Genomic DNA, 45,375 nt, shown 5'->3' with positions numbered 1-45,375 from the left:
GGCTTGCTCGCGAAGGCGGTGGATCAGCCAACGTTTCTGTTGAATGACGAACCGCTTTCGCGAGCAGGCTCGCTCCCACCTTTGATCTTCTGTGTGTCAGATTTCCCGGCCGGCGCATCGCCGAAGCGGTGGCGCGGGATATCCTCGACCTCGAAGCCTGATGCCCACCCCCTGTGGGAGCGGGCTTGCTCGCGAAGGCGGTGGATCAGCCAACGTTTCTGTTGAATGACGAACCGCATTCGCGGGCAAGCCCGCTCCCACCTTTGATCTTCTGTGTGTCAGATATTGGCGCGCAACACGCTCGCCGGTAGCGCCTCGCCGCGCTCGACCGTCGCCGCCACCGCATCGATCAACCCGCCCAGTTCAAACCCCTCGGCCTGAAGCCAGGCCTGATCGTAATACGTCGTGGCATAACGCTCGCCGCTGTCGCACAGAATCGCCACGATCGACCCCTCCTCCCCCGCCGCTGCCATCTGCTGCGCGGCCATCAGGGCGCCGATCAGGTTCGTCCCGCTCGATCCGCCGACGTGACGCCCCAGGCGTTTCGCCAGGTAATGCATGGCTGCCAACGACAACGCGTCGGGCACCTTGACCATCGCATCGATGACCTTGGGCAGGAATGACGCTTCCACCCGGGGCCGTCCAATGCCCTCGACCCGCGAACCGTGAGACAGGCGCAGGCTGGCATCGCCGCTCTGGTAGTAATCGAAAAACACCGAGCGTTCGGCATCGGCACACAACACGCGGGTGGCGTGCTGGCGATAGCGTACGTAACGTCCCAGGGTCGCCGTCGTACCCCCGGTACCGGGGCTGGACACCAGCCAGCTCGGCTCCGGGTGCTTTTCGAAGCGCATCTGCTGGAAGATCGATTCGGCAATGTTGTTGTTCGCCCGCCAGTCGGTCGCGCGCTCGGCGTAGGTGAACTGGTCGATGAAGTGACCATCATGTTCGCGCGCCAGGCGTTCGGATTCGGCGTAGATCTGCGTAGGGTCCGTGACCAGATGCGTTTGCCCGCCATAGAAAGCGATTTGCGCAATCTTCTCCTTCGACGTGCTGGCCGGCACGACCGCAATGAACGGCACCCCCAGCAAACGCGCGAAGTACGCCTCGGAAATCGCCGTTGAACCGCTGGACGCCTCGATGACTGGCGCTCCGGGCTTGAGCCAGCCATTGCACAGCGCGTACAGGAACAGCGACCGCGCCAGGCGGTGTTTCAGGCTGCCGGTGGGGTGGCTCGATTCATCCTTGAAGTACAACTCGATGCCGGCAAAGCCTGGCAGCGACAAGGGGATCAGGTGAGTGTCGGCGCTGCGCTGGAAATCGGCTTCGATGATCCGGATGGCTTCGCGGGACCACTGTCGGTTGTCGCTCATGGTAGTTATCTCGATGGATCGGGCAATTGGCGGCCTTTTCACAAGCCTCAACCTTCAAGCTTAGGAAAAATCCTACATCCAGCACAGATACAGCTGGGTTCCAATGCATCTGGCAACTGCTAGGCTCAAGACCTTGCCGAAAAATCGTGCTGTTACGACATATAACAAAAAAGAATATAACTTTTGTTTTAACAACTAACGGTACGGGTTAGGGTGTGCCACCTTTTGACTTTATCGATGGAGAGCGACTATGCCTCTGCGTAGCACGTTCACGCGTTTCTTTCAGCTGGAAGCTGCCAGCGGTCTGTTATTGATCGCCGCGGCTATCCTCGCGCTGATCATCAATAACTCCCCGCTGTCGTGGCTGTACAACGGCCTGCTGGAAACCCCCGTCGTCGCCCAGATCGGCGCGCTGAAAATCGCCAAGCCCCTGCTGCTATGGATCAATGACGGGCTGATGGCGATGTTCTTCCTTTTGATCGGTCTGGAGGTCAAGCGCGAGGTCCTCGACGGGCAACTGTCCAAGCCGTCACAGATCGTCCTGCCCGGCGCAGCCGCCATTGGCGGCATGGTCGTGCCGGCGCTGATCTATTGGTTCCTCAACCGCGACAACCCGCCGGCGCTGAACGGCTGGGCGATCCCGACAGCCACCGACATCGCTTTCGCGCTGGGTGTACTGGCGTTGCTGGGCAAACGCGTTCCGGTGTCGCTGAAGTTGTTCCTGATGACCCTGGCGATCATCGACGACCTCGGCGCCATCGTCATCATCGCGATTTTTTACTCCGGCGAGCTATCGACCCTGTCCCTGGCACTGGCTGCAGCCTGCATCGCGGCGCTGATCGGAATGAACCGGCTCGGCGTGGTAAAGCTCGGACCGTACATGATCATCGGCCTGATCCTCTGGGTCTGCGTACTCAAGAGCGGTGTGCATGCCACGCTGGCGGGGGTGACCCTGGCCTTCTGCATACCGTTGCGCACGAAAAACGCCGAACCGTCGCCCCTGCTGACACTGGAACACGCGCTGCACCCCTGGGTGGCCTACGGCATCCTGCCGTTGTTCGCCTTCGCCAACGCCGGCCTGTCCCTGAGTGGCGTTACCACCGAGAGCTTCACCCATAACGTGCCAATGGGCATCGCGATTGGCCTGCTTCTGGGCAAGACAGTCGGCGTGTACGGCCTGACCTGGCTGGCGGTGAAAACCGGCATCGCCGCCCTGCCCCAGGGTGCCAATTGGGGCCAGGTGCTGGGTGTCGCGATTCTTTGCGGCATAGGCTTCACCATGAGCCTGTTTGTCGGTTCGCTGGCCTTTGAGCCAGGCGTGAGTGACTACGCGGGGATGGATCGGATGGGGATACTGACCGGTTCGATTCTGGCAGCCTTGATTGGCTATGCCGTCACGGCGGCAGCCAGTCGCAAGTCTGCGCTGCAAACGGCGCGCCTGTAGGAGCAAGCTGGCTCCAGGCGGCGTTCCGATGGACGTCAACGATGATGCGGGAAACCTGAAACCCAACGGTGTTTTCAGGTTTTTCGCGAGCAAGCTCGCTCTTACAAAAACCGCACCGAGCTTCGGATTCTTCCTACGAGCTTTACGGAAACTGCCTGCATAAATCCCCAAGCCTTTCTCGTTAACGTTGCGATTTGTGACCGTGCCTTTTGCTTTTTGCAGGCACGGTCAAATTCAGCAATTTTGGAGAGGGTTATGGCGCTACGTCAGGAACTGATGCCCCCGCACCTTTGCGAAACCAAGGTTGCTCGCCTTGCAAACCTAGCTGCGCAAATTGATGGCGCAGATCAGGATCAGATCAGGGATCAGTTGGCTGAATTCAATCGAGAGGCTATGACGGATCTGACCTCTCTCGATTTTCCAGGTATTAACGGAGCCCAGGATCATGACACATGGGTTCGCCAGATCCTGATGGGGCCTTATGAACGCCGCCTGAAGGATATCTCCCAATGTGAACTGATCGAAATGGCTCGAAGAGTCATGGATGACGATAACCCGGAACACGCCACCTGCTTCTGGCTGAAAATGTTGGCACTCAATATCCCGGATGCTCGTATTTCCGATCTTTTTATCTGGCCCGGTGAATATTTTGGTGATGGGGACGGCGCTCGAGAATTAATACCCGAGCAAGTCATTGAAACAGCCCTAAAGAACGATCTGTAGCCCGATGCCGGAAACCGGCGCAAAAAAAAACCCGACCAGTCACCCTGGTCGGGATTTTCCTTTACCGTATTTACCGCTTAGTGAGAAACGCGACTGGTGCCATCAACCGTGGCAATACGCACGCGCTCGCCGACGCGGAACACTTCGTTTTCCTGAACCTGCTGCACGTAGGCACGCATGCTGCCGTCGTCTTCACGCACGGTGATCTCCACGCCCTGGGTGCGGGTCAAGCCTTCTTCGGTAGCCGAGCCCAGCAGCCCGCCGGCCACTGCGCCGATGACCGCTGCGACGATACTGCCCCGGCCGCCGCCGATGGCACTGCCGCCAACACCGCCGACCACTGCACCCGCAGCGCCGCCGATCGGGGTCTTGGTACCTTCGATTTTCACCGGCCGCAGGGCTTCGATGGTGCCCATGCGAATCGTCTGCACGCGACGCGCTTCGTCACGGGAATAGGAGTCACCGGTCAAGCTCGATTGGCAGCCAGTGAGCAACATCGCCATGGTGGAAAAGGAAGCAACCAGCAGAACAGACTTACGCATAGCATCAACTCCAAAGGACAAGTAACCATTAAACTCCGCAGCTGAACGCCTGTCACGGCCTTGCCTGGAGAAAATTGCTTCGATTCAGGCGCTGTACAGGCCCCTCGACGAGCTCACCACACAGTAACGGCCTATTTGCAAAACTGCGCCACTGACCAGGGATCTATATGGATTACTTTATCATTGTCGTCACTACCGTCGCCGGACTGTACTTCCATGGGTGGCTGTACGTGCGCATCAGACGCTGGATGGACCGTGACCTGGCATTGGCGCTGGCCGGCAAGGACGAGCAGAAAAAAGCCTTCATGCTCGAACAGTTGGCAAGCGCTCATGCGCAGAAAATCAAGCGTCGAGACCTGCCGCGGTGGCTCGAGGCCGCAGCGGCAAGCTATTCCGAGCGGTAGACTGCTTAAGGCGCCAGACGTTCAAGAATCCAGTCGGCGCCCTGCAGGCGATAGTTGAGCCGGTCGTGCAGACGGCTTGGACGGCCCTGCCAGAACTCGATGCGCTCTGGCAGCAAACGATACCCACCCCAATGTTCAGGGCAATGTGGCTGGGTATCGCTGAAACGTTGCTCGGTATCCTTGAGCAGCGACTCCAGCTCGCTGCGATCGGCTATCACCCGGCTCTGCGGCGAAGCCCAGGCACCAAGGCGGCTGCCCAGCGGGCGCACCTGATAATACGCATCGGACTCCTCGGGCGTGACCTTCACCACCCGCCCTTCAATCCGTACCTGACGCTCCAGCGTCGGCCAGAAAAACGTCATGGCCGCGAATGGATTCGCCTCCAGCTGCTGGCCTTTGGCGCTGTCGTAGTTGGTGAAAAAGGTGAAGCCTTGCGCATCCAGTCCCTTGAGCAGCAGAATCCGGCAATGCGGTCGCCCGTCCTGGTCGACAGTGGCCAAGGTCATGGCATTAGACTCCACCGGTGCCTGTTCGGTTTTCACCGCGTCGGCAAACCATTGGTGGAACAGCGCAAACGGCTCGGCCGGGGCTTGCGCCTCGGTCAGGCCATCACGGGTGTAGTCGCGGCGCATATCAGCCAGGGCCTTGGTCATGGCGCAATCCTTATGGTTAACGAATCACTTCTTTGTGGTATCGGCAGCGACTTTGGTCGCGTCGGCAGCGGCTTTGGCCGGTGCGGTCTTTTTCGCTGGCGTTGCGGTTTTAGCCGGTGCCTTCTTGGCTGGAGCCTTGGCGGCTTTCTTGGCCGGCGCTTTCTTCGCCACCGGTGCAGCCGCTTTCTTCGCTTCGCTTGGTGCTGGAGTCACAGGCTTGGCCACCGGTTTGATGTCCTGGGTTGCGACCATGCGCACAGGCGCCGGGGCCGGCATATTGTACTTGCTCAGCAACGCGACCATGGTGTTTTGCGGCGTTACCAACAGCTCTACTCGACGGTTCAAGGCGCGGCCCTCAACGCTGTCGTTGGCGGCACGCGGGGCTTCGCCGCCCATGCCACGCAGCATCAGGCGATCACGCTGCAGGCCACTGAGGCGGAAGATCGCCGCCACGGACTGCGCACGCTCCTGACTCAGCTTCACATTGGCAGGCGCTGCGCCCGAGGTATCGCTGTGGCCGAGTACCAGCACGGCGGTCTTCGGGTCAGCTTCAAGGATTTTCGCAACGCGAGTGAACGGGCCGAGCGTCACCGGCAAGAGCATGGCTGGGCGGTCCGGGTTGAACGAGCCCTCTACGGGCGCGGTCACCACCAATACGTTTTCACGGCGTTCGAGTTGCAGGTTGCTGTCCTTGATCGCTGTGCGCAGACGCGGTTCGTAGTCGTCCAGCCAAGCCTGGGTTACTTTCGGATCGGGCATCGGCACGGCTTTGGCTGTGCTCTGCTCTTTGCCACCGAACGGCCACCACCACTTGCCCCCTGCATCGGCCTCAGCCTTGGCCACTTCGACCGGCTTGGCTGCAGGTTTTACTTCTGGTTTTTTATCGAGCGCTTCCTCGGAACCGAACGGCCAGTACCAAGGGTTGGAACTCTCAGCCTTGGCAACCGGCGCGGCAACGGGTTTCAGCGGAGCCGGTGCTGGCGCTGGCTCCTTGGCCGCGACTTTGTCGGAAGACCCGAACGGCCACCAGCTGCCGCCGTCTACATCACTTTTAGGAGTCTGTGCGCAACCTGTAATAGCGAAGCACAGTGCCAAGGCGAGGGTGGGTTTGGTTGACATTGGATATCCACAAAAATGAAGTCATTAGAATCAGGCCGGTCGGCCCGCATAAAACAGACGATTGGAAACTGAAAAGGCCGTCGGGTTCCAGCTCCGGAACCTTTGAGCGTGATTTACAGACAAGTGGCCAGTACCCGCACAAGCCTTTGTGCGCGCGGATCCATCAAGACGTACGGCCCCAGGGTATTTGTCACAAAACCGAACGCCACATCATGCTCGGGGTCAGCGAAACCAACGGAGCCGCCAGCACCCGGATGCCCGAACGCTCTCGCGCCCAGTCCGAAGGTGGCATTGGGCACATCCGGTTGATCGAGCATGCAGCCCAGGCCGAAACGCGTTCGAGTCAATAAGGTCTTGTCCTCGCCGAGGCTGTGCTCGCGGGTCAGTTCATCGAGCAACTCGCCTTCGAGCAGGCTGCCATCGAGCAACCCGGTGTAAAACCCGGCCAGGCTACGGGCATTGCCATGGCCATTGGCCGCCGGCTGCTGCATGCGTCGCCACTCCGGCTTGTTGGTACTGGTCAGAACCGACGGCGGATTGGTGAAAGCGCGGGTGGTCATGGCCGTTGGTTCACGCATGGTCACTTGTAGCAGACGCTGGGCCGCCGCATCGCCGACATTGCCCTTGCCGCGGCCAATGTGCGCCACGCGATAGAACTCTTCATCGGCCAGGCCGACGTGAAAATCCAGGCCCAAAGGCTTGGCAACCCGCGCCACGATGGACTCACCGGGGCCACGACCATCGGCACGGCGCAACAGCTCGCCGACCAGCCAGCCATAAGTGATGGCCGCATAACCGTGACCTTCGCCTGGCGTCCACCAGGGTGTTTCGGCGGCCAGCGCCTCGACCATGGTTGGCCAGTCGTACAGCGCTTCGGGGGCAAGCAGCTCGCGCAACGCCGGCAGCCCGGCCTGATGGCAAAGCAGTTGGCGCAAGGTGACCGATTCTTTGCCGGCGGCGGCGAATTCCGGCCAGTAGCGAGCCACCGGGGCATCCAGTTGCAGCTTGCCTTCGGCCACCAGCTGCAGGGCGGTGACGGCGGTGAAGGTCTTGGTGCAGGAGAACAGGTTGGCAATGGTGTCGCTGTGCCAGGCTTCAGCCCCGTCCTTGTCGGCGGTGCCAGACCACAGGTCGACGACGGTTTCGCCGCCGATCTGGATGCACAACGCGGCGCCACGTTCCTGAGGATCGTCGAACAACGCCGCGAACGCTTCGCGCACTGCCTCGAACTTAAGCTCGTAATGACCCTGAATCTGCACCCGCGACTCCCCGAAGAACGTTCTGTAAAGTGGCCCGCATTGTTCCAGCCCTTGAGGGTTTTGGGAACAGGTGCGGGCTGGGCGGTCAATCACTGGTAGAACTGATCAGAAATTTTTGGAGCCTGTGAAGACGCCTTCGCGAGCAAGCCCGCTCCCACCTTTTGATCGCATTTGTTCTGTGAGAACTCAGTCAAATGTGGGAGCGGGCTTGCTCGCGAAGAACGATAACGCGGTGCTTCAAGACTCAATGACCTTTGCCGGAATGCCCACCCGCGCCTTTCCCCGGGCCTTTCCCGGCTTCGGCCTTGCGCCCGCCCTCGGCGTCGTGGCTGGCTTTGTCGACCTCAGCTGCGGCCTTCTGCGCCTCTTTGCCCAACTGATCGAGTGCCGCCAGGTTGCTCTTGCGCGCACTGTCGACAAAGCCCTGGAATGGCAGATCGGTAACGCCTATCAGGCCAAAGTGACCATTTTCGCCGTCCAGCAGGCGCCCGGTCACGGGTTGGTCGAGGTATTGAAACCAATGCACCCCGACAATCGACGGTTCGTTCAGCGCCTGCTTCAGGAAATTCGCGTAGGCCGGGCCACGGTCTTCTTCCTTCGCCAGTTGCGTCACGCCGCCCCAGAACGGGCCCCGATCGGTCGAGCCAAAGTTGAATTCGGTGATCAACACCGGCTTGTCGAGGCTGCGCAGTTGAGCGAAGTCGTAACCATCCTGCGGTTGCAAGGTGTACATATTGAAGCTCAGGACGTCGCAATACTGCGCACAGGACTCAACGGCTTCCGGGGTACTGATGGCGAACCTGCCACCGAGCAGCAACTGGTTGGGCGCGTGCCACTTTAGGGAATCGGAAATGGTCTTGAAGTAGGTGTCGGCGAAAACCTTCTGGAAATATTTGAAGTCAGCCTCGATTTCCGGATGCTCGGCGCTTGGTAACGGCGGCACGAAGCCTGGGTCTTCCATCAGTTCCCAGGCAGGCAGATCGATACCCCAGGCTTTCGACAAGCCCGCCTGGTTACGGTATTTATCGCGCAACTGCTTGAGGAACGCGCGCTTGGCCGGCACGTCGGTGGTCATTTTCAGGGTGGCGTAAGCCAGCGCGTAACGGGCTTTCGGGTCGTCGCCGGGACCGGCCCAGGCCAGTTCGTTATCAGCGAAGTAACCGATCAGCCATGGATCGTCACGGTGATCGCGGGCGGCAATGGCCACGGCGCGCTCGGTCGCCATGGCGAAGCGCGGGTCGAACGGGTCGGGCATCCCGCCCCACCAATCGCTGCCGGTGCTGATGCTGGCGTAATCGCCGACGATCGACAGGGGCAAGGTGTAGGGAACGCGTTCGGCGTCACCCAGGCTCGAGGCGCTCCAGTTGCCGAGGGTGTTGAAGCCCCAGGCTTGCAGTCGGTCCAGGGTGTGGCGGGTCCAGCGTTGCTCGTCAAACGTCGTCTTGCACGGCTCGGCAGGTTTTGGCTCCGATGCCTTTGCCACCGTCGCATCGACGGCGCCGGTCCTGGCGGCTTCAGCGACACCGGATTCGGCCGTCGACGGCGTGACAGGGGGCTCGGCAGCCTTCTCGATCGTTGCCTCTAGCGCGTCGGCCTTGGCCGCTTGCGCGACGCCCGCCTTGGTATCGCTACCTGATGCACAAGGGTCGCCATACAGACGCTGCAAATTGGCACCGTAGAAGTCGTACCACTTGCCAAAATTGAAGCCGCGGCCCTGATCCACACCATTACCACCGCGGTTGTCACCTTCACCGTAGTGACTGGCCAGCGGCTCGCCAGCCTTGGGCAGGGATTCGAACATCCATTCACGACCGGCGACGTAGGTCTGGTTGACGTCCGCCGTAACGGCATTGACCCCCAGCGAGTAGAACGGATGACCTTGCGGCGTCACCAGGTACCAGCGGCCGTCGCGTTTTTCTGTGCGGAAAAAGCCGCTGGCCTTGAACGTCGGCCCGTTGGTCCACCCGCCGAATTTGTCCAGGGAAGACTTTTCGCGTTCAGCCAGCCAGGTTTTCAGCTGCTGCTGCTCCTTGGCGGCGACGCTTTTCAGTTGTTCGTCGCTGCTGATTTTTTCCGGCCATTTGGCCCGGGTCGATTGGCCATAAGTGTCCACCAGCGCGCCATAGACCGTTTGGGTCACCCCTTCGCCGTCCTGCACCCCAAAGCGCTCCAGCAAGATGCTTTGGGCGACTTTCGGCTGATCCATGGACAAGCTGACCGACACTACCTGGCTACGGTCCAGTTCACCGGCACTGCTGGCCAGCAGAACGCGCTGGCCGTCGACCGTCATTGGCATCGGTGGCCCCGCCTTCATGCCTTGGCTGAGCGGCGAAGTCGGCTGCAATGGCACCAGCAGGGTCTGCGCTGGGCCGGCTGGAAGATCGACGCGACTGACCAAAGTCTTGCCGTCGTTGCTCTGGATGGTCACGTACAAGGTCACGGCCCAGTTCATCGCGCTCTGGATCCGCAAGCTCATCACACCCGACTGCGACCAGTCCCATGCCCCGCTCTGTGGAGACAGGCGCAGCGTCGGCCGGGCTACCGGGTTGAACGTCACCCGGCGCAGCACTTCACCTTCGGCGGTTTGTTCGGCGTTGGATTGCGGCAGGCTGGCGTCCTGGGTCGCCACCTGGACTACATCGGCAGGGCGCACAAAGTTGAACAGCGTCTGTTGGCCTGCGGGTGCGGCCAGCAAGGGCGCTGCGAACAGGGCAAGAACGGCAGGTAGCGAGCGACGCACATAACGGCGAATCATGAGAACGATATTCTCCCTAGCGACCCGGATGGGCCAATGGAAAAGCGATGGTAGAGAGATAGACAGCGCGGTGGGCAAAACTGCCCACCGGTTTATCAGGAAATTTCACGTCGGAAGGGAGGTAACGCATTGAGGATCGCCTTGCCATAGCGCTGGGTGACCAGGCGCCGATCGAGCAAGGTGATGGTGCCGCGGTCCTCTTCGGTGCGCAGCAGGCGGCCGCAGGCCTGGACCAGTTTCAGCGAGGCATCGGGAACCGAGATTTCCATGAATGGATTGCCACCACGGGCCTCGATCCATTCGGCCAATGCCGCTTCCACCGGGTCATCCGGTACCGAGAATGGAATCTTGGCGATCACCACGTGCTCGCAGTACGCGCCGGGCAAGTCGACCCCTTCGGCGAAACTCGCCAGGCCGAACAACACGCTCGAATCCCCGCCATCGACCCGCGCCTTGTGCTTGTTCAGGGTTTCCTGCTTCGACAGGTTGCCTTGAATGAACACTTGCTTGCGCCAGTCGCGGTCCAGGCCGTCGAACACGTCCTGCATCTGCTTGCGCGAGGAAAACAGTACCAGCGTGCCCCTTGAGCCTTCGACCAGCTCCGGCAGATCGCGGATGATCGCCGCGGTATGGGCCGCTGCATCCCGCGGATCGGCGTTCAGGTTCGGCACCCGCAACACGCCGGCGTCAGCGTGATGGAACGGGCTCGGCACCACGGCGGTCACGGCTTTTTTCGGCAGGCCGGCGCGCATGCGAAAGCGGTCGAAGGTACCCAGGGCAGTCAAGGTCGCGGAGGTTACGAGCGCACCGTAGGCCACGTTCCACAGATTGCGCCGGAGCATTTCCGCCGCCAGGATGGGACTGGCGTTGACCTCGATATCGAACAGCGAACCGCTTTCCGCCAGGGTCAGCCAGCGCGCCATGGGCGGGTTGTCCTCGGGGTCTTCAGCGGTGAACGCGACCCACAACTCCCAGTTGCCCGAAGAACGGGACAACAGGCTGCCGAACAGCGGATACCACTCTTCGGCCTGGTTACTGGCGATGCCGATATTGACCTCGCCGTCCATGCCTTCCTTGAGTAATTCGGTGAGGCGGGTGAACAAATCAGTCAGGCGCGCAAAGCCTTTCTTCAGTTCGATGCCCATTTCGCGCATGTGCTCGGGAATCACCCCGCCGACGAAACGGTGACGCGGGCGTTCGCGGCCTTCGACGTCTTCACCGGGCTTGAAATCTGCAGCCTGTTCGCAGGCGGTGAACATGAACTGCTGCTGCGTCTTGATCTCCCGCGCCAGCTCTGGCACTTGCTCGATCAATTTGCCCAGGTCACCCGGCAAGGGATGCTGGGCCAGTAGCTTGGTGAGGTTCTTGGCGGTGGTTTCCAGCCAGTCGGCGGTGGAGCGCAGGCGCGTGTAGTGGGCGAAATGACCGATGGCCTTGTCCGGCAGGTGATGGCCTTCGTCGAACACATAGATGGTATCGCGTGGATCGGGCAGCACGGCCCCGCCACCGAGTGCCAGGTCAGCCAGGACCATGTCGTGGTTGGTGACAATCACATCGACCTTGCCCATGCCTTCGCGGGCCTTGTAGAAGGCGCACTGGCCGAAGTTCGGGCAATGGCGGTTGGTGCACTGGCTGTGATCGGTGGTCAGGCGCGCCCAATCGGCGTCCTCCAGGGCAGTGGACCAGCTGTCGCGGTCACCGTCCCACTTATTGCCGGCGAGCTTCTCGATCATGCTGGTAAACAGCTTCTGACTGGCCTCATCGACCTCGATCTTGAAACCTTCTTCCTCGAACAACTGGGCGGTGGCGGTTTGGGCGTGACCTTCCTGGAGCAACATGTCGAGCTTGGACAGGCACATGTAGCGCCCACGCCCCTTGGCCAGCGCAAAACTGAAATTCAACCCGCTGTTGCGCATCAGGTCGGGCAGATCCTTGTAGACGATCTGCTCCTGCAAGGCCACGGTGGCGGTGGCAATCACCAGGCGCTTGCCGGCCGCCTTGGCGGTAGGGATGGCCGCCAGGCTGTAGGCCACGGTCTTGCCGGTACCGGTGCCGGCTTCCACCGCGACAATCGCGGGGTCGCCACTGCGCCGGCCTTCGTCGTCGGTGTCGATGTCACCGAGGACCTTGGCGATTTCGGCGATCATCAGGCGTTGGCCGTAACGCGGCTTGAGGCTCTTCGCTTCGAGAAAACGCGAATAGGCGCCCTGGATCGTGGTTTTGAGTTCAGTGCTGATCATGGATTGTCGGGCGCAAGAAACGCTGGATAAATTTTCAGTAGTTCGGTTCGGCCGCTATCATACCCCGCTAATGAATCCCGCGCAGAACGGAGTAACCCGATGACACCTTTTAGCCTCATTTATAGCCTGCATGTACTGGCGGCCCTGGTCTGGGTCGGCGGCATGTTTTTCGCCTGGATGGTCTTGCGCCCCGCGGCCTTGAAGGCGTTGGAGGGCCCTGCCCGGTTGAAGCTGTGGCTTGAAGTGTTTCAGGGTTTTTTCCGCTGGGTCTGGGTCGCGGTGCTGTTGTTGCCGATCAGCGGCGTGGGCATGATTCATCTGCAATACACAGGATTTGAAACCGCGCCGCGTTACGTGCAGGTGATGATGGGGTTGTATGTGGTGATGACCGCGCTGTTCATCCGGATCCAGGCGTTGATGTTGCCGGAGTTGCGCGCCGCGGTAACGGCCCAGGATTGGCCGGCGGGGGCTGCGGTGCTGGGGAGGATTCGCCGGTTGGTGGGAATCAATCTGATCGTTGGCCTGGTGTTGGTGGCGATTGCGGCGCTTCGGCCGACGTTGTGACCGTTCCCACGCTCTGCGTGGGACCGATCGGTCTGGGGGATGGGGGTTACAACCGCTGCACCGTTACCGAACCTGCAGCCCCCTCCTCTCCCGGTTGCCCGTCCAGGCCAGGCTTGCCACTCTTGCCGCCATCGGCCTTGTAGACCAGGCAACCCTTGGCTTTACCGCCCGCCCCCGGCTTACCACCTGGCCCGGCCACGCCACCGGCACCGCCGGCCACTTGAACCTTGATCTTGTCTGCCGGGTAATCACGAGGCACCGCCAGCCTGACCGCCGCGCCAGGCGCACCGGCCTGGCCATTGCTGCCATCACTGCCATCGGCACCTCGACCTGCCTGGCCCCAGGCGCAACCTGGTGCCTGGCCGTTGGCCCCGTCGAGGCCGACGAATCCTGGTGCGCCCGCGCCACCGCGACCATCCACCAGCAGTTGCGGTGCCGTCAGTGCCTTGATCTGCAAGTTCAGGTTGCGCCCGGAGCGGGCAGCCTTCTGGTAAGTCCCCGGTGCGCCGCGCGCGTTGATCTGGCTGCCCTCGGATAACTCGGCACGGTTGACCTTCAACTCCAGCGCCTGCTCACCAGGGACGATGGTGATCCGCGCATCGCGGCCCAGGCGCAGTTCACCAACGCTGACTTCGGTCACGTTCGAGGGGATCAGCAAGGTGCCGTAGTCGGCCACTTCCAGGCGTTCCAGTTGCAAGGTGCTGGCCGTGTTGGGCAGGCGCATCAGCGAGTTGGTTTCAACACTCACCACCTGGGCGCAAGCCAATGGGCTGATGAGGGCGGCGAGCAGACAGAGTTTACGCATGGGAAGCCTTAGATGCGGTGGGAGCCGGGAGGGTTTGCAGGTGGAAAACGCCGAAAAAGAGCACTTTCAAGCGATCGAGCCAAGGGTGGGCGCGGCCCCTGAGGCTTCGGTAGCAGAACAGCGCCTCCAGTAGATGAAGCCCCGCCAGAAGGCACCCGGCCAGGTTGACCAACGGGTGCAGCGGATAGATGAACGGCGTGAGCAGATTGACCAGCACCACCAGCCAGAACACCAGGGTCAACAACTTCCCCAGCCCCCATATCACCTTCATACACGCCCCCGATCAGAATTATTATTTGCTCGCACAGTAACGGCTTCCACGCGGGATAAGCCAGAGGGCAAGCGCAAATTCTTCACAAGGTTCGGCAAATAGCCGACGGAACGACGTAAAACATCGCCCGACGGCTCTATTGCGGGGCTCAGCGATTGATGTGCAACTCCACACGGCGGTTTTGCGCGCGTCCTTCTTCGGTATCATTATCAGCAACAGGTTCGCTCTCGCCCTTGCCTTCGCTGGTGACTTTATTGGGCGCAACGTGCTGGCTGAGCAAATACTCGGCGACACTGCTGGCACGTTTTTGCGACAGTTCCTGGTTGTACTCATCCGATCCGACACTGTCGGTATGGCCGATCACCTTGATGCTCGCGACGCTGGGATCCTGCAGTTTGCCCATCACCGAATCCAGCTTGCTTTGCATGCTGGGGGTCAAGTCAGCGCTATTGAAGGCAAATAGCACATCGTCGGCATCGCTCAGTGTGATGACTTCGGCTTGCGCAGGTTCGGCCTTCACGCTGGCCGGGTACTGCGGCAGCGGGCAACCATGATGTTCCACAGGCGTATTGGCGGGCGTGTCAGGGCAGCGATCGCGACGGTCGAATACACCATCGTCGTCTTCGTCCCCATCCTGGGCATAGCAGATCAAACCTCCGGTCAAGATACCCAGCGCCGCGCCACCGGCCGCCCAACCGCCACTTTCGATAGCGCCCAGGCCTCCACCGACAAGCCCGCCAATGAGACTGCAAATCGGCCAGGTACGTTGATTGAGGGGGGCAGTGCCATCGCTATGGGTAGCGCAACCGGTCAACAGGCTGCCAAGCAGCAGAACCGGCAAGACGGTCCGTGTGAAATAGCTCATTTTTGAAAGCTCCTGTGCCACCGGCCGATGCCGGCTACACAGGAGTAAAGACCCGCATCCACGACTGCACAAGCCGTGGATGCGAGGGGTCTAGCGGTTGATTTTGATTTCCGTGCGACGGTTCATCGCGCGACCGTCAGCCGTTTTGTTGTCGGCAACCGGCTGGCTTTCCCCGGCCCCGGTGACCGACACGAAGCTGCTGCGAGGCACACCGCTTTCGATCAGATATTCCACCACCGAATGCGCGCGGCGGTCCGACAGTTTCTGGTTGTAGGCATCGCTGCCCACGCTGTCGGTGTGTCCGGTCACGGTCAGTCGGGCGCTGGCTGCTTCCTGTTTCAGGCGAGTGGCGATGGTGTTGAGCTTCTCTTTATCGGCGGCTGTCAGCTTGGCCGAGTCGAACTGGAAGTTGACGTCGCGGATGACGATGGTTTCTTCCTTGACGACCACGACCTCTTCAACCACTGGAGCAGGCGCTGGTGGTGGGCAACCATCGGCATCGACCTTCACACCCCGTGGCGTGCCCGGGCACTTGTCGCGGCTATCGAGCACACCATCGCCATCTTCGTCACCATCACCGTGAACCCAGCAATAAGCTGCAGCCGTAGCACCGACTACCAACGCGCCATAACCGGCCCATGATGAACTCTCGGTTGCGCCGAGACCCGCACCTACGACACCACCAACCGCCGCACAGGTCGGCCAGTCGGTTTTCTGCAAACCTGCACAACCAGTCAACACACTGGTTAGCAGAACCAGGGGTAATGCTGTCCGAACTATGCTCATCTAGTTTTCTCCTGAAGGATCGGCTTAGAACCGATTCAGGGAGTAAAGACCCGAGTTTTAATCTCCGCCAGCAATAGGCCATGGCAGTTTTATCTCGTGTTCACAGGGGATCGTGACTTTTCACGCAAAGCCGCTCTAGGATCGAACAAGCGGGCAGGCTAGTCTTGGCAAATCTGATTGAGGATTTTCAATGAATGCAGGTATTTCTTCACGTACGCCGCAGCAGGCTCTGGCCGCTTTGCTGGACCGTTATGCCCCTGCGCGCCTGCTGTTGATTGGCGCCAGCGAATTCCCCGCGCTTGAAGCCTTCAAGCTTGCGCATCCGGACAGCAGCGTGGCGCATACGGCGCCCGGACCGCTGCCCGCCGAGCTGGCGGCGCGCCGCTTTGACCTGGCGCTGGTGGTCGACTGCCTCGAACACCTGCCCAAGCGAGATGGGCTGAACCTGCTCGGTGGCATTCGCAACCTCAATGCCAGCCGCATCGCGGTGCTGGCCGACTTGCCCGCGAGCGGCTGGCAGGAAACCGATTTTTTCTCCCTGGCACTGCAAGCCAGCGAACGCTTCCAGCGAGACGAGCAGGTGCTGACACTGTTCACCTATGATCTGCTTGACTACAAACAAGTACCCGACTGGCTCAACTCGCGGTTCTGGGCCAATCCGGAAAATTTTGGGAAATACTGGTGGTAACGCAATGAGTACATCCATTTGCCCTTGCGGCAGCGGCACCCTGCTCGATGCCTGCTGCGGCCATTACCATGCCGGACATCCGGCACCCTGCGCCGAAGCCCTGATGCGCTCGCGCTACAGCGCCTACGTGCTGGGCCTGATCGATTACCTGGTGGCCACCACCCTGCCCGCCCAGCAAAGCGGGCTCGATCGCCAATCGATCACTGACTGGAGTGCCCAGAGCACCTGGCTGGGCCTTGAAGTCGAAAGTTCCGAAGTGCTCGGCGGCCAGCCGGAGCATGCCTTCGTCACGTTCACCGCACGCTGGCACGACGGCAGCGGCGAGCACAGCCATCGTGAACGCTCATCGTTTGTACAGAATGCCGGACGCTGGTACTTCATCGACCCTACCGTGCAACTGAACATCGGACGCAACGACGCCTGCCCTTGCGCCAGTGGGCATAAGTTCAAGAAGTGCTGTTCGGGGTATTTCGGTAGCTAACCCCGGACTGTAGGAGCCGGCTTGCCGGCGAACCATACGACGCGGTGTGTCAGATACACCGCTTTCGCTGGCAAGCCAGCTCCTACAGGTTCAAGGGAGAAAAAAACGACCATGATCACCCAGCAATTCGGACGCATTCTACTCACGCTGGCTCTTTGCCTGGGGCTCGGCGGCTGCGCGTCCTGGTTCAGCAACGATGAGCCAGACCCCGAGGTGCATCTGGTCAGGGTCGAAGTCGTGCGGGCCAAGCTGTTGGAGCAACGGTTCGTCCTGCATTTTCGCATCGACAACCGCAATGACAGCGAGCTGACCGTGCGCGGACTGGAGTACCGCATCCACTTGGGCGACATCCTGCTGGCCGAGGGCGAGCACGAGCACTGGATCACCGTAAACCCCAAGAGCAGTCGTTTTTACAAGGTGCCGATCCGCACCAACCTGTGGCCCAAGGTCAAGGACCTGGTCAAACAACTGAAAAACTCCGAGCAGGCCATTCCCTATCGTCTGGAAGGTGAGATGGAAACCGGTTTATTCATCGCTCACTACGTGCACCTGGCGCGTAATGGCGTGATAATCCCCGCCGATCTAATTCCGGAGCAACCTCGATGACCCAGCAACCCCATGTTCATGGCCCAGACTGCAACCACGATCATGACCATCACCAGCATGATCACGACCATGGCCATGTTCACGGCCCGAACTGCGGCCACGCCCACCAGGAACCGGTGCGCAACGCCTTGAAAGACGTCGGCCGCAACGATCCTTGCCCATGCGGCAACGGCAAGAAGTTCAAGAAGTGCCACGGCGCTTGATCGGCTGAATCCGATTCTCTGTAGGGGCTACGGGTGTATCAGGCTGGCCGCCTTCGCCGGCAAGCCGGCTCCTACAGGGTTTCAACCGCGTCCAGGATATGTGCCGTGCTGGTGACGGTGGCGTACTCGCCGTGCAAGTTCCCCAGCGACATCGCATGAACCTCTTCGGCTGAATGGGCATTGCCGAAAAAATCGGCCTTGTCGAAGGTAAAGCAGCCGTCCTCCACGACCCAGGTCTCAAACCCCAGATTGCCTGCCGTGCGCGCCGTGGACTCCACCGAGTTGTGAGTCGCCACGCCAACGATAACCAGTTGCTCGATCCCCGCCTCGCGCAAAACGGCTTCCAGCCCCGTCGAACAAAACGCGTCCGGTACCTGTTTTTGAATGTGTCGTTCGCCAGGCGCAGGCAGAAACCGCGCCTGAAACTCCACCCCGGACTGCCCAGGCCAGAACACTGAATCCTCTGAACGGGAAAAATGTTGCACGTGGATCACCGGCCGAGCGCTGCGGCGCCAATGGCCTAGCAGTTGCAGCATGCGTTCCTCGGCCTGGGGATTGTTCCGCCGGCCGAGTTTGGGATGCAGGATGCCTTTCTGTTGGTCGATGATGATCAGCGTCGCGTTGGTCTTGAGCTCCATGCAGACTTCTCTCAGACGATTCAAAGGGGGCAAATCTTGCAGATTTTTTCATAAGGACCGCTCCCATGTTGCATGGGAGCGGCCATCAGCGCCGGCTCAGTGACCGAACACGCCTACCTTCTTGGCTTTCTTTTCGGTGCGCTTTTCGATGGCGGTTTTCAGCGGTTTTTTCTTCGCTGCTTTCTTCGAATCCATACCTTTGGACATGATGCGTACTCCACTGACTGGGGATGTGAGATCAGGTATACACCTATCTTCGGCGGCGTGTTCTTTTATAATCACCCGCTTTGCGCACCGACAGTCCCAGACCATGCCCGATACCCAGTACACCCGTCTCGACGAGCCGTCATGGCCGCTGATGAACAAGTTTTATCGCGCCCATCAATCGTCGATGAAGGCGGTCCGCGACGCCCAATTGTGGGTTGCGCGGCGCGACGGGATCGTCGCGGCGCTGTGTTTGCGGCCGGTGTCCGGCGGGCATTGGTTGACCGGGCTGTTTGTCGACCCGGCCTGTCGCGGACAAGGAGTTGCCGCGGCGTTGATCGCCGCCGCCACCCAAAACATTGAAAGCCCGGTATGGCTGTTCTGTCATCCGGACTTGCGTGATTTTTATCAACGTCGTGGCTTTGCCTTCGATCCGCCAATGCCCTACGCCATGGTCGAGCGCCTGAGTCGCTACGCGCGCAGCAAGCCGATGATTGCCATGGGCCTGGAGCCGTAACAGTCAGTCGTCGGCGTTGGGATCAAGGTCCGGGAACATCACCTCGGTAAACCCGAACTTGCTGAAATCGCTGATGCGCGACGGGTACAACCGACCGATCAGGTGATCGCACTCATGCTGCACCACCCGCGCGTGAAACCCTGAAGCGATACGCACGATCGGCTCGCCCTTGGGGTCGAACCCTTCGTAGCGGATGTGTTGATATCGATCCACCGCGCCGCGCAGGCCAGGCACCGACAGGCACCCTTCGAAACCTTCTTCCAACGCAGGGCTCAACGGCGTGATCAGCGGATTGATCAGAATGGTCTGTGGCACCGCTTCGGCGTCCGGGTAACGTTCGCTGTGCTCGAACCCGAAGATCACCAGTTGCAGGTCGACACCGATCTGCGGTGCGGCCAGGCCTACCCCGCCGACGCTTTCCATGGTCTGGAACATGTCGTCGATCAGTTGCCACAACTCGGGGCTGTCGAACATCTCGGCCGGCACTTGCGGGGCAATGCGCAGCAGGCGTTCATCGCCCATTTTCAGAATTTCACGGATCATGGTCAGGTTTCGTCAATGGTCGGTTTGGGTTTTGAATGATCCCGGCCCAGTCCCGACACGTGGTGTTTTTCCTCATGGACGGGTCCATGCTCGCCGGGAACCTTCTCGCCAGGGTCTTTGCCCTCTCGCGACATGTGCTCGATCACCGCATTCATTTCCGCTCCCAGCAGCAACACCGCGGCGGAAATGTAGAAGTACAGCAACAGCACGATGATCGCACCGATACTGCCATACATGGCGTTGTAGTTGGCGAATTCCTTGACGTACAAACCAAAGCCCAGCGACGCGATGATCCAAACCACCACCGACAGCACCGAACCTGGCGTGATGAAGCGGAACTCCTGTTTGACGTCGGGCATGACGTAGTAGATCAAAGCGACGGCAACCATCAACAAAATCACGATCATCGGCCAGCGCACGATGCTCCACAGCGTCACAATGAAGTACTCAAGACCAACTTGCGATGCGATCCAGCTCATCACCTGCGGCCCTAGCACCATCAGGGCGGCAGCGATAAGCAGCATACCGGCGATGCCGACGGTGTAGATGATCGACAGCGGAAAGCGCTTCCACGCCGGCCGACCTTCAACCACATCGTAGGCGGCGTTCATCGCGCTCATCATCAAGCGCACGCCGGCCGACGCGGTCCACAGGGCAATCACGATACCCACCGACAGCAGTCCCCCCTTGGATTGCTGGAGCTGGTCGATCACCGGGTTCACTTGCTCGAGCGCCTGGGGTGGCAACACCAGTTCCGATTGCAGGCGCAACCAGGAAAAAAAGTCCGGCAGATGCAGGAAGCCGATCAGGGCGATCAGGAACAGGATGAAAGGAAACAACGAAAACAGCATCTGATAGGCCAGCGCCGAGGCATAGGTCGACATCTCGTCATCGACGAACTCGGTGACCGTGCGCATCATCACACGGTGGATAGGCAGGCCTCTCATGTCTGGAAAAATCATTAGCGTCTCCATTCGCCGCAATCAAGATAGGGTTGAAGTCGTGGCGACTCAGGGGCTGTTTTCTACATCAAAGCAGTTTACTTGGCGACTTTGAAACGATTTCCGTGCTCAAGTTCAGGCTGACACAAAAACGGCCATCCGTGGATGGCCGTCGCTTTTGCCAATCAGGCCGAATCAGGCCTTGTCGACGCCTTTTTTGATAGCGTCCTTGGCCTTGCCCACGGCTTGCTGAGCTTCGCCTTTCTTTTCCTGCACGACGCCTTCGGCGCGCATCTTGTCGTTGCCGGTAGCCTTGCCAACGCCTTGTTTGACGTTACCAGCGGCTTCATTGGCCATGCCTTTAACTTTATCGCCTGTGCTGCTCATGGTATTTCTCCCGAACATATTGATGAATAAAGTGGTTACAGAAGGTTGACCGGAGGCGATCGCACGGAGTTTCATTTATTTTTATCGCGACATTTCATCGATCCGAGCAGGTTGGGCTTTATGTTTACCGGCCAACCCCCGAGAATGCGCAACGTATTCAGGCCCTGGCGCTGAAGATCCAATTTTGTAGGAATGTTATGAAACTCGATAAAAAGCAGGCCATTGCCCGCAGAAATCAGGAACTCGGCGGTGCTGTGCTTGGCGTCAACAATTGCCACTTCACCGAACTGAACCGCAACCGCAACATCTGGTGGTTCGACATTCCGGTGTCGCGCCTCGCTGTTGGGCAGTACGAGTGGATTCACCTGCTGATGCACACGCCAGACACCGACGAACTGCTGCACCTGAAAGTGCCGACGGTGTTCCTGCGCGAAAAACTCGAAGGCCTGGTGGTACGCAACGAAGGCAAGCGCAAGGCAGCCCTGAGCCTGGAACTGAGCGCCGACAAGGACTCGTTCCTGCAGGACATGCGCCCGGCGGGCACCAACGTTAATTTCGCGCCGTTCCGCCAATAACACCCCTGTTGCCCTGATCGCTCCCACGCTCTGCGTGGGAATGCCTCAAGGGACGCTCCGCGTTCCAGCTGTAAAAAGGGACGCGGAGCGTCCCGGGCTGCATTCCCACGCAGAGCGTGGGAACGATCACCCAAACAAAAAGCCCCGCATCTGCGGGGCTTTTTGTTTGATTACGCGGCGGTTTTCTTCGCGTTGATCTTCTTCAACTCTTCATCACGCAGTTCACGACGCAGGATCTTGCCTACGTTGGTGGTCGGCAGCGCATCGCGGAACTCCACCGCCTTTGGAACCTTGTAGCCGGTGACGTTGGCGCGCATGTGCTCCATCACCTGCTCCTTGGTCAGGGTCACGCCCGGCTTGGCGACGATGAATATCTTGATCGCCTCGCCCGACTTCTCGTCCGGTACACCGATGGCCGCGCATTGCAGTACGCCCGGCAGGGTCGCGAGCACGTCTTCAAGCTCGTTCGGGTACACGTTGAAGCCGGACACCAGGATCATGTCTTTCTTGCGATCGACAATGCGCATGTAGCCATCCGCCTGGATCAGCGCAATGTCGCCGGTTTTCAACCAGCCTTCGCTGTCGAGGATTTCATCGGTGGCTTCCTGGCGCTGCCAGTAGCCCTTCATGACTTGCGGGCCTTTCACGCACAACTCACCGATCTCGCCCAATGGCTGTTCGACACCGGCATCATTGACGATTTTGCACAGGGTCGACGGCACCGGAATGCCAATGGTGCCGATCTGGATGTTCTGGATCGGGTTGACCGTGGCCACCGGGCTGGTTTCGGTCATGCCGTAACCTTCGCAGATGGCGCAACCGGTGACTGCTTTCCAGCGCTCGGCCGCCGCCAGTTGCAGGGCCATGCCCCCGGACAGGGTGACTTTCAGCGCCGAAAAATCCAGCTTGCGGAAGCCTTCGTTGTTGCACAGGGCCACGAACAAGGTGTTGAGGCCGACGAAACCGCTGAACTTCCACTTCGACAGTTCCTTGACCATCGCCGGCAGGTCGCGCGGGTTGCTGATCAGGATGTTGTGGTTGCCGATCAGCATCATCGCCATGCAATGAAAGGTGAAGGCATAGATGTGGTACAGCGGCAGCGGCGTGATCAGGATCTCGCAGCCTTCATTAAGGTTGGAGCCCATCAGCGCCTTGCACTGCAGCATGTTGGCCACCAGGTTGCGGTGGGTCAGCATCGCGCCCTTGGCGACGCCAGTGGTGCCGCCGGTGTATTGCAGCACCGCGACATCGCTGCTGGCCGGGCTGGCTTCGGTCACGGGCTGGCCATGGCCCTTGCTCAGCACATCGTTGAACTTGACGGCTTTGGGCAAGTGATAGGCCGGCACCATCTTCTTCACGTACTTGATCACGCTGTTGATCAGCAGGCGCTTGAGCGGTGGCAGCAGGTCTGCCACTTCGGTGACGATCACGTGCTTGACCCCGGTTTTCGGCACGACGGTTTCAGCCAGGTGCGCCATGTTGGCCAGGCAAACCAGGGCTTTGGCACCGGAGTCGTTGAACTGGTGCTCCATCTCCCGCGCGGTGTACAGCGGGTTGGTGTTGACCACGATCAAGCCGGCACGGATGGCGCCGAAGACGGCAACCGGGTACTGCAACACGTTAGGCAGTTGCACGGCGATTCGATCGCCCGGCTGTAAATCGGTATGCTGCTGCAGGTAAGCGGCAAAGGCACCGGACAATTCGTACAGCTCACCGTAGGTGATTGTCCTGCCCAGGTTGCTGAATGCCGGTTTGTTGGCGAAGCGTTGGCAGGACTGCTTCAACACTGCCTGAATATTCGGGTACTCGTCTGGATTGATGTCGGCAGCAATTCCAGCTGGGTACTTATCCTTCCAAAAGTCTTCGATCATGGAAGCCCACTCCTCAGCAACGCGAATTCAACACCGCATTTGATGCGATTATTATTGGTGTTTGTCTATAGGTGAGTCTGGCTTTTACTAGGCCGAGAAGTCACAAAGCGCGCCGAGAGTAGCAGCTTTGAAAAGGGTCGACTAGAGCCAAAAGCGGCCTCTACGGTCACAAATGTGACTCAAGATTGCTAATCGGTCATTTTAGAGCAAAAGACCTATATGTCGCTGAAAGCCCCGAAATTCGGGCTATCAAAGCAAAAGATCGCAGCCTTCGACAGCTCCTACAGGGATCTCGTTCCATTGTAGGAGCTGCCGAAGGCTGCGATCTTTTGGGACCGCCTCGATCTACGACCTGCTACGCGATATCGCGCAACTCCCGCCGCAGAATCTTGCCCACCGGCGTCATCGGCAACGATTCACGCAAGACGATGTGCTTGGGCACTTTGTATGCCGTGAAGTTTTCCTTGCAGTAGGCCTTCAGCTCTTCAAGGCTGACCCCTGCCTCACGAGCCACCACGAACAATTTCACCGCCTCGCCCGAACGCTCGTCCGGCACACCGATCACCGCGCAGTTGGCGACTTTCGGGTGAGCCATGACCACGTCTTCGATTTCGTTCGGGTACACGTTGAAACCCGAGACAATGATCATGTCCTTCTTGCGATCGACGATGCGCACGAAGCCGTCCGGGTCGATCACCGCAATGTCACCCGACTTGAACCAGCCCTCGGCATCCAGCACTTCGTTGGTCGCTTCGGGTTTCTGCCAATAGCCCTTCATGATCTGCGGGCCCTTGATGCACAACTCGCCCCGCTCGCCCAATGGCTGCTCGACACCTTCGTCGTTGATCACTTTCAAGGTAGTGCCCGGCACCGGCAGGCCGACCGTGCCGATGCGCGACTGGTCGCCGTACGGGTTGGTGCAGGCCACCGGCGAGGTTTCGGTCAGGCCGTAACCTTCGGTGATGCGGCAACCGGTCAACTGTTCCCAGCGCTCGGCCGTGGCCTTGACCAGTGCGGTGCCGCCGGAGTTGGTGAGTTTCAGGCTGGAGAAGTCGAGGGTCTTGAAGTCCGGGTGGTCCATCAGCGCAACGAACAGCGTGTTGAGCCCCAGCAATGCCGAGAACCGCCAGTTTTTCAGCTCCTTGATGAAGCCGCCAATGTCCCGAGGATTGGTGATCAGCACGTTGTGGTTGCCGGTCACCATCATGCACATGCAATTGGCCGTGAAGGCATAGATATGGTACAGCGGCAGCGGTGCAATCATCACCTCCTGGCCTTCGCGCAGCAGCGCCTGGCCGTCGGCCGCGAACTGGCTGAGGCAGGCCCGCGCCTGCTGCATGTTCGCCACCAGGTTACCGTGGGTCAGCATCGCCCCCTTGGCCAGGCCGGTGGTACCGCCGGTGTATTGCAGCACGGCGATGTCATTGAGCCCGGCCTTGGGCGCCTTGATACCCTTGCCGCGCCCCTGGAGTAGCGCACTCTTGAACGAAATGGCCTGGGGCAAGGCGTACGCCGGGACCATTTTCTTGACCTTGCTCACCAGCGTATTGACCAGCCAGCCCTTGGCGGTGGGCATCAGGTCGCCCATCTTCGCTTCGATCAGGTACTGGATGTCGGTGTCCGGGAGCACTTCCTGGACCTTGGCCCCGAACATGTTCAGGTACACCAGTGCCCGGGCACCGGAGTCCTTGAACTGATGACGCATCTCCCGCGCGGTGTACAGCGGGTTGGTGTTGACCACGATCAGCCCGGCGCGCAAGGCGCCGAATACGGCGATCGGGTATTGCAGGACGTTGGGCATCTGCACCGCGATGCGATCCCCCGGCACCAGGTCGGTGTGGGCTTGCAGGTAACCGGCGAACGCTGCGCTGTAGCGTTCCAGTTCGGCGTAGGTCAGGGTGACCCCCATGTTGCTGAATGCCGGGCGGTCCGCGAACTTCTTGCAGGAACGTTCGAACACCTCGATGACCGACTTGTATTCAGCGACATCAATGTCCAGGGGTACGCCGGCCGGGCGTTTGTCATTCCAGAAATCAGGTTGCATTGTTCTTGTCCTCTTTACCTGAACCTATCCGGGGCCGCTGCTCTGTCTTTTCGCACAACAGAACGCGGAGCTTCACGGACACTAGCAGCTATGGTGAATCAGGCAAATATGGGCCAAGGCGTCATTGATCGTGTGAATCTTCCCGCCGTGGCGTGGGCTGATGCCAGCGGCTTTATGCGCTATACAATGCAACCACCTCGCGCACCCTGCATGGAAAGGAATCGCCATGATCCACGACACGTTCTGGCTGACCACCAGTGACCGCAACCGCCTCTTCGCCAACCAGTGGCTACCTGCTGGCGAGCTCAAGGCCGTAATTTTGCTGGCTCACGGCATGGCAGAACACAGCGGCCGCTACGCGCGCCTGGCGGAAAAATTCTGCGAGCAGGGCTACGGTGTCTACGCGCCGGACCTGCGTGGACATGGCAAAACTGCCGAAAACGGGACGCTCGGTCATTTCGCCGACAGTGACGGCTGGGCCAAAGTGGTGGGCGACCTGGCGTGCCTCAACCAGCACATCGGCCAGCAACATCCCGGGGTGCCTATCGTGCTGCTTGGGCACAGCATGGGCAGCTACATCGCCCAGGCCTATCTGCTGCATCACAGTGCCAGCCTGCACGGGGCCATTCTCAGCGGTTCGAACTTCCAGCCGGTGGCGCTTTATCGTGCAGCCCGTCAAATCGCCCGTGTCGAACGCCTGCGCCAGGGCCCCAAGGGCCGTAGCGCCCTGATCGAATGGCTGTCGTTTGGCTCGTTCAACAAAAAATTCAAACCGGCGCGCACCCGCTTCGACTGGCTCAGCCGTGACCCGGTGGAAGTCGACCTGTACGCCAACGATCCGCTGTGCGGCTTTCGTTGTACCAACCAGCTTTGGATCGACTTGCTCGGCGGGTTGCAGCAAATCAGCAAAGCGTCCAATCTCGCCCAGATCGATCCGGGCCTGCCGTTGCTGGTGATCGGCGGCGAATGTGATCCGGTGAGTGAGGGCAAGCGTCTGAAGGATCTGGCCAACGCGCTGCGCGAGGCTGGCAGCCAGAACTTGCAACTGACCGTTTATCCGCAGGCACGGCACGAACTGTTCAATGACATCAACCGTGATGAAGTGACGAGCGACGTGTTGGCCTGGATCAACCAGGCGTTGAGCAGTCCACGACCACACCGAACCGAATAGTTTTTTGTGAATTTTTTAATTCGTCACAGGAATCGAGAGACATGACCCAGGTTACCAACACCCCTTACGAAGACCTCGAAGTCGGCCAGACCGCCAGCTTCAGCAAAACCGTTGAAGAGCGTGATATCCAGCTGTTCGCCGCGATGTCCGGCGACCACAACCCGGTGCACCTGGACGCCGAATACGCCGCCACTACCATGTTCAAGGAGCGAATCGCCCATGGCATGTTCAGCGGTGCGCTGATCAGTGCCGCGGTGGCCTGCGAGCTGCCAGGGCCGGGTACTATCTACATCGGCCAGCAGATGAGCTTTCAGAAGCCGGTGAAGATTGGCGACACCCTGACGGTGCGCCTGGAAATCCTCGAGAAACTGCCGAAGTTTCGCGTGCGCATTGCCACTCGCGTGTTCAACCAGCGCGATGAGCTGGTGGTGGATGGCGAGGCGCAGATCCTCGCGCCGCGCAAGCAACAGTCGGTGACCTTGACCGAGTTGCCGCCGATCAGCATTGGCTGATCTGAGACCCTTAGACAGGTTTCTCCGTGGGGGGGGGGTTTTTGACCGCGCCCCCCCCCCCCCCCCCCCCCCCCCCCCCCACGACGATCAGCGCTCCCCCTCCTGCACCTGCACGCTCGCCGTCATCCCCGCACTCAAGTTGAGCCCCTCGGGCACGTTCTCCAACTTGATCCGCACCGGTATCCGTTGCGCCAGCCGAACCCAGTTGAATGTCGGCTCCACCTCTGCCAACAACTGGCCATCCGGCGTGGTATTGCGGTCGGCAATCCCCCGGCTGATGCTTTCCACCCGCCCCTGCAAGGCATTCCCGGCACTCATCAACCAGACTTTCACCGGGTCGCCGACATGGATGCGCGGCAGTTTGGTTTCTTCGAAATACGCCTGCACATAAAAGGTCGAGTCATCGATAAGGGCCATTACCGATTGCCCGGCATTCACATAGTTGCCTTGGGCCAGGCGCAGGTTGGTGATGTGCCCGTTGCGCGGGGCGTGGACCTGGCTGCGGTCCAGATTGATTTGCGCAGCCTTGGCTTCGGCCTGGGCTTCGCGCAGTTCGCCACGGGCGATGCCGGCGTTGATCTGCGCGTTTTCCCGCAGCTCCGCACTGATCGCCTGCGGCCCAAGACTGGCGCGCCGGCTGGCTTCGCGCTCGCGTAGATTGAGTTGTTGCTGGCGGGTCTGCACCACGGCTTCTGCCTTTTCCAACGCAGCTTCGAAACGGTCGCGGTCAATGCTCAGCAACAAGTCGCCGGCCTTGACCTGCTGGTTGTCGTAGGCTTTGAGCTCGCGCACCCAACCTGACACATCCGGGGAAATCACCACCACGTCGGCACGGATGCGCGCGTCGCGGGTCCAGGGTGTCAGCATGTAGTACTGCCACAAATGAAAACCGGCAAAAATTGCCACCGCCACCAGGCACAGGGTGACCGCGACACGTACAGAAGTACGCATATTCAACTCCTTACAAAGGTCCGAGGACGACGGTGATCACGGTCAATACGCAGACGTACAAGGCGCAATCAAATAACGCTTCATGCCAGATCCAGCGGCTCACCGGCGTCAGGCGCAACAGCAGGCGCAAGGCGCCGGTCACCAGCAGCGCCAACACCACATAAATCAGGAACGGGCTGAGCAGCACGCCGCCCACTGACCACTCACGCAAGCCCATCAATGTCCTCCTGCTGGCGGCACCATGCGCGCCAGCTGTTTTGCAATTGCAGCACCGCACCCTGGGCCAGTTTCACCGCATCGCCGGGTGGCAAGGCGTACAAGGTTTGCAGCAACGCTGCACTCGGTTCGGCCAATGCCTCGGCGCGACTGCCAGCGGGGCCTTGGCGCAGGACATTTTCCAGGTCATCGAGATAACGCCGCTGCGGCTCTGTGACCGGCACCTGCGCCACCGCCAGGCTCAAGCGCAGGTGCAACAATTCATCGCCGATGTCCAGGCCGAGCAAGCCATCGTCCCAACGACTGCGCGCTGGCTCCGGCAGTTCCGGATAGTGCCGCGCCAATTGCAGCAAGCGGTCGGCCATGCGTCCACCGAACCAGCTTTCAGCGCCGGCCAGGTTACGCCGTGTCAGGCGTACCAGATCATCCAGGGTTGCCGCCAGCAGGCGTCGGCCATGCCAGGTCGGGTTGCGCAGGATCAGCAACTGGAACGCCAGCACCGCAGCACCGACACCAATCACCATGGCCTGCGCGCTGTTGAAGAACGTTGCGACGTCGAACTGCATCTGGTTCAACGGGGCGACCAATACGATGAAATGCAGGCAAAACGAGGTGGCGGTAGCGCCGATCTGCGCCTTGGCCATGCCCAGGGCACCCAAAAACAGCGGTACACCCATGCCCAGGCAGAGCATCGCGAAACTGCTCCATTGCGGCAGTAGAATTTGCCCGACGATAAACGCCGCCGGAATAGCCAGAAAAATGCCGCGCATGAAACTCATGCCGATCTGCGCACCGTTCTCGCGACTGGCAAACAGGCTGCAGACCACACAGGTCAATACCAGTGCACCGGCTGCGGCGGGCCAGGCGGTTGCCAGCCAAAAGCACGACACCACCAGGAAGGCCAGTGCGCTGCGGGCACCGAAGACCAGGGCCAGAGACAGATCGCGGTGTGGTGTCAGGGTTCTCGGCGGGTCGAGTGATTGGCCGCCCTGCTCCACCACTTTCAACGCCGCGTTTGCCGCCATGGCGGTATCTATCAACAAGGTGAAACGGACCAGGCAGTAACTCTGCGCAGAACTGATGCCCGAATCATGGGAAGCATCGAGCAAGCGCGGGCGCAATGCTTGCAGGGTCGCGGTATCGGCGTTGTTCAGCGCCTCCTGAACCTCGTTCATCCAGGGCAGCAACTGCTCGGACTCTGGTAACGCCAACTGCTTCCACTGCCTGCGCACCGAACGGGCAATACGCAGCAGCATCAACAGTTTCTGGCTCAAGCCACTGATGGCCCGCGCACGTTGTCGACCACGGCTGCCTTCAAACCAGGCATGTTCGCGCTGGGCGTCCACCGCAACGATTCGTCCGAGGATTTCCAGCAGACCCTTGCGCGCCTGGGCGTCACCGGCCAGCGTCGCCTGCGCCGCATTAAAACCGCTTTGCCAGGCAGCCCGGGCCTGATCGGCCAATTGCCGTTCGACCCGCAGCGGCCAGAGCAAGGCACTGCTGGCCGTGGCGCAGATAATACCCAGGCAGATTTCCGTGCAGCGCGCCACCGCCTGATCGAACACCGTCAGCGGATGATTGATAGCGGGCAAGGCAATGATCGCCACCGTGTAGCCGGCCAACACAAATGAATAGGACCAGGCGCTGCGCAACAGCGTTGAACTGGCGGTACACAGCCCTAGCCACAACGCCAGGGCCAGCAGGAACAACCAGGGCGTCTGGGCGAAGCCCCCCATGAACACGACCGACATGATTGTCCCGACCAAGGTCCCCAGCAGCCGCGCCAGGCCCTTTTGCAGCACCATACCCGACAACGGCTGGGCCACGATGAAGGCCGTCATCAACGCCCAGGCCGGTTGCTCAAGACCCCAGCGCAACGCCAGCCACAGCGCCACGCCCCCGCCGATAAGGGTCTTGATCGCAAATTGCACGGCGCGGCGGTCGGGCAGGAACAGGGCCTGCAAAGTGATAGGCACGGAGTGGACTCTTGGGAGCACGATTTAACGATAGTCGCTTCTCCCACGGCCCCTCGAAAAATACGGACGCTGTAGGAGCTGCCGAAGGCTGCGATCTTTTGATCTTCAGCGACTTCACGGACGCCAAAAGATCGCAGCCTTCGGCAGCGCCTACAAGGGTTATTGCGGTGTTAATGACGGGATACAAAAAAACGCCAGACTGGCTGGCGTTTTTGACAGCTAACGGACGCTTACGAGCGTGCGCGAGCCTGGTTGCGCAGGGCTTTCACCTGATCGTGATTGCGTTGTACGCCGTGGTACTGACGCTCTACGAGGTCGCGAATGCCCACCAGGTTGTGTTTGTTGATTTTTTCCATGGCGTCCCTGTAGGCCTTCAGTGCATGGTCTTCACCACGCTCGGCTTCATTGAGCACGGCCTCTTCGTCCTTGCCGGTGAACATCGACTTCACGTCGACCCAGCGACGGTGCAGATCACCGCTGACACTGGTGGAAGTTTCCGGATCGCCACCCAGGGAGCGCACGGCGCTTTGCAGTTCTGCAGCCGCCGCGGCACAGTCGGCCGAACGTTGCACGAACAGGGTTTTGAGCTCAGGGTGCTTGATGTCTTCAGCGCAAGTCTTGAACCCTTCCTGACCGTCCTTGCTGGTTTCAATCAGGTCGTTGAGTACAGAAATCGCTTCTTTATTCATGTCGGTCATTTTTCAATTCCTTGCGGGTTGATGAAAGATGCAATAGGTATTGCACTGGTCATGCCAGCCTGGAACCGATCGTTAATTTGTTATTTTTCAATAGGTTAGAATAAAACAGAAAATCTGTACCCGTTTTATTTGCATGATCTGTCATTTGGCCTGCATGCAGAATGCCTGTATTTTCCAGACTGATTGATTCAAGGCGACCGATTGATGAACCCTGAAAAGCTCGAATTGCTGATTACTCGCCAAATGCCCTTTGGCAAATACAAGGGCCGAATCATCGCCGACCTGCCCGGCCCCTACCTCAACTGGTTCGCCCGGGAAGGTTTCCCCCATGGCGAACTGGGGGGCTTGCTGGCCCTGATGCAGGAAATCGATCACAACGGCTTGTCCGAGTTGCTCGAACCCTTGCGCGCCAAACATGGCAAACCCGCACCCCGTCATTGAAATCGCCCACTCATCGAGTAATCCATGCCCGACAATACCCGCCGCGCCCGTGATGAAGCTTTCTGGCGAACCTTTGCCGACCGCTACGAAGTCCAACCTGGCCCGATCAATCTGGAAAACGGTTACTTCGGGCGAATGTCGCGCACGGTGGTCGAGGAATACCAACGCAACATCGAGCTGATCAACCGCAGCAACTCGGTTTATGTGCGCCAGCGTTTCGAACAAGGCGAGAGCCAGAAGATCAGTTCGCAGGTGGCCGGTTTGATTGGCGTTGCCGCAGAGAGCGTCGCCCTCACCCGCAACGCGACGGACGGGCTGCAAGCGTTGATCCGTAACTACAACCGCTTGCAGCCGGGCGACCAGGTTCTGTTCAGCGACCTAGAGTACGACACGGTCAAGGGCGCCATGCGTTGGCTGGCGCGCAATCGCGGCGTCGAAGTGATCGAGATGGAGCACCCGCATCCCGCCAGTTTCGACAGCCTGCTGGACACCTACCGCAAAGCCTTCACGCGTTACCCGCGACTCAAGCTGATGGCCCTGACCCACGTCACCCACCGCACGGGCCTGGTGATGCCGGTCCAGGCGATTGCAGCCGCCGCCAGGGAACATGGCATCGACGTGATTCTCGACGGCGCCCACGCGTTGGGCCAGTTCGAATTCGATCTCAATGAGCTGGGTATCGACTTCGCCGCCTACAACCTGCACAAGTGGATCGGAGCGCCGCTGACCCTGGGTTTCATCTTCATCGCCCCCGAGCGCCTGGCCGACATCGACCCCGACATGGGCGAGATGCACTTCCCGGTGACCGACATCCGCGCCCGCACGCCCTATAGCACACCGAACATTCCTGCCTTGCTGACCCTGCCGCTGGTCATCGAGGAACATCATGCGATGGGCGGTTCGGCAGCCAAGGGGACGCGGCTGAACTATTTACGCAACCTTTGGGTAAAGCCAGCACGCGAGCTGTCGGGCATTGAAGTCATGACGCCGGATGACCCAAGGCTGTATTGCGGCATCACGTCGATGCGCTTTGTCGCGCATGCCGACCAACAGCCAATGGTCGAACGCTTGCTGCGCGACTACAACCTGTTCACCGTGGTCCGCAGCGGTGCGGCCTGTGGTCCGTGTATCCGCATCACGCCGGGACTGACCACCACCGCGGCTGACATGATGCTGTTGACCACGGCGTTGACCGAATTGCACTAACGCCTGCTTCCTGTGTTGTAGGAGCGAGCATGCTCGCGATGGACTCGAGAACGCCACGGGTGTCAGGCTCCCCGCGTTATCGTTGACGACCATCGCGAGCATGCTCGCTCCTACACACAGGCAAAAAAAAACGGTGCACCGACCAAGCGCACCGTAAAGCCGTAAAACACACAACTACGTGTCAGGTAAAGCTGATCAGTCCAGCAGCGCCAAGGCCTCGGCGGTGCATTCCTGAATGCGGGCCCAGTCGCCGTTCTTGATCCACTCCGGATCGAGCATCCAGCTGCCGCCCACGCACATGACGTTTTTCAATGCCATGTAGCTCTTGATATTGGCAGGCCCCACGCCGCCGGTCGGGCAGAATTTAACTTCGCCGAACGGACCGCCCAGCGCCTTGATGGCGGCGACGCCACCACTGACTTCTGCCGGGAACAGTTTGAAGCGGCGATAGCCCAGGCCGTAGCCCTCCATGATGCCCGAGGCGTTGCTGATGCCCGGCAACAGCGGAATCGGGCTGGCAACGCTGGCTTCCAGCAAATCGCGGGTAATGCCTGGCGTGACAATGAATTGCGAACCCGCCGCTTCGGCCGCAGCCAGCATGTGCCGATCGAGTACGGTGCCAGCACCGGTTACCAGTTCCGGACGCTGCTCTCGCAGGACCTGGATGGCCTTGAGGCCGAACTGCGAACGCAAGGTCACTTCCAGGGCGGTCAGGCCACCGGCTGCGAGGGCGTCGGCCAACGGCAGGATGTCCTGCTCACGGGCAATGGTAATCACCGGCAGGATCCGCGCCTTGGCGCAGAGGCTGTCGATCAGGGCAACTTTATCCGCCATGGAAACGGTCGGGGATGGGTTTGTCATAGCGGCTGTTCCTTGGCTCATGGGCACCAGTAAATCTCTAACGTGGGTTGCAGAAAGGCGCGCACCGGCATTTCGGCGACATCGTCACCGGCCAGCGCGAAACTCAGGGTGGTCAGCTTGGACTGACCGGAAATCGACAGAATCTTGTGTTTGGCCGAGGCCAACAGCGCACGGCTCATGGTCAGGCGTTGATGCGGCACGGTCGGTGCGAGCATCGGCCAGCATCGACGAATGCCATCCGCCTTCAAGGCTTCGTCCAGGTTCGGGCTGTTGGGGAACAGCGAGGCAGTGTGACCGTCATCGCCCATGCCCAGCACCAGCACGTCGATCACCGGCAGTTCGGACAGCAAACGATCGGCCTGCTCGGCGGCCTGCTCCAGGTTGGCGCTGGCGCTGTACAGGCTCAGAAACTGCGCCTTGGCCGCAGGTCCCTGCAACAGGTATTTTTTCAGCAGGCCGGCATTGCTGTCGGCATGCTCGACCGGCACCCAACGCTCGTCGGCAAGGCTGACCACCACGTTCGACCAGTCCAGCGCCTGCTTGGCCAGGTGCTGGAAGAACGCCACCGGGCTGCGGCCACCGGAGACCACCAGGGTCGCCGTGCCTTGGGCCTCAATGGCATCGCTCAGTTGCTTGGCCACGTTCAGCGCAAGGCTTTCAGCCAATAGCACCGGGCTTTTGAACGCATGTGCGTGAACGCCCTGGGGCAGTTTCAAATCAGATATCGCCATACCACGACCTCCCGTCCCGCGTGATCAGAGCAATGGAACTCATCGGTCCCCAGGACCCGGCCGCATACGGCTTGGGCGCATCACCGGATTTTTTCCACCCGGCGATCAACTGGTCACACCACTTCCACGCGGCTTCGATTTCATCTTTACGGACAAACAGGTTCTGATTGCCGCGCATCACTTCCAGCAACAACCGCTCGTAGGCATCGGGGATCCGTGCGCTGCGCCAGGTGTCGGAAAAATTCAGCTGCAACGGACCGCTGCGCAGCTGCATGCCCTTGTCCAGGCCTTGTTCCTTGGTCATCACACGCAAGGAAATGCCTTCGTCCGGTTGCAGGCGGATAATCAGCTTGTTGCTGATCTGCAGGCGCTGCTCGGGAGCAAAAATGTAGTGCGACGGTTCCTTGAAGTGGATAACGATCTGCGACAGCTTCTGCGGCATGCGCTTGCCAGTGCGCAGGTAGAACGGCACGCCGGCCCAGCGCCAGTTGCGAATATCGGCACGCAGGGCGACGAAGGTCTCGGTGTCGCTCTGGGTGTTGGAATTGGGTTCTTCCAGGTAACCGGGCACCGGTTTGCCTTCGCTGTACCCGGCGATGTACTGGCCACGCACCACCTGGGTGGTCAGGCCTTCCGGGCTGATCGGCGCCAGCGCCTTGAGCACTTTGACTTTCTCGTCGCGGATGCTGTCGGCGGACAGGTCGGCCGGCGGGTCCATGGCGATCAGGCAGAGCAGTTGCAGCAGGTGGTTCTGGATCATGTCCCGCAGCTGGCCGGCCTTGTCGAAGTAGCCCCAGCGGCCTTCGATGCCGACCTTCTCGGCCACGGTGATTTCCACGTGGGAGATGTAGTTCTGGTTCCACTGGGTCTCGAACAGGCTGTTGGCAAAGCGCAAGGCGATCAGGTTCTGTACGGTTTCCTTGCCCAGGTAGTGGTCGATGCGATAAGTGCGGTTCTCCGGGAAGAACTGCGCCACGGCGTCATTGACCTTGCGCGAGGATTCCAGGTCCGAACCGATGGGCTTTTCCAGTACCACGCGGGTGTTTTCAGCCAGGCCGACCTTGGCCAGGTTCTCGCAGATCGCGCCGTAGACTGCTGCTGGCGTGGCGAAATAGGCGATGACCCGTTGCGCACTGCCGGCCACTTCAGCCAGGGCGATGTAATCTTCAGGCTTGAGGAAGTCGACGTGCAGGTAGCTCAGGCGCGCGAGGAAACGCTCGACCACGGCTTCGTCCAGCTCCTTGGCACCGACGTAGCGGCGCAGCTCGGAGGTAATGAACGCCAGGTGCTCCTGCGCGCTACCCGGCTCGCGGGCCAGCGCGATGATGCGCGTGTCCTCGTGCAGGAGGCCTGCGCCATCGAGTTGATACAGGGCAGGAAACAGCTTGCGCAAGGCCAGATCGCCCAAAGCGCCGAACAAGGCAAAGGTGCACGGTTCAACCGTAATCGAAGGCATGATGTTTGTTCTTTTATCAAGTTAAGCTACAAATACCTTTTTTCAAGGCATCACTCAAGGGAAAATGTAGTAATAACCACAACATTTTCGCAAAATACAGATTCCGAGTGGTGGTCGGTCGGAGCCATCAGTAGGATAGGCCACCGTTACGGGCCTCACCAAAGGCCCTTTTTGCATTAGCCGCGCGCTTATTGGCGCAGGTGAATCAAGGAAACTCATATGGACCGCGTGCGAAATTTACTGGAGCAGATCCAGAATCGCCTTGAAGAGCTGAACAAGGCCGAACGCAAAGTGGCCGAGGTGATCCTGCTCAATCCACAGCAGGCCACCCGATTCAGCATCGCCGCCCTCGCCCAGGCCGCCTCGGTCAGTGAGCCGACGGTAAACCGTTTCTGCCGTTCGTTCGGCGTCAGCGGTTACCCCGAGCTGAAGTTGCAGTTGGCCCAGAGCCTGGCGAGTGGCGCGGCCTACGTCAGCCGTGCGGTGGAGGCCGACGACAACCCCGAAGCCTATACGCAAAAAATCTTCGGTAGCGCCATCGCGTCCCTGGACAGCGCTTGCCAGGCGCTGGACCCGAATCTGATCAGCCGCGCCGTTGACCTGTTGATCCAGGCCCGACAGATTCACTTCTTCGGCCTGGGCGCTTCAGCCCCTGTGGCACTGGATGCACAGCACAAGTTCTTCCGTTTCAACCTGGCCGTGACCGCCCATGCCGACGTGCTGATGCAGCGCATGATTGCTTCGGTGGCGCACACCGGCGAGTTGTTCGTGATCATTTCCTACACCGGCCGCACCCGCGAACTGGTGGAAGTGGCACGCATCGCCCGGGAGAACGGCGCTTCGGTGCTTGGCCTGACCGCCGAGAACTCGCCCCTGGCCAAGGCCAGTACCTTGAGCCTGAATATTCCATTGCCGGAAGACACCGACATCTATATGCCGATGACTTCGCGGATCATCCAGCTCACCGTGCTGGACGTGCTCGCCACCGGCATGACCTTGCGCCGAGGGGTGGATTTCCAGCCGCATTTGCGCAAGATCAAGGAGAGCTTGAATGCCAGCCGGTATCCGGTTGGAGATGAATTCAACTAAGCCAGCATTTTCATTGCCTGTCAGGGCCCCTTCGCGAGCAAGCCCGCTCCCACAGTTGACCCGGTTCCTTCAGTTGGAATGCGGTCGAATGTGGGAGCGAGCCTGCTCGCGAAGGGGCCAGCCGCAACACCGCAAAATCACGCCCCTACCCTGGCCTGCAAACTCAAGTGCGCCCGCTCCCCAGGCTTCAGGCACAGGCTGTCAGTGCCGCCACTCGCCGCCTCTACGCAAACGAATTCAGATATCTCATTCCAACTCACCCCCAACAAGGGCCGCGAGCCCGGGTGCCAGACCACGGTGTCGGCGCTGGCGCCCGTATCGATGCACAACGCCCGCTCCCAGGCATGGTCGTTGAGCTGCAGCTCACCGCCATGCTGGAACACCCGCTGACAACCTCCATCGACGCGCAACTCGCCTTCCTGCTGGCAAACCCGGCGGTTCAACTGGTCATAGCCCTGCGCACCCTCCAGCCCAGACAGCGCTATCTCACTGACATCGCCAATACGCCAGTAAGCGTGCAAAGCCTGGCTCAATTGGCACGGCATGTCGTCCTGATGCTCAGTGCTCAGACGTAAGTCCATGCGCTCACCGAGGTGCGCGTGCAGGTCCACCTGCCAGTCGCACAGCTCAAGCTGCCAATGCAGGCGCACGCCATCGTCATCGCTACTGCTGTCGATCAGTTTCCAGTCAAGCAACCGCGCCCAACCATGGGATGGCCAGGCGTTTTCACTTGGATGTCGGCCATACCATGGCCAGCACACCGGCACGCCACCACGAATGGCCCCAACCTGCGGCCACTTCGCCGCGCACCACAGCCAGGGCTTCTGGCCCTTGGGCTGAAAGTGCAGCAACTGCGCACCCTGACGACTGAACACCGCCTGACACAGCGGATGATCGATCACCAACACGTCGCGCTTCTGATAGCGCTCCCATGCAAACACCGGCCGTTCACGCAGGGATTTGAAGAAGCGTTGTAGCGGATGCTCAAGCATGTGCCACGGTCCTGAAAATCATCTGTTACCGGGGTGCGCGACCCGCAAAAAAAAGCGGACAGCAATAGCCGTCCGCAAAATGCGCACATGGAGAAGAGCTTATCGCAGTCGCGTTAGAACACCGACTGAATTTTCAGGCCGGCGACCAAAGCGTTATCAACTTCATCGACGCCACCTGGGTGAGTGATGTATTGCAGGTTCGGACGCACGGTCAGCCAGTTGGTCACGTGGAAGCCGTAGTTGAGTTCGTAGTTGTATTCGGTGTCGCGCAGCGGCGAGAACAGTGGATCGTTGTAGTCGCTGACGCCATTGGAGGCGTTGACCAATTCGGCGTTTTTCTTCACGTCATCGTTGACATGGATACGGGCGAAACCGATGCCCAGGTCATCTTTGGGGCGCGCATCGAACGGCCCCTTGTACACAAACATCAGCGACTGGTAGTTGTCGACGATGTTGGTGTCCTTGTCGTGGAAAGTGGCGTTGGCGGCAATGTTCAGACCGCGGGTCGCGTCACCGTTATGGCTGGTGAGTTGTTGTTGTGCAACGAACCAGTAGCCATGCTTGCTGCTGTGGCTGCGATAGGCGTTGCCGCTGGTCGCCGCGTTATTGCCGTTGTCGTCTTCAAGAACGTCATCGGCGCTGGCCGTGCTCTTGTAGTAACCGACACGGTATTCGCCCGGCAGGTTGCCAGGGTTAGGCAACCACACCAGTTCGACCGGCAGGACGGTGCCCTCGGTCCCACTGCCGCTTAGCTTGAAGCCATTGCCGTGCTCCAGTTGCGACGGGTTCTGGTTGTAGGCGCCAATCTGCGCATAGAACTCAGGCGAGATGTTCCACTTCAGGCGGATAGCGGCCTGGCTGACCGGCCAGTTGTACCAGATGTTGGTGGCCCAGTTGCCCACCTGGGAGCCGCAGAACGCCAGGTTCTGGAATTCGCACGGGAAGGTGTTGAAGTCTTCACCCTCACCGAAGTAACCGGCCTTGATGTCGAGTTTATTGTCGAGGAACTGGTGCTTGATCCACAGTTGGGTCAGCCGGACCATATGACCACGACCGTAGACTTCCTGCGAGGAACTCAAGGTGCCGGCACGCGGGTCGCCGACACGGTCATTGGAGATGTTTTCACCGTTACGGTTGGTGAGCTGGATCTTGGCCTGGGTGTTGTCCCAGCCGAACAGTTTCTCCAGGTCCAACGCCGCGCCCAGGCCAAACTGGTCGCTGTAGCGGGCGGTCTTGTCATCGTTGAACCCGCCGTGGAGGTTGCCGCCCACCTCACCGACGTAGTCCATCTTGATGTCGATGCCCTGCTCGATCAGCCTGGTCCGCTCGCCCCCCCAATCGCCGGTCATCCATTCGGAATCGGCGCTGAACGCTTCAGCCGCGTGAACGCTGCCGGCCAGCATCATGGCTGCAACGGCCGATAACTGGCAGATAAGCTGAGCGCTGTTGTTCTTCTTCATCCCTACTTCCTCGTCTTATTGTTATTAACTTTTGTTTTTCTAACGCGGTTCCATCGGTTGTGGCAGGCGACAGGCCGCCCATCACGGAGCCCCCATGTGGGAGCGAGCCTGCTCGCGAAGGCGGTGTGTCATTCAACGCAAATGTCGACTGATAGACCGCTTTCGCGAGCAGGCTCGCTCCCACAGTTGTTGATCTCTACCTACCCTTGAACTGGGTCACGTTGGCAGGCCGGTGTTCGGCGTGTGCTTGACCGGCAGCCCCCAGGCGCTCGCCAGTCTTGGCATCGAATAGCAGCACTTTGGCCGGATCGAATTGCAGGGTCAGGGTCTCGCCCACGGCCGGTGCGACGTCGGGCGCCAGACGACAGCAGACCTTGGTGTCGTTGAGATTGACGAACACCAGGGTGTCGGGGCCGGTCGGTTCGGTGACCTGGACCTCGGCGCGAATGGTCGGCAAACCGTTGGCTTCGCCATTAGCCAGGATGATTTGCTCCGGGCGCATGCCGAGGATGACTTCGCGGTCTTCGAGACCGGCGTCCTGCATGCCCAGCGGCAACTCGCATCGGGCCTGGCCGCTGTCGAGCAACGCCAGCAGACGCCCGTCCTTGCGTTGCAGGCGCAGGGGAATGAAGTTCATTGGCGGCGAGCCGATGAAGCTCGCCACGAACAGGTTGGCCGGGTTGTTGTAGATGTCCTTCGGCGTGCCGAACTGCTGGATGATCCCGTCCTTCATCACCGCCACCTTGTCACCCAGGGTCATGGCTTCGATCTGGTCGTGGGTCACGTACACCGTGGTGGTTTTCAGGCGCTGGTGCATCAGTTTCATTTCGGTGCGCATCTCGACCCGCAGCTTGGCGTCGAGGTTGGACAGTGGCTCGTCGAACAGATAGATCTTCGGCCGCCGCGCCAGGGCGCGCCCCATCGCCACCCGCTGTTGCTGGCCGCCGGAGAGCTGGCCAGGCTTGCGGCTGAGCAAGTGTTCGATCTGCAACAGCTTGGAAACCCGGGCGACTTCTTCGTCGATGTCGGCGGTCGGCATTTTGCGAATCTTCAGGCCGAAGGCGATGTTGTCGCGCACGCTCATGGTCGGGTACAGCGCGTAAGACTGGAACACCATGGCGATGTCGCGATCTTTCGGGCTCATGCCACTGATGTCGGCGTCGTCCACCAGGATCGCACCGCCGCTGATGGTTTCCAGGCCGGCGATGCAGTTCATCAAGGTGGATTTTCCGCAGCCGGACGGGCCGACCAGGATCAGGAATTCCCCGTCATCGATTTTCAGTTCGATGTTCTTCAGGGTGTCCGGCAAACCGGCGCCGTAGGTCTTGTTGACGTTGCGTAATTCGAGAGTTGCCATGTTCTACCCCTTGACCGCGCCGGACGTCAGCCCACGCAGGAAATACTTGCCAGCGAATATGTAGACCAGCAGTGTCGGCAGCCCGGCGATCATCGCGGCGGCCATATCAACGTTGTATTCCTTGGCCCCGGTGCTGGTGTTGACCAGGTTGTTCAGGGCCACGGTAATTGGCTGGGCATCGCCACTGGCGAAGACCACGCCGAACAGGAAGTCATTCCAGATCTGGGTGAACTGCCAGATCAGGCAGACCATCACGATCGGGATCGACATCGGCAGCAGGATCTTCCAGAAGATCGTGAAGAAGCCCGCGCCATCGAGCCGCGCGGCCTTGACCAGCGCATCCGGAATGCTCACGTAGTAGTTGCGGAAGAACAGCGTGGTGAACGCCAGGCCGTAGACCACGTGCACCAGCACCAGCCCCGTCGTGGTGTTCGCCAGGCCGAACTTGCCGAGGGTGAACGACGCCGGCAGCAGCACGGTCTGGAACGGCAGGAAGCAGCCGAACAGCAACAGGCCGAAGAACAATTGCGAACCACGGAAGCGCCACATCGACAGTACGTAGCCGTTCATGGCGCCGATAAAGGTCGAGATCAGTACCGCCGGCACGGTGATTTTCACCGAGTTCCAGAAGTAGCCGCCGACCACGTCCCAGGCCTTGATCCAGCCGATACCGTCGATCACGGTCGGCCAGCTCAACAGGTTGCCGGTGCGGATGTCTTCCGGGGTCTTGAAGCTGGTCAGCAGCATCACCACCAGCGGGATCAGGTAGACCGCCGCCGCCAGCAGCAGCGTGGCGTAGATCGCGATGCGGCTGAAGCTCAGCGAGGGCTTTGCGAGTGAATTAGTCATGGCGTTTGCCTCGCAGCTCGGAGTACAGGTACGGCACGAGGATGGTCAGCACGGCGCCGAGCATCAGCATGGCGCTGGCCGAACCGATGCCCATCTGGCCACGGCTGAAGGTAAAGGAATACATGAACATCGCTGGCAAGTCGGAGGAGTAGCCGGGGCCACCCGCCGTCATCGCCGCCACCAGGTCGAAGCTCTTGATCGCGATGTGCGCAAGGATCATGAAGGCGCTGAAGAACACCGGGCGCAGGCTCGGCAGCACGATCTTCAGGTAGATGGTCGGCAGGCTCGCACCGTCGACTTGCGCGGCACGGATGATCGACTGATCGACACCGCGCAGGCCGGCCAGAAACATCGCCATCACGAAGCCAGAGGCTTGCCACACGGCGGCGATCACCAGGCAGTAGACCACGCGATCCTGATCCACCAGCCAGTCCAGGCGAAAGCCTTCCCAGCCCCAGTCACGCAGCATCTTGTCCAGGCCGAGCCCTGGGTTGAGCAGCCATTTCCACGCGGTACCGGTGACGATCATCGACAGCGCCATCGGGTACAGGTAGATGGTGCGGATGAAGCCTTCCTTGCGGATGCGCTGGTCCAGCAGCACGGCGAGGAACACGCCCAGCACCAGGCTGATGCCGATGAACATGCCGCCGAACAGCGCCAGGTTCTTGCTCGCGACCCACCAGCGGTCGTTGTCCATCAGGCGCATGTATTGCTGCAGGCCGACCCACTTGTAGGTCGGCATGAAGCTGGAGTTGGTAAAGGACAGTATGAATGTCCAGATGATGTAACCGTAGAAGCCAACCAACACGATCAGCATGCTCGGCGCGAGTACCAACTTGGGTAACCAGCGTTGCAGCGCATCGAACGGTGAGGCTTTGCTGAAAACCGCCACAGAGCTCATCGGGATAATCCAGGTTAGAGAAATGAATCGACACGCCGATCCCCTGTGGGAGCGGGCTTGCTCGCGAAAGCGGTGTGTCAGTCGACATCAATGGTGAATGTCAGTCCCCATTCGCGAGCAAGCCCGCTCCCACATTGGGGTCAGGCTGTGTCAGGGATTACTGGGCGGCTTTGACGGCCGACGCCAGTTGGGCGCTGGCCTTGGCCGGGTCGGCGTCCTTGTCGTTCATGAAGTTGGTGACCACGTCGAAGATCGCGCCTTGAACGGCCAGGGAGGTGGCCATGTTGTGCGCCATGCTCGGTTGCAGGCCGCCGTTTTTCTCGTCCGCCAGGAAGTCCTTGGCCGCCGCTTGGGCGCAGGAATCGAAGCCCTGGCCAGCCATGTCGTTCAACATGTCGGTGCGCACCGGGATCGAGCCCTTGTTGATGCTGAAGACTTTCTGGAAATCTTTACCCAGGGCGACCTTGGCCAGGTCTTGCTGCGCGGCGATATCACCCTTGCGATCAGCTTTCAACTTGAACACCGCCATCGAGTCGATGTTGTAGGTGAAGGCTTTTTCAGTGCCCGGGAAGGCCACGCACTGGTAGTCCTCGCCCGCGACTTTCTTCGCCGCGGTCCATTCGCTCTTGGCCCAGTCGCCCATCATCTGCATGCCGGCCTTGCCATTGATCACGTCGGCGGCGGCGATGTTCCAGTCACGACCGGCGCGGTTCGGGTCCATGTAGGTGGTGATTTTTTTCAGCTCGGTGAAGGCCTTGGTCATCTCGGCGCCCGAGAGGGTTTTCTGATCCAGGTCTACCAGGGCTTTCTTGTAACCGTCGGCGCCCATGACCGAGAGCACCACGTCTTCAAACACGGTGCTGTCCTGCCAAGGCTGGCCACCGTGGGCGAGCGCGATGAAGCCGGCGGCCTTGAGCTTGTCGCCAGCGGCATAGAATTCTTCGAGGGTGGTTGGCGCTTTGTCGATCCCGGCTTTCTTGAACACTTGCGGGTTGATCCACAGCCAGTTGACGCGGTGGATGTTCACCGGCACGGCGACGTAATCGCCTTCGTATTTCACGGTGTCGGAGACTTTCACAGGCAGCAGGCTGTCCCAGTTTTCCGACTTGGCGACGTCTTTCAACGTTTCGGTACTGAGCAGGCCAGTGCTGCCCCACTCCTGGATGTCCGGCCCCTTGATCTGGGCAACGCCCGGCGGGTTACCCGCTACAGCGCGGCTCTTGAGCACGGTCATGGCCGTGGAACCGCCACCACCGGCGACTGCGCCATCCTTCCAGGTGAAGCCATCTTTTTCGACTTGAGCCTTGAGGACATCGACCGCTGCTTTTTCACCACCCGACGTCCACCAGTGAACGACTTCCACGGAACCCTTGGATTCGGCGGCAAGCACACTGAGAGGGAGCGCAGACAGGGAGACGAGAGAAATGACAGTAGCGAGGCGAGAAATCGCATTCATCGATAAGTACCTTTCTTGTTGTTATGCATGCAAGTCTGGTGCTTGCGCTGCAGAGGATTTTAAACAGGGGATGTCCCTTCGCAGGTAACGAAGGGACGCGCGAATGTCACCGCATGGTTACATGGAAACGCTCTGGGACACCGCCGCCAGTGCACTGGCCATGCTCGGCGCCAGCGGCAGGCGCGGGATCAGCACTGCTTGCCAGGCATGATAGAGATCGGGTTTGCCCGCCCAGATATCGCCGCTGGGGCGGTTCAATGGGTCGAGTTCGTGGTGCCAGCTGCCGCATTCATGGTCGATGAAATGACATTCACAAAATTCCCAGAACAGTCGGTACCAGCGTTCGTACTGCTCATCGCCCGTGCGCTTGAGCAAGGCACTGGCAGCGGCGCTGGCTTCGCAATGGGTCCAGTGCAGGCGATGGCGAACCACCGCCTTGTTGTCCCAGTCGAGGGTGTAGACCATGCCCGGTGCGCCATCGATCTCCCAGCCGTGCAGACAGTTCTGTTCAAAGAGTTTTTGCGCGTCCGTGAGCAACCAGCCCGGCGTGAGCATGCCGGCGCGCACCCGCGCGGCTTCCAGATGCAAGAGCAATCGGGCCCATTCGAAACCGTGGCCTGGCGTGGTGCCGTAGGGGCGGAATCCGTCGGCCGGGTTATCGCGGTTGTAGTCGCGCAGGGGCTGCCAGTCGCGGTCGAAATGTTCGATCACCAGAAAGCCGTTGGCGGCGGCGCGGCCATGAATCACCCGCTCGACGATGCGTTGGGCGCGGCACAACCAGCGCTTGTCGTCGCTGACATCGGCCAGGGCGAGGAAGGCTTCGGTGGCGTGCATGTTGCTGTTGGCGCCGCGATAGGCTTCCTCGCAGCTGAAGTCGCGATTGAAGGATTCGCGCATGGCGCCCTCCTCCTCACTCCAGAAGTACGTGTCGATGATGTCGACCGCGTCATCGAGCAAGGCTTGCGCGTCGGGCCGTTGTGCAACCACAGCGGAACTGGCGGCCAGGGCCACGAAGGCATGCAGATAGGCATTTTTGCCGGTGTTGCCGTCGCGGTGTTCGGCCACTGCGAACCAGCCGCCGTGCACGGCATCGCGCAACGGCCCGCGCAGGGCCCGGATGCCGTGATCCACCAGCTCGGCAAAACCCGGCAGGCCCTGGATGTGCGCCATGGCGAAGCTGTGGGTCATGCGCGCTGTGTTCATGGTTTGTGCTTGCGCGTCGGCCGGCAAGCGGCCCTTTTCATCCAGGTTGCCGAAGCCCTCGGGGAGCTTCGAAGCCTTGGCAAATGCCAGCAGCCGCAAGCCTTCGGCGGCGAGCCATTGCTGGTGGGCGGGGGCGTTCAGCCAACTGCTGAAGGCGGGTTGAGAGGAGTCCATGGGGTGCCTTTTTTGTTGTTATGACTGCAGGGCAGTCTAAACAACGGGCGGCGGCGGACTTGTAACGAAGGGGGCGAGTTATGTCACCAAGCTGTGACATTCATCAGCAATGGCGCAACCTGGCTTTGTAGGAGCCGGCTTGCTGGCGATGGCGTTTTCAAGGACGCCATCGCC

Annotated in this window: 46 protein-coding genes; 15 read left to right on the top strand and 31 right to left on the bottom strand. The window is 60.2% G+C overall.

Annotation, left to right across the window (positions count from 1 at the left end; translation table 11 throughout):
- Positions 1 to 278 precede the first annotated feature (278 nt).
- On the bottom strand, positions 279 to 1,373 hold the full coding sequence (locus tag QLG10_RS23060) for a PLP-dependent cysteine synthase family protein (protein WP_282488094.1): 1,095 nt from the start codon (positions 1,371 to 1,373) through the stop codon (positions 279 to 281).
- A gap of 250 nt (positions 1,374 to 1,623) precedes the next feature.
- Between QLG10_RS23060 and nhaA the strand changes: the two genes are divergently transcribed.
- The gene (nhaA, locus tag QLG10_RS23055) at positions 1,624 to 2,817 is read left to right on the top strand and encodes a Na+/H+ antiporter NhaA (RefSeq protein ID WP_248678289.1); all 1,194 of its coding nucleotides are present in this window, start codon (positions 1,624 to 1,626) and stop codon (positions 2,815 to 2,817) included.
- Positions 2,818 to 3,072: 255 nt separating this feature from the next.
- Positions 3,073 to 3,540 carry a hypothetical protein gene (locus QLG10_RS23050; RefSeq protein ID WP_110748896.1) on the top strand — a complete coding sequence of 156 codons (468 nt, stop codon included), beginning with the start codon at positions 3,073 to 3,075 and terminating at the stop codon, positions 3,538 to 3,540.
- 77 nt (positions 3,541 to 3,617) lie between these two features.
- Here QLG10_RS23050 and QLG10_RS23045 read toward each other — a convergent pair whose 3' ends face one another.
- Positions 3,618 to 4,082, bottom strand: coding sequence for a glycine zipper 2TM domain-containing protein (locus QLG10_RS23045; RefSeq protein WP_020798113.1), 465 nt, complete (start codon positions 4,080 to 4,082; stop codon positions 3,618 to 3,620).
- Between the two features lie 167 nt (positions 4,083 to 4,249).
- Here QLG10_RS23045 and QLG10_RS23040 point away from each other — a divergent pair, with 167 nt between their 5' ends.
- The gene (locus QLG10_RS23040) at positions 4,250 to 4,486 is read left to right on the top strand and encodes a hypothetical protein (RefSeq protein ID WP_033043204.1); all 237 of its coding nucleotides are present in this window, start codon (positions 4,250 to 4,252) and stop codon (positions 4,484 to 4,486) included.
- A 5-nt stretch (positions 4,487 to 4,491) separates the two neighbouring features.
- Here QLG10_RS23040 and pdxH read toward each other — a convergent pair whose 3' ends face one another.
- The 5 genes from pdxH to dinG form a co-directional block, all read right to left on the bottom strand.
- Positions 4,492 to 5,139, bottom strand: coding sequence for a pyridoxamine 5'-phosphate oxidase (gene pdxH, locus QLG10_RS23035; RefSeq protein WP_110748894.1), 648 nt, complete (start codon positions 5,137 to 5,139; stop codon positions 4,492 to 4,494).
- A gap of 24 nt (positions 5,140 to 5,163) precedes the next feature.
- Entirely contained in the window at positions 5,164 to 6,258 is a 1,095-nt protein-coding gene (locus QLG10_RS23030) for an OmpA family protein (RefSeq protein WP_110748892.1), read from the bottom strand.
- A 113-nt stretch (positions 6,259 to 6,371) separates the two neighbouring features.
- On the bottom strand, positions 6,372 to 7,517 hold the full coding sequence (locus tag QLG10_RS23025; RefSeq protein ID WP_282488093.1) for a serine hydrolase domain-containing protein: 1,146 nt from the start codon (positions 7,515 to 7,517) through the stop codon (positions 6,372 to 6,374).
- Between the two features lie 244 nt (positions 7,518 to 7,761).
- Positions 7,762 to 10,272 carry a beta-galactosidase gene (locus QLG10_RS23020; protein ID WP_282488092.1) on the bottom strand — a complete coding sequence of 837 codons (2,511 nt, stop codon included), beginning with the start codon at positions 10,270 to 10,272 and terminating at the stop codon, positions 7,762 to 7,764.
- Between the two features lie 95 nt (positions 10,273 to 10,367).
- Positions 10,368 to 12,512 carry an ATP-dependent DNA helicase DinG gene (dinG, locus tag QLG10_RS23015; RefSeq protein ID WP_110748887.1) on the bottom strand — a complete coding sequence of 715 codons (2,145 nt, stop codon included), beginning with the start codon at positions 12,510 to 12,512 and terminating at the stop codon, positions 10,368 to 10,370.
- Between the two features lie 99 nt (positions 12,513 to 12,611).
- On the opposite strand from dinG, the gene QLG10_RS23010 reads away from it, so the two are divergent.
- Positions 12,612 to 13,076: a CopD family protein gene (locus QLG10_RS23010; RefSeq protein ID WP_282488091.1), complete on the top strand. Its 465-nt coding sequence runs from the start codon at positions 12,612 to 12,614 to the stop codon at positions 13,074 to 13,076.
- 46 nt (positions 13,077 to 13,122) lie between these two features.
- Here the strand turns inward: QLG10_RS23010 and QLG10_RS23005 are convergent, their stop codons facing one another.
- The 4 genes from QLG10_RS23005 to QLG10_RS22990 all read right to left on the bottom strand — a co-directional run bounded on the left by QLG10_RS23005 (position 13,123) and on the right by QLG10_RS22990 (position 15,803).
- Entirely contained in the window at positions 13,123 to 13,881 is a 759-nt protein-coding gene (locus QLG10_RS23005; protein ID WP_110748883.1) for a collagen-like protein, read from the bottom strand.
- Complete coding sequence (locus QLG10_RS23000; RefSeq protein WP_110748881.1) at positions 13,874 to 14,152, bottom strand: DUF1145 domain-containing protein; 279 nt, start codon at positions 14,150 to 14,152, stop codon at positions 13,874 to 13,876. The genes QLG10_RS23005 and QLG10_RS23000 overlap by 8 nt, the downstream gene beginning before the upstream one ends.
- A 148-nt stretch (positions 14,153 to 14,300) precedes the next feature.
- On the bottom strand, positions 14,301 to 15,017 hold the full coding sequence (locus QLG10_RS22995) for an OmpA family protein (protein ID WP_282488090.1): 717 nt from the start codon (positions 15,015 to 15,017) through the stop codon (positions 14,301 to 14,303).
- Between the two features lie 90 nt (positions 15,018 to 15,107).
- Complete coding sequence (locus QLG10_RS22990) at positions 15,108 to 15,803, bottom strand: OmpA family protein (RefSeq protein WP_110748877.1); 696 nt, start codon at positions 15,801 to 15,803, stop codon at positions 15,108 to 15,110.
- A gap of 190 nt (positions 15,804 to 15,993) precedes the next feature.
- Here QLG10_RS22990 and QLG10_RS22985 point away from each other — a divergent pair, with 190 nt between their 5' ends.
- From QLG10_RS22985 to QLG10_RS22970, 4 genes are all read left to right on the top strand, one after another.
- Complete coding sequence (locus QLG10_RS22985) at positions 15,994 to 16,491, top strand: DUF6231 family protein (RefSeq protein WP_020798100.1); 498 nt, start codon at positions 15,994 to 15,996, stop codon at positions 16,489 to 16,491.
- 4 nt (positions 16,492 to 16,495) lie between these two features.
- Positions 16,496 to 16,972, top strand: coding sequence for a YchJ family protein (locus QLG10_RS22980; RefSeq protein WP_282488088.1), 477 nt, complete (start codon positions 16,496 to 16,498; stop codon positions 16,970 to 16,972).
- A 111-nt stretch (positions 16,973 to 17,083) separates the two neighbouring features.
- Positions 17,084 to 17,578, top strand: a complete 495-nt coding sequence (locus QLG10_RS22975) for an LEA type 2 family protein (RefSeq protein WP_110748873.1) — start codon at positions 17,084 to 17,086, stop codon at positions 17,576 to 17,578.
- A complete protein-coding gene (locus QLG10_RS22970; RefSeq protein WP_008056806.1) occupies positions 17,575 to 17,781 on the top strand; it encodes an SEC-C metal-binding domain-containing protein in 207 nt (68 codons plus the stop codon). The genes QLG10_RS22975 and QLG10_RS22970 overlap by 4 nt, the downstream gene beginning before the upstream one ends.
- 71 nt (positions 17,782 to 17,852) lie before the next feature.
- Here the strand turns inward: QLG10_RS22970 and QLG10_RS22965 are convergent, their stop codons facing one another.
- Positions 17,853 to 18,419, bottom strand: a complete 567-nt coding sequence (locus QLG10_RS22965; RefSeq protein ID WP_282488095.1) for a cysteine hydrolase family protein — start codon at positions 18,417 to 18,419, stop codon at positions 17,853 to 17,855.
- A 310-nt stretch (positions 18,420 to 18,729) separates the two neighbouring features.
- Between QLG10_RS22965 and QLG10_RS22960 the strand changes: the two genes are divergently transcribed.
- Positions 18,730 to 19,140, top strand: a complete 411-nt coding sequence (locus QLG10_RS22960) for a GNAT family N-acetyltransferase (protein ID WP_020798096.1) — start codon at positions 18,730 to 18,732, stop codon at positions 19,138 to 19,140.
- Positions 19,141 to 19,143: 3 nt separating this feature from the next.
- On the opposite strand, the gene def is transcribed toward QLG10_RS22960, so the two are convergent.
- From def to QLG10_RS22945, 3 genes are all read right to left on the bottom strand, one after another.
- Complete coding sequence (gene def, locus QLG10_RS22955; RefSeq protein WP_110748869.1) at positions 19,144 to 19,683, bottom strand: peptide deformylase; 540 nt, start codon at positions 19,681 to 19,683, stop codon at positions 19,144 to 19,146.
- A gap of 2 nt (positions 19,684 to 19,685) precedes the next feature.
- Positions 19,686 to 20,645: a YihY/virulence factor BrkB family protein gene (locus tag QLG10_RS22950; protein ID WP_020798094.1), complete on the bottom strand. Its 960-nt coding sequence runs from the start codon at positions 20,643 to 20,645 to the stop codon at positions 19,686 to 19,688.
- A gap of 174 nt (positions 20,646 to 20,819) precedes the next feature.
- Positions 20,820 to 21,011, bottom strand: a complete 192-nt coding sequence (locus tag QLG10_RS22945; protein ID WP_110748868.1) for a CsbD family protein — start codon at positions 21,009 to 21,011, stop codon at positions 20,820 to 20,822.
- Positions 21,012 to 21,208: 197 nt separating this feature from the next.
- Here QLG10_RS22945 and QLG10_RS22940 point away from each other — a divergent pair, with 197 nt between their 5' ends.
- Positions 21,209 to 21,586: a hypothetical protein gene (locus QLG10_RS22940; RefSeq protein ID WP_008019269.1), complete on the top strand. Its 378-nt coding sequence runs from the start codon at positions 21,209 to 21,211 to the stop codon at positions 21,584 to 21,586.
- Positions 21,587 to 21,756: 170 nt separating this feature from the next.
- Here QLG10_RS22940 and fadD1 read toward each other — a convergent pair whose 3' ends face one another.
- Both fadD1 and fadD2 read right to left on the bottom strand, forming a co-directional pair.
- A complete protein-coding gene (gene fadD1 / locus QLG10_RS22935) occupies positions 21,757 to 23,457 on the bottom strand; it encodes a long-chain-fatty-acid--CoA ligase FadD1 (protein ID WP_110748867.1) in 1,701 nt (566 codons plus the stop codon).
- A gap of 355 nt (positions 23,458 to 23,812) precedes the next feature.
- Positions 23,813 to 25,501 (bottom strand): long-chain-fatty-acid--CoA ligase FadD2, encoded by a 1,689-nt coding sequence (gene fadD2, locus QLG10_RS22930; RefSeq protein ID WP_188264696.1) that lies wholly within the window; start codon positions 25,499 to 25,501, stop codon positions 23,813 to 23,815.
- A 226-nt stretch (positions 25,502 to 25,727) separates the two neighbouring features.
- On the opposite strand from fadD2, the gene QLG10_RS22925 reads away from it, so the two are divergent.
- Together QLG10_RS22925 and QLG10_RS22920 are read left to right on the top strand one after the other, a co-directional pair.
- Positions 25,728 to 26,672, top strand: a complete 945-nt coding sequence (locus QLG10_RS22925; protein ID WP_188264695.1) for an alpha/beta hydrolase — start codon at positions 25,728 to 25,730, stop codon at positions 26,670 to 26,672.
- Positions 26,673 to 26,713: 41 nt separating this feature from the next.
- On the top strand, positions 26,714 to 27,184 hold the full coding sequence (locus QLG10_RS22920) for a MaoC family dehydratase (RefSeq protein ID WP_248678283.1): 471 nt from the start codon (positions 26,714 to 26,716) through the stop codon (positions 27,182 to 27,184).
- Positions 27,185 to 27,271: 87 nt separating this feature from the next.
- Here QLG10_RS22920 and QLG10_RS22915 read toward each other — a convergent pair whose 3' ends face one another.
- The 4 genes from QLG10_RS22915 to QLG10_RS22900 form a co-directional block, all read right to left on the bottom strand.
- The gene (locus QLG10_RS22915) at positions 27,272 to 28,135 is read right to left on the bottom strand and encodes an HlyD family secretion protein (protein WP_282488087.1); all 864 of its coding nucleotides are present in this window, start codon (positions 28,133 to 28,135) and stop codon (positions 27,272 to 27,274) included.
- Positions 28,136 to 28,145: 10 nt separating this feature from the next.
- Positions 28,146 to 28,352, bottom strand: coding sequence for a DUF1656 domain-containing protein (locus QLG10_RS22910; protein ID WP_020797026.1), 207 nt, complete (start codon positions 28,350 to 28,352; stop codon positions 28,146 to 28,148).
- Positions 28,339 to 30,327, bottom strand: coding sequence for an FUSC family protein (locus tag QLG10_RS22905; RefSeq protein ID WP_282488086.1), 1,989 nt, complete (start codon positions 30,325 to 30,327; stop codon positions 28,339 to 28,341). Before QLG10_RS22905 ends, QLG10_RS22910 begins: the two co-directional genes overlap by 14 nt.
- Positions 30,328 to 30,557: 230 nt before the next feature.
- Positions 30,558 to 31,025 (bottom strand): PA2169 family four-helix-bundle protein, encoded by a 468-nt coding sequence (locus QLG10_RS22900; protein WP_110748857.1) that lies wholly within the window; start codon positions 31,023 to 31,025, stop codon positions 30,558 to 30,560.
- Positions 31,026 to 31,229: 204 nt separating this feature from the next.
- Here QLG10_RS22900 and QLG10_RS22895 point away from each other — a divergent pair, with 204 nt between their 5' ends.
- Together QLG10_RS22895 and QLG10_RS22890 are read left to right on the top strand one after the other, a co-directional pair.
- Positions 31,230 to 31,466, top strand: a complete 237-nt coding sequence (locus tag QLG10_RS22895) for a DUF3820 family protein (protein WP_008056784.1) — start codon at positions 31,230 to 31,232, stop codon at positions 31,464 to 31,466.
- A 24-nt stretch (positions 31,467 to 31,490) separates the two neighbouring features.
- Positions 31,491 to 32,672, top strand: coding sequence for an aminotransferase class V-fold PLP-dependent enzyme (locus QLG10_RS22890; protein ID WP_282488085.1), 1,182 nt, complete (start codon positions 31,491 to 31,493; stop codon positions 32,670 to 32,672).
- 195 nt (positions 32,673 to 32,867) lie between these two features.
- Here QLG10_RS22890 and QLG10_RS22885 read toward each other — a convergent pair whose 3' ends face one another.
- From QLG10_RS22885 to zwf, 3 genes are read right to left on the bottom strand one after another with little or no spacing between them, the layout of a single operon-like run.
- Positions 32,868 to 33,533, bottom strand: coding sequence for a bifunctional 4-hydroxy-2-oxoglutarate aldolase/2-dehydro-3-deoxy-phosphogluconate aldolase (locus QLG10_RS22885; RefSeq protein ID WP_020797030.1), 666 nt, complete (start codon positions 33,531 to 33,533; stop codon positions 32,868 to 32,870).
- Positions 33,534 to 33,550: 17 nt separating this feature from the next.
- Entirely contained in the window at positions 33,551 to 34,264 is a 714-nt protein-coding gene (gene pgl, locus QLG10_RS22880; RefSeq protein WP_179055418.1) for a 6-phosphogluconolactonase, read from the bottom strand.
- Positions 34,251 to 35,720, bottom strand: a complete 1,470-nt coding sequence (gene zwf, locus QLG10_RS22875; RefSeq protein WP_020797032.1) for a glucose-6-phosphate dehydrogenase — start codon at positions 35,718 to 35,720, stop codon at positions 34,251 to 34,253. The genes pgl and zwf overlap by 14 nt, the downstream gene beginning before the upstream one ends.
- 228 nt (positions 35,721 to 35,948) lie before the next feature.
- On the opposite strand from zwf, the gene QLG10_RS22870 reads away from it, so the two are divergent.
- Positions 35,949 to 36,809, top strand: a complete 861-nt coding sequence (locus QLG10_RS22870) for a MurR/RpiR family transcriptional regulator (protein WP_170948639.1) — start codon at positions 35,949 to 35,951, stop codon at positions 36,807 to 36,809.
- A 137-nt stretch (positions 36,810 to 36,946) separates the two neighbouring features.
- Here QLG10_RS22870 and QLG10_RS22865 read toward each other — a convergent pair whose 3' ends face one another.
- From QLG10_RS22865 to QLG10_RS22835, 7 genes are all read right to left on the bottom strand, one after another.
- Positions 36,947 to 37,801, bottom strand: coding sequence for a D-hexose-6-phosphate mutarotase (locus tag QLG10_RS22865; protein WP_282488084.1), 855 nt, complete (start codon positions 37,799 to 37,801; stop codon positions 36,947 to 36,949).
- Positions 37,802 to 37,914: 113 nt separating this feature from the next.
- Complete coding sequence (locus QLG10_RS22860) at positions 37,915 to 39,261, bottom strand: carbohydrate porin (protein WP_282488083.1); 1,347 nt, start codon at positions 39,259 to 39,261, stop codon at positions 37,915 to 37,917.
- A 196-nt stretch (positions 39,262 to 39,457) separates the two neighbouring features.
- Positions 39,458 to 40,618, bottom strand: coding sequence for an ABC transporter ATP-binding protein (locus QLG10_RS22855; protein ID WP_020797036.1), 1,161 nt, complete (start codon positions 40,616 to 40,618; stop codon positions 39,458 to 39,460).
- Positions 40,619 to 40,621: 3 nt separating this feature from the next.
- Positions 40,622 to 41,467 carry a carbohydrate ABC transporter permease gene (locus tag QLG10_RS22850; RefSeq protein ID WP_110748846.1) on the bottom strand — a complete coding sequence of 282 codons (846 nt, stop codon included), beginning with the start codon at positions 41,465 to 41,467 and terminating at the stop codon, positions 40,622 to 40,624.
- Positions 41,460 to 42,368 carry a sugar ABC transporter permease gene (locus QLG10_RS22845; protein WP_110748844.1) on the bottom strand — a complete coding sequence of 303 codons (909 nt, stop codon included), beginning with the start codon at positions 42,366 to 42,368 and terminating at the stop codon, positions 41,460 to 41,462. The genes QLG10_RS22850 and QLG10_RS22845 overlap by 8 nt, the downstream gene beginning before the upstream one ends.
- A gap of 157 nt (positions 42,369 to 42,525) precedes the next feature.
- Positions 42,526 to 43,824 (bottom strand): ABC transporter substrate-binding protein, encoded by a 1,299-nt coding sequence (locus QLG10_RS22840; protein WP_033043396.1) that lies wholly within the window; start codon positions 43,822 to 43,824, stop codon positions 42,526 to 42,528.
- Between the two features lie 117 nt (positions 43,825 to 43,941).
- On the bottom strand, positions 43,942 to 45,201 hold the full coding sequence (locus QLG10_RS22835) for an AGE family epimerase/isomerase (protein ID WP_282488082.1): 1,260 nt from the start codon (positions 45,199 to 45,201) through the stop codon (positions 43,942 to 43,944).
- Between the last annotated feature and the right edge of the window lie 174 nt (positions 45,202 to 45,375).

It is taken from the genome of Pseudomonas sp. V98_8 (assembly GCF_029967975.1).
GTDB classification, from domain to species: domain Bacteria; phylum Pseudomonadota; class Gammaproteobacteria; order Pseudomonadales; family Pseudomonadaceae; genus Aquipseudomonas; species Aquipseudomonas umsongensis.
Note: the sequence above shows the minus strand (reverse complement) of the source record. Positions and strands in the feature narration are given on the sequence as shown.

Coding starts and splice junctions, on each gene's coding strand:
- QLG10_RS23060 (WP_282488094.1), bottom strand. CDS start 1,373: ATGAGCGACAACCGACAGTGGTCCCGCGAAGCCATCCGGATCATCGAA.
- nhaA (WP_248678289.1), top strand. CDS start 1,624: ATGCCTCTGCGTAGCACGTTCACGCGTTTCTTTCAGCTGGAAGCTGCC.
- QLG10_RS23050 (WP_110748896.1), top strand. CDS start 3,073: ATGGCGCTACGTCAGGAACTGATGCCCCCGCACCTTTGCGAAACCAAG.
- QLG10_RS23045 (WP_020798113.1), bottom strand. CDS start 4,082: ATGCGTAAGTCTGTTCTGCTGGTTGCTTCCTTTTCCACCATGGCGATG.
- QLG10_RS23040 (WP_033043204.1), top strand. CDS start 4,250: ATGGATTACTTTATCATTGTCGTCACTACCGTCGCCGGACTGTACTTC.
- pdxH (WP_110748894.1), bottom strand. CDS start 5,139: ATGACCAAGGCCCTGGCTGATATGCGCCGCGACTACACCCGTGATGGC.
- QLG10_RS23030 (WP_110748892.1), bottom strand. CDS start 6,258: ATGTCAACCAAACCCACCCTCGCCTTGGCACTGTGCTTCGCTATTACA.
- QLG10_RS23020 (WP_282488092.1), bottom strand. CDS start 10,272: ATGATTCGCCGTTATGTGCGTCGCTCGCTACCTGCCGTTCTTGCCCTG.
- dinG (WP_110748887.1), bottom strand. CDS start 12,512: ATGATCAGCACTGAACTCAAAACCACGATCCAGGGCGCCTATTCGCGT.
- QLG10_RS23010 (WP_282488091.1), top strand. CDS start 12,612: ATGACACCTTTTAGCCTCATTTATAGCCTGCATGTACTGGCGGCCCTG.
- QLG10_RS23005 (WP_110748883.1), bottom strand. CDS start 13,881: ATGCGTAAACTCTGTCTGCTCGCCGCCCTCATCAGCCCATTGGCTTGC.
- QLG10_RS23000 (WP_110748881.1), bottom strand. CDS start 14,152: ATGAAGGTGATATGGGGGCTGGGGAAGTTGTTGACCCTGGTGTTCTGG.
- QLG10_RS22995 (WP_282488090.1), bottom strand. CDS start 15,017: ATGAGCTATTTCACACGGACCGTCTTGCCGGTTCTGCTGCTTGGCAGC.
- QLG10_RS22990 (WP_110748877.1), bottom strand. CDS start 15,803: ATGAGCATAGTTCGGACAGCATTACCCCTGGTTCTGCTAACCAGTGTG.
- QLG10_RS22985 (WP_020798100.1), top strand. CDS start 15,994: ATGAATGCAGGTATTTCTTCACGTACGCCGCAGCAGGCTCTGGCCGCT.
- QLG10_RS22980 (WP_282488088.1), top strand. CDS start 16,496: ATGAGTACATCCATTTGCCCTTGCGGCAGCGGCACCCTGCTCGATGCC.
- QLG10_RS22975 (WP_110748873.1), top strand. CDS start 17,084: ATGATCACCCAGCAATTCGGACGCATTCTACTCACGCTGGCTCTTTGC.
- QLG10_RS22970 (WP_008056806.1), top strand. CDS start 17,575: ATGACCCAGCAACCCCATGTTCATGGCCCAGACTGCAACCACGATCAT.
- QLG10_RS22965 (WP_282488095.1), bottom strand. CDS start 18,419: ATGGAGCTCAAGACCAACGCGACGCTGATCATCATCGACCAACAGAAA.
- QLG10_RS22960 (WP_020798096.1), top strand. CDS start 18,730: ATGCCCGATACCCAGTACACCCGTCTCGACGAGCCGTCATGGCCGCTG.
- def (WP_110748869.1), bottom strand. CDS start 19,683: ATGATCCGTGAAATTCTGAAAATGGGCGATGAACGCCTGCTGCGCATT.
- QLG10_RS22950 (WP_020798094.1), bottom strand. CDS start 20,645: ATGATTTTTCCAGACATGAGAGGCCTGCCTATCCACCGTGTGATGATG.
- QLG10_RS22945 (WP_110748868.1), bottom strand. CDS start 21,011: ATGAGCAGCACAGGCGATAAAGTTAAAGGCATGGCCAATGAAGCCGCT.
- QLG10_RS22940 (WP_008019269.1), top strand. CDS start 21,209: ATGAAACTCGATAAAAAGCAGGCCATTGCCCGCAGAAATCAGGAACTC.
- fadD1 (WP_110748867.1), bottom strand. CDS start 23,457: ATGATCGAAGACTTTTGGAAGGATAAGTACCCAGCTGGAATTGCTGCC.
- fadD2 (WP_188264696.1), bottom strand. CDS start 25,501: ATGCAACCTGATTTCTGGAATGACAAACGCCCGGCCGGCGTACCCCTG.
- QLG10_RS22925 (WP_188264695.1), top strand. CDS start 25,728: ATGATCCACGACACGTTCTGGCTGACCACCAGTGACCGCAACCGCCTC.
- QLG10_RS22920 (WP_248678283.1), top strand. CDS start 26,714: ATGACCCAGGTTACCAACACCCCTTACGAAGACCTCGAAGTCGGCCAG.
- QLG10_RS22915 (WP_282488087.1), bottom strand. CDS start 28,135: ATGCGTACTTCTGTACGTGTCGCGGTCACCCTGTGCCTGGTGGCGGTG.
- QLG10_RS22910 (WP_020797026.1), bottom strand. CDS start 28,352: ATGGGCTTGCGTGAGTGGTCAGTGGGCGGCGTGCTGCTCAGCCCGTTC.
- QLG10_RS22900 (WP_110748857.1), bottom strand. CDS start 31,025: ATGACCGACATGAATAAAGAAGCGATTTCTGTACTCAACGACCTGATT.
- QLG10_RS22895 (WP_008056784.1), top strand. CDS start 31,230: ATGAACCCTGAAAAGCTCGAATTGCTGATTACTCGCCAAATGCCCTTT.
- QLG10_RS22890 (WP_282488085.1), top strand. CDS start 31,491: ATGCCCGACAATACCCGCCGCGCCCGTGATGAAGCTTTCTGGCGAACC.
- QLG10_RS22885 (WP_020797030.1), bottom strand. CDS start 33,533: ATGACAAACCCATCCCCGACCGTTTCCATGGCGGATAAAGTTGCCCTG.
- pgl (WP_179055418.1), bottom strand. CDS start 34,264: ATGGCGATATCTGATTTGAAACTGCCCCAGGGCGTTCACGCACATGCG.
- zwf (WP_020797032.1), bottom strand. CDS start 35,720: ATGCCTTCGATTACGGTTGAACCGTGCACCTTTGCCTTGTTCGGCGCT.
- QLG10_RS22865 (WP_282488084.1), bottom strand. CDS start 37,801: ATGCTTGAGCATCCGCTACAACGCTTCTTCAAATCCCTGCGTGAACGG.
- QLG10_RS22860 (WP_282488083.1), bottom strand. CDS start 39,261: ATGAAGAAGAACAACAGCGCTCAGCTTATCTGCCAGTTATCGGCCGTT.
- QLG10_RS22855 (WP_020797036.1), bottom strand. CDS start 40,618: ATGGCAACTCTCGAATTACGCAACGTCAACAAGACCTACGGCGCCGGT.
- QLG10_RS22850 (WP_110748846.1), bottom strand. CDS start 41,467: ATGACTAATTCACTCGCAAAGCCCTCGCTGAGCTTCAGCCGCATCGCG.
- QLG10_RS22845 (WP_110748844.1), bottom strand. CDS start 42,368: ATGAGCTCTGTGGCGGTTTTCAGCAAAGCCTCACCGTTCGATGCGCTG.
- QLG10_RS22840 (WP_033043396.1), bottom strand. CDS start 43,824: ATGAATGCGATTTCTCGCCTCGCTACTGTCATTTCTCTCGTCTCCCTG.
- QLG10_RS22835 (WP_282488082.1), bottom strand. CDS start 45,201: ATGGACTCCTCTCAACCCGCCTTCAGCAGTTGGCTGAACGCCCCCGCC.